The organism is Gemmatimonas sp., assembly GCF_046594945.1.
Taxonomy (GTDB): domain Bacteria; phylum Gemmatimonadota; class Gemmatimonadetes; order Gemmatimonadales; family Gemmatimonadaceae; genus Gemmatimonas.
The window spans coordinates 57672-114080 of the sequence record NZ_JBKJRB010000077.1 but is presented as its reverse complement, the minus strand read 5'-3'; the positions used below and the strand labels follow the sequence as shown (position 1 = coordinate 114080).

Sequence of the window (56409 nt, the reverse complement as noted above, 5' to 3'; positions counted from 1 at the left end):
CACCTTGTCGGTGGGCGCCGTTCGCGTGGACGGACGGGGCATCGGCCCTCGCCTCGCGGCGGTGACCGCGGAGAACCGACGTAACTCAGCCTTCTCCGGGTCGAACATGACACCAGCACCGAGGCGCGGCAGCAGCTCGGTCGCCAACGCGAGCGGCACGTACAGCTGGCCTCCGCGTCGGAAGACTCCCGACCGGAGTGGCATCGTATCGCCGGCCGCGACTACAAGCGCAGTGCCCGCTTCCAGATCCAGGCCGGTGGTGCCCACCTCGAAACGATAGCGCCCGCGGCCGGTGGGCTGTGTCACGACCTGTCCACCGAGCGCCTCGGCCAGCGCATCGGCACGCACGGCGATGCCGCCATCAGGATGACGAAGGGTCGGCACTGCTTGCAACCGGATGCCCGCGCGAACGGTGAGCGGCGGTAGCGGCGGCAACGCTGGCGCGACCGCCGAAAGCTGCAGTGTGAGCGCGAGGGCACCAAGCAGCATCATGGAATCCGCCGCTCAGCGCTTACTGAGCGCGCGGGCGATCTCGCGCTCGGCGTCGCGCTTCTTTAAATCCTCGCGTTTGTCATGCTGCTGCTTGCCGCGTACCAGCGCGAGACGTGCTTTTACGCGCCCACTCTTGAAGTACAGATCGAGTGGCACGAGCGTGAGTCCCTGCCGTTCGACGGCGCCAATGAGACGACGGATCTCGCGACGGTGCATGAGCAGCTTGCGCGTGCGGGTGGGCTCGTGATTGAACACGTTGCCCTGCCCATACGACCCGATATACAGGTTGAGCAGGAAGATCTCGTTGTCCTTGATCACTCCGAACGCATCGGTCAGGTTCGCGCGCCCTTCGCGCAGCGCTTTGACCTCGGTGCCGGTCAGCACGACGCCGCACTCCCAGGTGTCCAGGATTTCGTAGTCGTGCCGCGCACGTTTATTCCGCGCGATCAGTTCAGTGGGGTCTTCGGTGTCCGTGTTTGGCATACTGAATGAAACGTAATACCCCGACAGGCACGAAGAGTGCGCGATGGCGTTGACTTCAGGGGCATCCTGAGTCTATCCTTTACGGCCCTGCTGGAATCGTGTACGGAACGTTGTTCCCGTGCCTGACTTCAGGAGCTGCCGGAGTGGTGGAATTGGTAGACGCGCTGCGTTCAGGTCGCAGTATCCGCAAGGATGTGCCGGTTCGAGTCCGGCCTTCGGCACTCGATTTTTGAACGAAAATAGGGAAAAGTGGCAGCCGCCATCTTTCCCTATTTTCGCGTCTGTGTCGGCCGATCCGGCTGGGTGGAGCCGCTGGGGGTCAGCTGCGCAGTGCCGAGGGTCGAATGTCATCGGGGAGCGTTGCCACACCGAACACACCGCGGAGCGCGAGGTTTGCCGCGCTGCGGGTGTCGAGCACGAACTGCGTGGCGCGGACCAGTTGCTCGCCGGACGGGTCAGCGACGCCAGCGCCGGCCAACAGGACGCGCGCAATCCGCGTGGCCGGCGTCTCAGCGTTCCCCCGCACCGCCAACGCGGCGGTGAAGGCCCGCCAGCGCTCTCCCCACTCGCGCCCAAGTGCGACGCTTCCCTTGGCCTCCCGATTGAGTACCGGGGCCAACTGGTGAGCCACGTCGGAGGCGGTACGGTCATCGAGTGCATCGCGCTCGGCGACGATCAGGCCGATTGCTCGCGTGGCGAAGGTGAGCTCCCGCAGGGCGACCGATTCCGTCACTCCGATGGACACGAGCCAGGTGACGTCGACCGGCTCCGGCGTGCGCCGCATCTGGCTAAGGTACGCGGATGCCCGCCGGCTCCGTTCACGCTGCGCGCGCCAGTCCGCCCAGAGACCCATTGGTGCCGTCAGCCCTGGAGAATTGGCAACGCGCCGGGGATATCCGGAGCGGCGACATATGGCGGCAGGCCAACGCGATGCCGCACCGACGCCTCGTCAGTGAGCAGGTCGCTGAGCTTGACGCTTTCCAGTACCTCGTCGATGCGCTGCTGAAGGAGCATCCAGACGGGGCGAATACTGCAATTCTCGGCCGCCGCACAGCGATCGGCGTCGACCGGGTGGCTGACGCAGTGGAGATCGAACGTGGTGAGTTCCGACGCCTGAATCACATCACGGACGGAAATTTCTGCGGGCGGGCGGGCAAGTGCGTACCCGCCGCGGGCACCACGCGTGCTGTTCACAATGCCGGCTCGCCGCATCCGCAGCAGGATTTGCTCGACATAGTCGCCGGGCAATTTCTCACGCGCCGCTACGTCGCGCCCAGTCACTGGCCCTGCTTCCGCGCGACGCGCGAGATGCAAGGCACAAATGAGTCCGTATTCCGCCCACGTCGTAATGCGCATGGGTCGAGTCTATGGCTCCCGAGTCGCGCAGACAAGTTCTCCGGTGGAAAAGCCCGAGGCGCCGGCGCTCAACCGCCCGCCACGGCGCCGTGGTTCCCGGAGGGGACCCCGATCTCGGTCATCTTGCGGAGGTCGAGGAGCGCATCGAGCTCATCCGGCGGCAGGATCCCATCGCGTGCTACTAGTTCGCGAATGAGCGTGCCTTCTGAAACCGACCGCTTCGAGATCTCAGCCGCGGCGGCATAGCCGATTTGCGGCATCAGCGCCGTCGCGAGAGCGGCCGACCGCTCGACCCAGTATGCGCACATCGCCGCGTTCGCGACGATCCCCGCGACACAGCGCGCGCCGAACACAGTGATCGCGTTGGTGAGGATTTGCATGGAGAGCAGCAGATTGTGCGCGATGACCGGCATCATGACGTTGAGCTCGAGCTGCCCGTGCTCGGCGGCGATCGCGACCGTGGTGTCGCAGCCGATGACCTGGAAGCAGACTTGATTCACCATCTCGGGAATCGACGGGTTGATCTTCCCCGGCATGATGGATGAGCCAGGCTGCACGGCCGGCAGGACGATTTCATCAAGTCCCGTGCGGGGTCCGGATACCATGAGCCGCAAATCGCTCGCGATTTTCGACAGGTCGAGCGCCAGGCCGCGTAGCGAGGCGGAGAAAGCGGCGGCGTCACCCATACTCTGCATGAGCTGAATTCGATCGCTCCCAATGCGCAGCGATGGTATGCCGGTGATCGCGATCAAGTGCACGTTCATGCGCGCCGGATACTCGGGCTCGACGGTGACGCCCGTGCCGACGGCTGATCCGCCGATACCGAGGTCATTGAGGTAGTCGGCCGCCTCGACAATGCGCTTCCGGCACCGTGCGAGCGTGCCCGCATAGGCGGTGAACTCTTGTCCAAGCCTGATGGGCATGGCGTCCTGCAAATGCGTTCGGCCGGCCTTAACGATGCCGTCGAACTCGACCCCCTTCTGCCCAAGCGCTTCGTGCAGTGCATCGATAGAGGCGACCAGCTGCGGGAGCTGTCGCAAGACGGCCAGCCGGATATTGGTGGGGATCGTATCGTTGGTGCTCTGCGCCATGTTGACATGGTCGTTCGGATGCACCGGAGAGTACGTGCCGCGCGCGCCGCCAAGCAGTTCGTTCGCGCGGTTGGCGAGCACCTCATTCACATTCATGTTGTGCGAGGTACCCGCGCCCGCTTGATACGGATCGACGATGAACTGATCGCGATGTTGCCCGCTGAGCACTTCGTCGGCGGCGGCGATGATCGCGTCGGCGCGGCGCGCATCGAGCCGACCGGTGTCCCGATGCGTCATTGCCGCGGCCTTTTTGATCCACACTTGCGCGATCACGAAGGGTTCGAGCGGTCGCAGTCCGCTGATCGGAAAGTTTTGGGCGGCGCGCACGGTCTGCACGCCGTAGAGCGCCTCGGCGGGCACCAACAATTCGCCAAGCGGGTCCTTCTCGATACGAGTGGCCACCGGCTTCACCGCCTCGGAACGGTCAGGGGAATCGAATGATCGTATCGACGGTCGACACGATGTGCACCAAACTGGAGGCGTCGGGTCGCAACTCTTTCGTGCGCCAACGCACCAGCGATACCGAGCGCAGCGCGCTTGGGGATGCGAGAAACGCACCAAGCGCGGAGGCTGGGACCTGATAGGCACCGTCGTCCTTGAGCGCGCAGTAAATCTGCTCGTTCTGCGCAGTGGCGGTGGCCGTGGCCCCGTACCGCACCGACAGAATAATCGCGGCGGTGACGTCGTTGGTGGCGTTCCACGTCACATCGAGCGGCAATCCGGTGGCAGGGAACACCAGCGGACCCGGGATGATCGGCTCCGCGAGCTTCACGCTGATCGACGCGGCCGGGAACGAACCGGACAGGCCCGGTACGCTGACCGTCGCGGTATCGCCCGCCGTATATGTGAGCGCCGTGCCGAGAGCCGGCTCATAGCGCAGTAAGGCGGTCGAGTAGGGCATCACCACGCTCTTGCCAGCGAAGGTAAGCGCGAGACTCTCGCCAGCCTTCAGCGAGCCGGTGGCGCCACCGGTGGTACTGTCGATCAAGGCATAGGCGCACTGGTCACCCTGCTGCAACGCGCTGTTAGGTGCGGTCGCGGAGAGCCCTTGAAAGAACACGGCGTTGATCGTGGCCGCAGCTCGGCTCGCGGCCGCATTCTTCCCCGTGATCGTGATCGCTCCGTAGTTGCTGAGCGTCGTGTTGCTCTCTGTGATGCTCGAGCAGGCACCCAGCGCAGCGGCGCCGAGTAGTGCCACCGCAAGCGGGAGGAATCTGGCAGAGGAAAACGGCGACATGCGAAAACCGGAAGGAGAAGGCAACGCTTAGGCGCCGAGTGGCCGGGCGGCACCGCGCAGAAAGGGATTGGACGTCAACTCGCGCCCGATCGTGGTAGAAACACCGTGCCCGGGAAATACCCGAGTCTCGACGGCAAGTGTCGCCATTCTCATCAGTGACCGGTGCATTGCCGTGGCGTCGCACAGCGGCAGATCGGTGCGGCCGATCGAGCCGGCGAACAGCACATCACCGGAAAAGCAGAGGCCGTGGCCGATGAAGGCGACGTGTCCCGGCGCATGTCCGGGCAGATGCCAGACGTCGAAACTGAACTCGCCGAGGTGCACACGGTCGCCTTCGGCCAACTCGTGATCGGCCGGCGGCGGATTGTCGATGACGACGCCCCAGCGAGCGGCGTTGCTGGCTGCGTTCAGGTAAAAAACTGCATCGGCCGGATGCACCCAGATTGGGACGGCCCGGTGCGACACAATGCCGGCGACTCCGCCCACATGATCAAAATGCGCGTGGGTGAGCCAGATGGCTGCGAGCGTACAGCCCGTGGCGACCACGGCGGCCAACAGCGCGGGCGCCTCGTCGCCTGGGTCGACGAGGACCGCCTTCCCACTCGCGGTATCGGCCAATAACCAGCAGTTCTCCTGGAGCGGACCGACGGTGAGTTGCTGGATCGTCATCGTGCTCACGGGAACGTCGACTCCGGGGCAATTGGGACGGGCGCTTCGGCTGTTTCCAGCACGGGCGATTCACCGATGCCGTAGTGCGCGAGCCAGCGCTCGGCTTCAAGCGCCGCCATGCACCCGGTACCGGCCGACGTGATGGCTTGACGATAGTAATCATCGATCACGTCTCCGGCAGCAAAGACCCCCGGCACGCTCGTTTCCGTGCGCCACGACGCGACCTTGATGTAGCCATGTTCGGTGGTGTCGAGCTGGCCCAGCAGGAACTTCGTGTTCGGCGTGTGTCCGATCGCCACAAAGAGTCCGCCGACTTCGAGGTCGCTGACGGCACCCGTCTCGATGTTGTTCAGCTTCAGTCCCGTGATGAAGTCATCGCCCAGGACATCGGTGACCTGCGAATTCCAAATCACGCGCACTTTAGGATGTTCGAGCACGCGCTTAGCCATGACTTTCGACGCGCGGAAGCTGTCGCGCCGATGAATCACGACGACTTCACTGGCGAACTTGGTGAGATACATGGCCTCTTCCATCGCGGTGTCGCCACCGCCAACGACGGCGAGGCGCTTCTGTCGATAGAAGGGCATGGCGCCATCACAGACGGCGCAGGCAGAGACGCCACCACCGGTTGTGGCGAGTCGCAACTCGTTGTCGAGGCCAATCCACTTCGCGGCAGCGCCGGTCGCGATCAACACCGTGTGCGCCGTGATCGGCGCGGAGTAATTGGGCACGATCCCGAACGGCTTCGAGGCGAGATGCACCTGCTTTACGAGCTCCGATACGACGCGCGCACCGTGATGCACCGCCTGCGCCCGCATGCGGTCCATCAGATCGGGCCCGCTGATCGCTTCAGGGAAGCCGGGGAAGTTCTCGATGTCGGTGGTCAACATGAGCTGACCGCCTGGCAGCTCAGTGCCAACGGGTTCGCCTTCGAAGACGATCGGATTCAGGTTGGCGCGCGCCGCATAGATCGCGGCGGTCCACGCGGCCGGACCGGAGCCGATGATGACGATGTTTTCGGGACGGGAGTCGGACATGTCGTCGCGGAGAAGAAGAGAACTCAATCGATCGCCAGCACGCCCAGCGCTCCGTGACAGTGCGAGACTGTTCCGACGAGCACAGCGCAGGGGCCAGAAGCGCCCCACGCAGCGAGTTGCCGATCAGCATCCGCAATCGCGGCGGCATCGATCATTCCGACGCCGTACGTGCGGTGAACACAATGAAAGATAACGGGACCGAGGAGGGCGGGGTTATCGTCGACGAACTGACGCATCATGGGCGGCATGCTCCAATCCCGGACGCCGCGGGTGTGCGGACAGCGCTCGGGTTCAATGCAGTTCACCGGGCACATCCACGTGGCATAACTCACATAATGACGCCCATCGGGCGACGCGCGCTCCCAGGGCGTGGGAGGCGCTTGGTCGAGTGGCGCGACGCGAATGCGGCGTTCCGGCCAACGGGCCCGAGCACGCGCCATCAGCCAGTCGAGACACACGTGCGGCATGAGCGGCGAGGGTACCATGGCGTCACCGACGAGCGCCAGCGGCCCCTGCCCGAGCCAGTCTGCCAGATACGCATCCCACTCCGCGTGCTCCACCCGGAGTGGGAGCCCGCCGTAATGGCCGGCATCGTTCAGCGCGACGACGCGGCATGCGGGGTCCCGATCGACGACTACCACTTCACTCGCCTGCAGGGCACCACGCTGGGCGGCTCGCGTGAGCTGCTGGGCATACCAGCTGCCGTAGCACCCGCCGCCGATAATTACGATGCGGCCGAAGTGCAGCGGCACCCGTTCCTCAGGGTCACTCATCGGCGCAAATGACGACCACCGTCAACCGGCAACACAATCCCGGTGACATAGGGGGCGTCGACCAGAAAGTGAATCGCCTGCGTAACGTCGACGGGTGCGCCACGCCGGCCCATCGGCACGTCGCGAAGGAAGCGTTCGATGGTCTCGTCGGACAAATCGTCGGGGGCCAGCACCAGTCCCGGCGCCACGGCATTGACGCGTAGGCGCGGCGCAAACGCCGAAGCCGTGGTGCGCACAAGCTGCGTAAGCGCCGACTTCGTGACTTGATGCGGAATCAGATGCGGGAAAATGGCTTCGAACGCGAGATGATCGGACAGCTGTACAATGACTCCACCGTCGCGCATCACCCGCGCCGCCGCCTGCATCAGAAAAAACGGCGCGCGCAGGTTGATCGCCGACGTCTGCTCCCACTCCTCCGGCGTCACGGCGTCGAAGGGGTGCATCATCATCACCGATGCCGAGCTCACGACGACGTCCAACGCACCGAACGCACGGATACACCCACGAACGATTCGCGCCGGCGCCTGCACGTCGGCGAGATCTTCCTGTACGATCTCAATGCGGACGTCGTGTACGCGGCGCAAGTCGGCGGCGAGCGCGGCGGCAGCGGCGGGGGAGTTGCCATGGTGCAGCACCACGTCGTAACCGCGCGCGGCGAAGCTTCGCACGATCTCGGCGCCCACGCGCCGCGCGCCCCCGGTGACGAGCGCGACGCGGTTCGGCATCAGGCAGTCCCGGCCGTGGAGCCTTCAGCGGCACGTTCGGCGACGCGCGCCTCCTGCCAGTCGAGCCAGATCTTCGGCACCAACTGCCCGCCAAGTCGGCGCGGACCATCGTGGGTGCCGTGCCAGTCGGAGCCACCGCTTGGAAGCAGCCCCGCCTTCTCCGTGTGGTCGAAGAGGCGTTGTGAGAGCGAGGGCGGATGACTGGGGTGCAACACCTCGACCGAATCGAGCCCCATATCGGCGAGACGCTGAATACGCGTGGGCGTGGCGGAATCGCCAGGATGCGCCCACACAGCGAGTCCGCCTGCCTGATGCACCAACGCGATGGCGTCGGCGACGTCGAAGCGATCCTTCGCCATGTACGCCGGACGGCCGAAGCCGATCCACCGATCAAACGCGTCGCGAAAATCGCGTACCCAACCGCCAGCAACCATCGCGCGGGCAATGTGTGGACGACCGACCGCACCGCTGTCCGCCTCGGCGAGCACCGACTCCATAGTGACCGGAATGCTGTGTCGATTCAATACGTCGACGATTCGCACCGCGCGCTCGACCCGGCCAGCCTGCAGCCCGAACAGCGCCGAGCGCATGGCGTCCTGATTGGACAGGTGGAGGCCGAGCAAGTGCAATTCGTCATCATCGAAATGCGAACTGAGCTCGACGCCGGCGATGATGCGTATACCCAGTTCGGCACCGGCCACGATTGCTTCGGGCAATCCGTCGACCGTGTCATGATCGGTGAGTGCGAAGGCATACAGTTTGGCATCACGGGCCGCTTCGACGACCTTCGCCGGCGACAGCGCGCCGTCGGACGCCGTCGAGTGCACCTGCAGATCGACGAACTGTGCGGATTCGCCGCGTCCCGAAACCGTCTCCGGGCCCGATGTGCCCGGTGCTCCGGTCACGTGCGGTAGCCTGCCTCTGGAGAGCGCGCGCCCGGCTGCGACGTGCGGAAGAGGTCTACGAGCTGCGCGTTCTCGAGCTCGGCGAGCGATTGCTCGCGCGCCCGCGTTCCCACCGGCGAGTAGCGCGTCACCCGCACATCGCGGTCGCCGCCCGTTCCCGACACAAAGATCAATCCGAACTCATCGCCAACGTACTGCGTGAGGAATCCGGAGGGGTACACCTGCCATTCGCGCCCGTCGACGGTAATGCGTCGCGCCGGCATATCAGCCTCCCTGTACTTCGCGCCAGAGACCGGGTGTCTCGCCGCGTTCATGAACCGCCGCGATAGCATCGTCGCTGGCGGCCTCCGTGAATTCGACAAAACGACCGGATTCGGTGGCGTGTTCAAAGACCCAAAAATGTGCCGGCACGGCAGCCGCGCGCGCCCGACGGTTCTCGAGAGTCGCCAAATAGGCCTCTCGCTCCTCCGAAGCGACCACGCGCTCCTGCATGGCCAGCACGCGTGCCATGTCGGACTCAGAACCCGGCTTCGGGAACCGACTCCAGCGTCTTCTTGAGATCGGCCATGAAACGATCCGCATCAGCGCCGTCGATCACGCGATGATCAAACGACAAGGAGAAATATGCACAGGTACGGATCGCGAGGGTGTCTTCGCCATCGGGACCGGTGATCACCTTGGCCCGCTTCTCGATCGCGCCGAGACCAAGGATAGCGGTGGTACCCACGGGAATGATCGGCGTGCCGAACAACGAGCCGAAGACGCCGGGGTTGGTGATGGTAAACGTCGAATCCTGCACGTCCGTCGGGCTGAGCTTCTTACCGCGCGCGCGCGCGGCGAGGTCATTTGTGCCGCGCGTCAAGCCGGTGAGCGAGAGTTCATCGGCGTGTTTCAGCACAGGAACGATCAGACCGGTGGGATCGAGCGCGACGGCGATCCCGAGGTTGATCTGCTTGCGCAAAATGACGTCAGTACCCGCTACCGCCGCGTTGAGCGTGGGATGACGCTTGAGCTGCGTGCAGACGGCCTGCAAGATAAACGGCAGGTAGGTGAGCTTCTGTCCCGATTGTGCTTCGAACTCCTTCCGCATGGCGGCACGGATGCGCGCCACTCGCGTGAGGTCGATCTCGAAGAACGACGTGACGTGCGTGGCCACCTTGATCGCGAGCGACATGTGATCGGAGGTGAGCTTCCGGATCTTGGACATCGGCTCGACGATGTCGCCAGCCCACGGCGTGGGCAGCGGTCCGCGATGTTCGACACCGGCGGGCGCATGCATCGATGCCCCCGGAACGGCCGTCACCGCAGGCTTCGCGGCGAGGAACGCGTCGAGATCCTTGCGGGTGACACGGCCGGCGATACCGCTGCCACTCATGCCCGCGATCTCTACCCCATGCTCGGCCGCCATCTTGCGCACCAGCGGCGACGACTTGGTGCGTACGCGCTCCTCGAACGAACCAGTGGCCGCCGTGGCGGGCGCGGTAGCGGGCGCTTGGGCAACGGGAGCGGCCGTGGACGCCACCGGCGCTGAGGGCACGACGACCGCGGCAGCGGTCGGCGCCGTCGATGCCGCCGCCGGCAGCAACGCGGCTGCCCCGGCATCGGTCTCGAGCCGCCCCACGACCGTTTGAATGGCAACGGTCTGCCCTTCACCGATCAGGATCTCGACCAGGATACCGGCCGACGGAGACGGAATTTCCGCATCGACTTTGTCCGTGGAAATCTCGAAGAGTGGTTCGTCGCGCTTGACGTTGTCGCCGACCTGCTTCAACCACCGCGACACAGTTCCTTCCGCGATGGACTCACCCATCTGCGGCATGATGACATCTATACGAGCCACTCGATCATCCTCGATCTGAAGAAGCAGCGTCGGCCGCGCGGTCCGCGCGACGCAAACGCCACAAGGCGAGAATCGGCAGCGTTATCGCGCCGACGGCACCACCATACCCTGCGTACACCCACCATTCGCACGCCGGCAACCCCGCCATGGGCGTGCAACGCGCGAAGAAGCCCAGCAACTTCCCGATGCCGACGCCAACCATCGCGCCGCTTACGCCACCGATGAAGAATGTAAAACAGCCTACCCCAATGTTCCGACCAACGCGGTCTTCTGGGAGCGGTGTCTGTGGATCGCCAGCCGAGTTCGTCGTCATCAATACGCAGTCAGGCGCCGGACCGCTCGAACAATATCGGCCGTTTGCGGCAACACGTAATCTTCAAGGGCTGGAGCGTACGGCAGCGGGATATCCGCGGCCGTTACGCGCAACACGGGCGCGTCGAGCCACTCGAAGCAGGTTTCGTTGACGCGCGCGGTGATCTCACCCGCCAGGCCACCGGTGCGCGTATCCTCATGCACAATGAGCAACCGATTCGTCTTCTTCACCGTGCGAAAGATCGCCTCGTCGTCCATCGGCGCGAGCGAGCGCAGGTCGATCACTTCAACCGAGACGCCCTCAGCCGCGAGCAAATCGGCGGCCTCGAGGGCCTTCCATACGGTCGACGCATACGTCACGATCGACACGTCGTTGCCCTCGCGCGCCACGCGCGCCATGCCGATCGGCACGACGTGATCGGCATCCGGCATCACGTCCTTCACGCGCCGATACAGATACTTGTGCTCGAAAAAGAGCACACAATCGTCATCGCGAATGGCCGCCTTCATCAGTCCCTTGGCATCCGTCGCGGTGGACGGATAGACGATCTTCAGTCCTGGCGTGTGCAAAAAGCCAGCTTCCGGGTTCTGCGAGTGAAACGGACCACCCCGTACATAGCCACCGCTCGGGCCGCGCACCACCATCGGACACGGTAACGACGCGCGATAGCGCGCAGTCGCGACGTAGTTGGTGAGCATGTCGTAGGCGTTCGCGATGAAGTCGATGAACTGCATCTCGACGACCGGGCGCAGCCCCATATGCGCCGCACCGGCGGCGGCACCGACAAGCGCAATCTCACTGATCGGTGAATCGATGACGCGTTGTTCGCCGAACCTGGCGAGAAGCCCTTCGGTGACTTTGAACGCACCGCCGAAGGCACCGATGTCTTCGCCCATGCAGAAGACATTCCGGTCGCGCTCCATCTCTTCGAACAGTGCCTCGCGGATCGCTTCCAGATACGTTATCTCGGCCATCAGCGCTTCGCTCCGTCTGCATTCCAGGTGCCCCAGCTCTCGGGGCGCTCTTGGCCATACGCATTCGTCTCCACATCGCGACGGAACCAGAGCGGCTGCTCGGCGGATGGGTCGGCGTAGACGCCCATGAGCGCTTCTCGCGCGTCGGGCGTACCCGAGAGTTCGGCCAGGTCCGTGGCGTCATCAATCTCACGCGCTATGCGTGCATCGATGGACTGGATCTCACCCTCGGTCGCGCCGTGCTCCGAACGCAGCACGTGAACGTAGCGGTCGATCGGATCGTTCTCCGCTGCCCACTGCTCGATCTCGCCGGCTGGTACGTACGACTGGTTGTCGTGCTCCGCGTGTCCTTTGCGGCGATAGGTGATCAGCTCGACCAGCGCCACACCGTGGCCGGCCCGCGCGTGATCGACGGCCATCTTGGTCACGTCGTACGAGGCGAGCACGTCGTTGCCGTCGGCCTGCAGGCCCAGCACGCCATATCCGACGGCTTTGTCCACGAAGAACTTGGCAGCGCACTGTTTGTGCGTCGGCGTGGAGTAGGCGTAGCCGTTATTCTCGACGATGACCACGAGCGGGCACTTCTGCACGGCGGCGAAGTTGATGCCTTCGTGGAACGCTCCAGTGCTCGTTGCGCCATCACCGACATACACGAGCCCCACGCGATCTTCTCCACGCATCTTGAACGACATGGTCACGCCAGTCATGACCGGGACCATGTCGCCGAGCGGAGAAATCTGTCCGAGGAAGCCGCGGGTCACACCGGCTTCGCCGATGTCGCCGAAGTGGATATTGAGCTCGCGGCCGCGCGTGGGAGAGTCGGCCTTGGCCATGTACTGCTTGAGGACTTCAACCGGCGTCGCGCCTTTGACGAGCATCGCGCCCAAGTTGCGAATGAGCGGCGACATGACGTCCCGCTGCTCGAGCGCGAAGCAGCTGCCGACGGCATCGGCTTCTTGCCCGAGCGAACGAAAGAGCCCGCCAACGACCTTGGTTTGCCGATACAAATTCACCAAGCGCTCTTCGAGTTGCCGCGTGAGCCTCATCCAGTAGTACAGCTCGAGCTTGCGCTCACGCGAAAGGGCGTCGCTGGGACGCGCTCCCACGACCGGAGTGTCACGGCCGGTGCTCGCCTTCGCCATTAGTATCCCGCCTCGATCGTGTGTCGCGGATCTGCAATGCGGTGCACGGTATTGAAAAAGCGCTTCACGTTCTTGTCCAGCCGGCTTTCGCCAACTTGATCGGTGTGTGCTTCGACGACGGTGTAGTGTCCGCCCTCCATTTTCACCGACAGGGCGAGTGTGCCGAGCGCACCGCTAAAGCTGCGTGAGCGGGCGTCGACTGACCCACGGGAGAGTCCGAGCGCAACGAAGAAGCGATCGGCCGACGCCAACACCGTGTCCGGTGTCAGCGAGGTCCGATGAAAGTGCCGCATACTCAAGGATCCTTGCGCGTGCTGTCCTTTGCACGCGGTGGTGGTTCGGGCGGACGCGATGACGCGGGCGGCGAGAAGTCGCCCGGCTCGTCGGCGGCCATGATATCCTGCGTCCAGTCCGGCGTCTTCTGCAGGACCCTGGTCGAATCGAGACGAAACTGGATGGCCATCGCCCACATACCGGCGGTGACGAACATCAAGTTGCTGCGATAGGTGCCCAACTCCTCCGTCGCAGCGAGGCCATTGGAAACCGTCTTCCGATCTCGGTTGGTGCCGAAGATTCGTCCTTCGCCGCCTTGGATGGGGAGTCCGCTTTTCACATCATGGACCATGACACGCCAGTAGATCGGTTCGAGCGCCCGCGTCGGCTTGCTCTCCGGTGAGACCCGAATGACAAAATCATCCGTCTTAAAACGGAGTTCATTCTTGGGTGGTGGGCTGCCCCCGCCACCGCAGGCGGCCATGACGAGGCCGCCTGCGGCGAGTGCCACCACGCGGCGAAGACGACGCGTGCGCTCGGCGATCATTGATAGTATTCCAGCCCGAGGTGAGTGATCTGCTCTTCACCCATGAGGTGACGGAGCGTGTTTTTCAACTTCGTCTGCTGGATAAAAAGATCGTGTTCAGCCTGAAGGCCCGGAGCGGTTTGCGGTGACTTGTAATAGAAGCTTAACCATTCCTGAATACCCTTCATGCCGGCACGCATGGCGAAGTCCGAGAAGAGCGCGAGGTCGAGCACCATCGGCGCGGCGAGGATGGAATCGCGGCACAGGAAGTTGATCTTGATCTGCATCGGGTAGCCGAGCCACCCCTTGATGTCGATGTTGTCCCAGCCTTCCTTGTTGTCGCCGCGCGGAGGGTAGTAGTTGATACGCACGACGTGCGAGAAACCCTTGTACAGCTCTGGGTACACGTCGGGCTGCAGAATCGTGTCCAACACGGAAAGTTTCGACTCTTCCTTGGTTTTGAACGACGCGGGATCGTCGAGCACTTCACCGTCGCGATTGCCAAGGATATTGGTGGAGTACCAGCCTTCGAGACCGAGCATGCGCGCCTTCAGGCCCGGCGCGATGATGGTTTTCATCCACGTCTGACCGGTCTTGAAGTCTTTACCGGAGACGGGCACGCCCTTCTCGATGGCGAGGTTGAGCAGCGCCGGGAAGTCGGCGGAAAGATTCGGGGCGCCGTTGCAGTACGGGATGCCTTCCATGATGGCGGCATAGGCGTACAGCATGCTGGGCGCGATAGAATCGTCGTTCTCTTCCATCGCCTGTTCGAAGGCTTCGATAGTCTGGTGCTGCGGGCCGGCCTTGATGTAGGTCTCGGTCGATCCGGTCCACACCATGACGCCACGCGTGGCACCCTGGCTCTGCATAACGTGGCGGATGTCGGCACGGATCTGCTCGGCGAGGTCGCGTTTGTTCTTTCCCGTCTTCACGTTGGTTGCGCGCGTGATGCGCGTGACATAGCGGCTTTCGAAGACGGCCGGCATCGGCGTGATGCTCTTGAGGAAGTCCGCGATCGGCTCGATGTCGGACTTTTCGAGCACGCCAGCATTGACGGCTGATTCGAACGCGTTGTCAGGAATGGGATCCCAGGCGGCGAACACGATGTCGTCGAGCTTCGCCAGCGACACGAAATCTTTGATCAGCGGGCTACGCCCGTCGGTGCGCTTGCCGAGGCGAATCGTCGCCATCTGCGACAGCGAACCGATAGGCACCGAGAGGCCGCGGCGCACGCGCTCGACACCGGCGATGAATGTGGTGGCCACGGCGCCGAGACCCGGCGTGAAAATGGCGAGCTTCCCCGTCGCCGGGGCTGGGGACGCGGCCTTACCGCGAGTCGAGTCGGACACTGCGTTTATTCTCCAGGGGAAGTGGTCGTGCGATACACGAAGGTGATGCGCTGGAACACGGTGATCCACGCGGTGACCGCCAGGAGACTGACGATACCCGCGAGAATCCAGCCGTTGAGCGCCAGGCCGAAAAAGGCCTGCGGAGCAGAGAGCAGCGTGATACGCTCGGCGCGTTGCAGCATACCCACCTTCGCATCGAGGCCGAGCCCTTCGGCCCTGGCCCGAGTGTAAGACGTGAGGAAGGTGGCGATGAGTGCGGCCAGCGTCACCAGGACCATTGTCTGGCTGGCGTGCACCGGGTGGGTGGCGTAGAAGACCAACAAACCACCCAAGAGGAAGCCGTCGGCCACGCGATCTAGCGTGGAGTCGTAGAAGGCACCGAACACCGTGCTCTGCCCAGTGCGGCGGGCGACATTCCCGTCGAGCACGTCAAAGAGTGCGGTGAGGCCCAAGAACCAGCCACCGGCGCTTATGTGGCCGGACGCGAAGATGACCCCCGCCGTGCACGTACAGATCGTGCCGATGGTGGTGATCGTGTTGGGGCGCACGCGCCGCGCGACCAGCCAGTCGGCCACCGGGGCGATGACTCGCAGGTATCCGCGCTGGACGTCGCTCCACAGTGATTGCATCTCGATCGCGCTGAAGGTCCGGAAAAGTATCTAGCCGTGGAAAGCTAGAACTCCCCCTGCATCAACGGTAGAGATAAAAGCGTCTGGCATCCTTTTCGAACGCAATAACTGCCGGCAACTGGCGATCCATCACCGCATCTGGGTCCGCTCCGCCCAGCAAGGCCTCCCGAACGCGCGTCGAGCCCAGCCGCTGGTCGAATCCGGAGGGGGAGATCTTCAGGGAGTCCTTGTGCACGCGAGACAGCGCCCAGAGGATGGCCGCACCGACGCGGGCGGGCTGAACGCGCTCGCGATCGGTGACTTCAATTCTCACGCCGGGAATCGACTGACCGGCGAACTTGCCATCACCTGGCTTGTTTGGAGTGAACCGTTCGGCCTTGAACTTGACGCCAGTAAGCGACAGGTCTTCGAGCATCCGGGTGACGGAATCGGCGCGGAGCCAGGCCGCTCCGAATCGCTGAAACGGTTCATCAGTGCCCCGTCCGACGGACACATTGCTGGACTCGAACGGCACGAGTGCCGGGTACAGGAGGGCGCTGGTGATATTCGGCATGTTCGGCGACGGCCGAACCCACGGCAGCGAGGTCTCATCGAACCACATGCCGCGACGCCAGTTCCTCATGGGCACCACGGTGAGCCGGGTGCCGAGTTTAAACTGGGCCTGAAACAACCGGGCCATCTCTCCCATCGTAAGACCGTGGCGAAGCGGCATGGGATAGAGCGCGAAGCCATTTGTGCTGTTTCCAGACGTGGGCACGTCGGCGTTGGCCAAGGCGGAATCGAGGAGCGCCCCTTCGGCCCGGGCGCCGGTGATCGGATTGGGGCGATCAAGTACGAGAACGGGGATGCCGCGTTTTGCGCCGGCCTGCATGGCGTACAGCATGACGCCGACGTACGTCCAGGTTCGGGTGCCTATGTCCTGAAGATCGACCACCAGCACGTCGACATCGGTTAATAGACTGTCGGGGGGCGCAATCGTACGGCTCTGATAGAGCGAGTGGATTGTCAGACCCGTCTTCGGGTCCTTCTCATCACTGAGATTCGGACGATCGGCGGTTCCGGTGGCGCCGTGCTCGGGGGCGAAGAGGCGCACCAGCTTCACGCCGGCACGCACCGCGCGCGGGTCGGTGGCCAGCAGATCGATGGAGCGACGCCCCTTCTCATCGACGCCCGTCTGATTGGTCACGAACGCGACACGCTTGCCGGCGATGAGCTTGATGCTATCGTCCAGCAAGACCGAAATGCCAGGACGGACCTTGCGGTTCCGGTTCCCGATCGGCATTCCATCTTCACCATCATCCGGCATCGGTGCGTTGTCTGGACGACCGCCGCTCGCGCAGCCCGCGACTAGGGTTCCGACACACACCAGCGAGAGCAGCACCAGCGTTTTGATGGCCTTCACGCGTTACCTCCAGAAGATCCCGCTGCGCGCAGGTCGCACAGCATCCTGCCTTACCGCGAACACATGACCCGACCGGATCCCTACCGACCTGCCCTGCTCTCCGGCCAGTCCGGTTGCGGCGCTCCCTGCACGAACGCACCGAATCACGTCTTTCTCAAGCGGCGTGCGTGGCGGATGTTCGCGCTGGTTGCCACGTCGAGCGTGCTGATGGGGTGCAGCAAACACCGCCCGAGTTCGTCGGAGCTGCCTCCCGTCACGGGCATCTCGCGCGAACAGGCGCACCGTCTCGGGGACAGTGTCCGGGCGGTCCTCTCCCGTGCGCTCGCCGACAGTGCCTTTCCCGGCGCCTACGCCGCCGTGGGCACCGCCGACGGCGTGATCGTCGAGTATGGAGTGGGGCGACTCGACGTGGCCGATGACTCCCGTCCGTCGGCGACCACGATCTGGGACCTCGCGTCGCTCACGAAGGTGATCGGCACCACGAGTGCCATGATTCAGCTGGTGGGATCGGGGAAAGTGGCGCTCGATTCGTCCGTCGTTCACTACCTCCCGGCTTGGACGGCGCCCGGCGCCGAACGGATCACCGTGCGTCACCTGCTGTCGCACTCGTCGGGCATGCCATCGTGGCGCGCGCTGTACAAAGAAGCGGCTACTCCCGAAGAAGCGGAGCAGCAGCTGTTCGCCACATCCCCGGATACCCTGCCGGGCGTGCGATACGTGTACAGCGATCTCGGCTTCATTCTGCTCGGAAAGCTGATCGAACGCGTGAGCGGTGAACGGCTCGCGTCGTACGACTCGGCGCATATCTTTTCGCCGCTCGGGATGACTGAGACGCGTTATCTTCCGCCGGCGGACTGGCTCCCGCGCATTGCGCCGACCGAGCAGGACCCATGGCGCCAAAAAAAGGTGCGGGGTGAGGTGCACGACGAGAATGCCGTTCGTCTCGGGGGCGTCTCTGGACACGCCGGGTTGTTTTCCACAGGCCGTGACCTCGCGCGCTTTGCGCGTATGTACCTGCGTCACGGAACGCTGGACGGCATGCGGGTATTCGATTCATCAGCGGTCGCGACGTTTACGGGGATCCAAGACTCGACGATCTCGCGCCGAGCGCTCGGTTGGGAGACGCCGACCGGTGGAAACTCGGCCGGCAGTCGACTCTCGGCCGTGGCGTTCGGACATACCGGCTTCACCGGTACGTCGCTTTGGATGGATCCCGCGCAGGGCGTCTTCGTGCTGCTGCTGACCAACCGGGTGAATCCGACGCGGGAGAATCGGAAAATTGGCGGCGTCCGCACGGCGTTGGCAGATGCCGCGGTGGGTGCGCTCGGCGGTGATTCCGGTCGATGACGATGGATTTGAGTGGGGCTTTCTTGAATGGGAGCGATTCACTCGCTATTTTTTCTACAGCTAGACGCGACGCTGTTCCGGTTGCCGATCGCGGGTGCGGTCGGGTCTGGGCGGCGCGCTCCATCAGGCCGGATTCTCATCCGGCCGCTTCGGGGGACAGCAATGAGCACGATGCAGCAGCCGGATGTCATGGTGGTTCTCACGCCCATGGCCGCGACGGAAGTCCGCAAGTTCATGGAAGCCGAGGGTGTCACGCCCGAGCAGGGTGGCCTTCGCGTGTCAGTGATGCCGGGCGGATGCAGCGGCTTCAAGTACGGCCTGGTGATCGAAGACAAGAACGCGGAAGACGACACGGTCTTCGAACTCGAGGGCATCAAGCTGTTCGTCGATCCGTTTTCGGCGCAGTATCTCAGCGGCACGACGATCGACTATGTCACCTCGATGCAGGGATCGGGCTTTACGTTCAAAAATCCGCAATCAACCGGCGGTTGCGGTTGCGGCAGTTCTTTCTCGGCCTGATCCGACAACTCGACACCTATTCCCATGACCATGGCCTCCGGTTCTCCGGTGGCCACTGATGGTTCGCAGGCCCGCACGCTCGATTTGAGCGGCGGGCCTGTGCGCGTCAGTGGCACCATTTTCGTGCATCCCGACATTGACGGCATGGTGCGCGAGCGCATCCCCACGATCATCATCGATGAGCACGAAGCGATGGCTCGGCTCGTGGCTGGGCGTATCGCGACGTTGATGCGCGAGCGTGCAGCAGCGGGTCGAACGATCGTGCTTGGACTGGCCACTGGCTCGACGCCCATCGGCGTCTATCGCGAGCTGATTCGGCTGCACCGTGAAGAAGGGCTCAGCTTCCAACACGTGATCTCGTTCAATCTGGACGAGTACTACCCGATGGCGCCGGACAGCATTCACTCGTATCACCGTTTCATGTGGGAGAACCTTTTTTCTCACGTGGACATCGACGCGACAAACGTGCACCTCCCGGATGGTGCGTTGGATCGGTCCGCGATCGACGACGCCTGCACACGGTATGAGGCCGCGATCCTGGCCGCCGGCGGGGTGGATTTTCAGCTGCTCGGTATCGGTAAGACGGGGCACATCGGCTTCAACGAGCCCGGATCTGGTGAGCATAGCCGGACGCGCGTAGTGCATCTCGACTCCGTCACACGACGTGATGCCGCGGCGGATTTTTTCGGCGAAGACAATGTGCCGCGTGAAGCGATCACGATGGGCATCGCGACAATTCTGCAGGCGCGTGAAATCGCGATTCTTGCGACCGGGGAGCACAAGTCGGGGGTCGTGCGCCGTTCAGTCGAAGGCGAGATCGACCGCGCCGTCGCGGCGACGTTCCTGCAGCGTCACGCGAACACCACGTTCTACGTCGATGACGCCGCGGCGGCCGAGTTGACGCGTGTGGCGACGCCGTGGCTGATCGACGAAGTGCGCTGGGATGACGCGCTCGCGGTCCGCGCGGTGACGTGGCTGGCGGGCCGGTGTCAGAAAGCGATACTCAAGCTGACGCAGCACGACTACGCCGAGAACTCGTTGTTGTCATTGGTGGCGCGTCATGGCTCACCGGGCGCGGTGAACGGGCTCGTGTTCAACGTGCTCGGCGCCAAGATCCGCGGAAAGAGCAAGCTGCCGCGAGGCATGAAAACCCTGTGCTTCTCCCCGCACCCTGACGACGATGTAATCTCAATGGGTGGCATGCTCCGCAAGTTTGTGGAGAATGAGAACGACGTGACCGTGGCATACATGACCAGCGGCAACATCGCGGTGTTCGATCACGATGTGCGTCGCTACATGGATTTTCTGGTGCGACTCGATCAGGAGCGGATCGGCGAGGGGACTGCCGTCCGCACACTGGCCGAGACGGTGCACGCGTTTCTCGAGGCGAAGCGTCCGGGCCAAGTGGACATTGCCGAAGTTCAGGATATCAAGCGTATCATCCGTGAGTCGGAAGCGGTGAGCGGCATCGAGGTCATGGGGCTCACGCGGGGACATGCGCGCTTCCTGAATCTGCCGTTTTATCAAACCGGTAAAGTCCGCAAGGATCCAATCGGCCCGGCTGACGTAGCGATCGTGGCCGATCTCCTGCGGGAGTTCCGACCAGAGATCATCTTCGTAGCGGGTGACCTGTCGGATCCACACGGCACGCACCGCATGTGCAAGGAGGCGATCGACAGTGCCGTGCTTGAGGTATACGGCGGGGCGGACGCCCCTGCCCGCCCGCAGGTGTGGCTCTATCGCGGTGCGTGGCAGGAATGGCCGATCACGGAAGCGACCGTGCTCGTGCCGCTGTCGCAGGAGGAGTTGACGATCAAGATCCAGGCGATCTTCAAGCATCAGTCACAGAAGGATTCGGCGCCGTTTCCGGGTCAGGATGCGCGTGAATTTTGGCAGCGTGTCGAGCAGCGCAACAAAGCGACCTCGGCCCAACTCGATCAACTCGGCCTCGCCGAGTACTTCGCTATGGAGGCGTATGTCATCGCGTGATGTCGGTGTGCGCTCGTTCGGTGTGCGCTCGTGACGAACAGCTTCACGGTGCTCGACTGGAGCGTTCTGCTCCTGTACCTCGTGGGCACGACGCTCCTCGGGGTATGGCTTGGACGGGATCAGAAAGACGCGCGTGACTATTTCGTGGCCGGCAAGGCCATTCCGTGGTGGGCCATTCTTTTCTCGGTGGTGGCAACGGAGACCAGCGCGCTCACGTTCATCTCGATTCCGGGACTGGCATACGTCGGCAATTTGTCGTTCCTACAGATCGCTGTGGGCTACATCGTAGGTCGGGTCGTGATCGCGTACACCCTGCTTCCGCGATACTACGACGGGGAGCTGGTCACGGCTTATGCATTGCTCGAGAAGCGATTTGGCCTCGCGACGAGACGCTTTGCGTCGATCGTGTTCATGGTCACGCGCGCGTTCGGCGATTCCGTGCGTGTTTTCGCGACGGCGATCCCCGTGGGACTGATCATTGGTCCGATTGTCCCGCCCGAGTATGTGGGACCGCTATCGATTTTGATTCTCGGTGCGTTCACCGTGCTATACACGTATCACGGCGGCATGCGTGCGGTGGTATGGACCGACGTGTTGCAGACCGGGGTGTATCTGGTGGGAGGGCTGGCCGCCATGTGGATCATCGGGGCCGGGGTTCCCGGCGGCTGGAGCGCCATTCTCGACGGCGCGAGCGCTCGCGGGCAACTGCAGGTGCTCGATTTGTACACAGGAATCGACCGCCCGCACACACTCTGGGCCGGCTTGATCGGCGGCGCGTTCCTTAGCATGGCCTCGCATGGCGCCGACCAACTGATTGTGCAGCGACTGCTCGCCTCTGGCAATTTGCGTGAGGCGCGGCTGTCGCTGATCGGCAGCGGCTTCGTGGTGTTGGCGCAGTTCACGATGTTCCTGTTGATTGGCGTGGGCCTGTTTGCATTTTACAATGGCACGGCGTTCCCGCGCCCCGATGCGATCTTCCCGCGATTCATCGTGGAAGTGATGCCGTCGGGGCTTACCGGATTGGTGATTGCCGCGATCCTCGCAGCGGCCATGAGTACGGTGAGCGGTTCGGTCAACTCGCTAGCCGCGTCGACGCTGCACGACCTCTATCTGCCATTCAGTAAACGCCGCGCCGATGACCCTGGGCTACTTCGCGTCAGCAAGCTGTTTACGCTGTTCTGGTCGGCGATTCTGATCGGCGGCGCCCTGCTGTACAAGAACGAAGGGACCCCCGTCGTCACGATCGCGCTCTCGGTGGCCTCCTTCACTTATGGTGGCCTACTTGGCGCATTCTTCTTGGCGATGCTGGTGCCGCGGGCCATACAGCGCGACGCCCTGCTGGGGATGGTGGTCGGCATTGGCACGATGTCGTTCATCGTTTTCGCCAAGGCGCTGAGCGGTTGGTTCCCGACGCTCGCGCCGACGCTCGCGCCGTTCACGGTGATCGCGTGGCCATGGTTCGTCTTGATCGGCACCACGCTTACCTTGGTGACCGGTATTCTGTCGTCGTTCACGCATGCGCCGCCCACGGCGCCGCGTTCTTCTCAGGGGAATCGTTCATGAGTGCCGGACTGCTCGACCCGACACCGCTCGTTGTTGGCGTAGATGGCGGCGGGAGTCGTACACGCGTCGTGCTCGCCGACGCCGCCGGCAACACTCTGGCACGCGTGGAGGGCGCCGGGACGGCGCTCATGCCAGGGCATGAAGGGGTGGCCGCGGACATCATCAAGTCGCTGATCGCGGACGTGCTGGCGTCGGCAGATCGCAGCGACACGCGTCCGGCGGTGTGCGTCGTAGGTGTCGCCGGCGCCGGACAGGAGCGCGCTGCGCAAGCGCTGTGGTCGGCGCTCGCATCGCGCCGTGTGGCGGACGACGTGTCCGTTCAGGCCGATGCCACGATCGCCATGGATGACGCGTTCGGCGACTCTGCCGGGGTGCTACTGATTTCAGGCACGGGGTCCGTGGCCTACTCTCGATCGCCAGACGGGCGATTGGAGCGTTGTGGTGGGTGGGGCCCGAACATCGGCGACGAAGGGAGCGGCGCCTGGCTCGGCCGCCGTGCGCTGAGCGTCATCACGGCAGCGCACGATGGGCGCGAGCCCGACACGGCGCTCACGGGTGCAATTCTCACGGCGCTCGAGCTGGAGTCGCTCGACGACCTGATTCCGTGGGCCGCCGACGCGACGCCCGGGCTTTTCGCGACGCTCGCCCCGGTGGTCGCGAAAGTGGCGGCAACGGGTGACTTGCGCGCGAACGCGCTCGTCAGCTTCTGCGTGGAAGAGCTGGCCCTGCATATTCGCACGCTGGCTCGTCGTTGCTTCATGGACGAACGCGCAGCGATACCCGTGGCGTTCGCGGGCGGACTGCTGTCGAAGGGATCCCTCGTACGGAAGCGTCTCGAGCAGCGCTTGAAAAGCGCCGTACCGGGTGCGACCGTGCGCTCGGAGGACGTGGACGCGGCACGCGGTGCCGTGCGTCGTGCACGCCGCTTGCTGGGCGTCGAGGTCTAACGCCCTGCCAGTTCCCGGTGTAGGTGATCCATGCGCTCGTCGCTGGCGAGGGTAAAGGCCGTGCGATTCGTCCACAGCGCGTACGCACTGATCACGCAGCAACACAACGAGGCGCCGCCGATCCAGAGCGGCGCCTCGTTGCGCACGAGCAGCGCCATTGACGCCGCACCGAGCGCCCCGAGGCGGGCCTGCTCCGCCGCGAACGCCCAGCGTCGCCCTTCGAGCACGCCGCCCACGTTGGTCAGTGAGAGCGCCACGTAGAAGGCGGCGGCTCCGATCTGCAGCGCCGGCAGACGATCCGCCGCGGTGAGCAACCACAGCGCCGGTGGAATCGTGAGCGTGAAGTGCGCCAGCGCGTAGCGCGACAACGCCGCTGGCACGTCAGGATCAAACTTGATCGCCGCGTGCAGCGACACAGGCGCAACGACCACTGGGCCGCCGTCGGATTCCGCGCGCCAACCGGGAGGCCCGAACACACAGCGCCAGCGATCATGCCATGTTGTCGCCCGTTTTACGTTACGCGCGATCACTACGTATTGGTGCACCTGCGCCCAGAGCGGATTCCAACTGCGCAGCGGCGTGGTCAGTCCGTACACCGGTTCTTCGCGCTCCGGCGTGAACGTGCCGAACCAGCGATCCCACACCACGAACACGCCCGCATAGTTGCGGTCCTGATACTCTGGGTTCACGCCATGATGCACGCGGTGATGTGACGGTGTGTTCAGGACCGCTTCGGCCCACGCGGGGAGCCTCGAAATCGTACGCGTATGAATCCAGAACTGGTATACGAGGTTGAGCGCGTAGCAGACGGCGAACTGCACCCACGACATGCCAAGCAACGCGAGCGGCGCGTAGAAGACCCAGCCAATCGTTCCTCCCACCGCACTCTGCCGAAGCGCGACGGCGAGGTTGTATTCCTCGCTCGAGTGGTGCACGACGTGGCCCGCCCAGAACAGGTTCACCTCGTGTGACACGCGGTGAAACCAGTAGTACGCCACATCGACAATCACGAACGCGGCAGCCCACCCGACAATGGCCGGCCAATCGAGGGATCCCCCGTCCGCCCCGCGACGCAGCATTGCCCCATCAGGCCACGACGGGATGTGCGTCCAGCGTTGAATCCGCGCATGGTCATAGAGCCACGCAAAGATCCCGATCAGCAGCAGCTTCGTGAAGATGCCGGCAATCTGGCTCAGGGTGCCGGCAGAGAGGTCGCTGATGGAATCATTCAGGCGATAGAACGAGCGACGGCCGAGTCGCGTGAACAGCAACTCGGCCGCGATGAGGACGAAGAACAGGGGAATGCTGGCTTGTATGATCCCCATGTGATGGACGCCTAGGCGGGAACGGCGTCCTCGGCCGGGATATTGAGCTCACCTTCCCACCGCGCCATGACGGCGGTGGCGAGACAGTTACCAAGCAGATTCACCGACGTGCGGGCCATATCCATGATGGCGTCGACGCCGAGGATCAGCGCGATACCTTCGAGTGGGAGATTAAACTGCGCCAGTGCTCCCGACAGGATCACCAGCGACGCCCGCGGCACGGCCGCGACGCCCTTCGAGGTGAGCATCAGCGTCAGCATCATCAGCAGCTGGGTGCCGAGCGGCATATCGATACCGGCCGCCTGCGCGACGAAGACCGAAGCGATCGCGAGGTAGAGCGTGCTGCCGTCGAGGTTGAACGAGTATCCGGTGGGCAGCACGAACGAGACGATACGACGCGGCACGCCGAACTTCTCCATCGCCTGCATCGCTTGCGGGAAGGCCGCTTCGCTGGAGGCGGTGGAGAAAGCGATCAGCCACGGTTCCTTCACCGTACGCCAGAAGCGCATGATGGGGATGCGCGCGATCAACGCGACCGGCACAAGCACGAGCAGGACGAACACGATGAGAGACACGTACAGCGTGGCGACGAGCTTTCCAAGACTGAGCAGCACTCCGAGTCCGCTCTTGCCGACCGTGACACCGATGGCAGCACCGATACCGATCGGCGCGTAGGCCATCACGATGCCGACGAACTTGAACATCACCTCGCTGAGCGATTGCAGGCCGTCAAGCATGATCTTCTTGGATGGGCCTTGGACGCGCGCGAGCGCGACGGCGAAGAGGATGGCGAAGAACACGATTTGCAGCACTTCATTCTGCGCCGCCGCTTCAAAAAAGCTCTGCGGCACCGTGTGCTCGAGCACGGAGGCAAACGTCGGTGTCTTCGAAGCAAGTGCTTTGAACTCTTCCGTGCTGCCGGCAGCCGGGGCGATCGATAATCCGATGCCCGGCTTCACGAAGTTGACCGCGAAGAGTCCGATGGCGAGCGCCGCCGTGGTGACCACTTCGAAGTAGATGATGGAGCGAAGGGCCAGCTTGCCGACCTTCTTCATGTCATCGCCATGTCCGGCGATTCCCACGACCAGTGTGCTGAACAGCAGCGGCACGATCAGCGACTTGATCATGCGCAGGAAGATGTTCGCGAAGGGCTTGAGGTTCGGCGCAAAATCGGGCGCGAGCCAGCCGATCAGGATGCCGACGATCATCGAGATGACGATCCACTGCGAGAATCCGATCCCGAGGAAACCTTTGCTCGGTGCTGCCGTCGTCGCGCTGGAAGACTGATGATCCATGATGCTGGTTTGAGGAGTCGTGGGACGGCTGATGACTTATTCGGGAGAGACCGGTGCGTTCCCGCGACGCAGCACCGAGTTCTTATACCCGTAGGCGAAGTAGAGCGTGAGACCGATGACCATCCAGATGCCGAACGCCTTCCAGGCGCTCGAGGGCAACCCGCGCATCACGAATACGCAGGCGGCGGCCCCGCCGATCGTGACGAGCCACACGAAGGGCACTCGAAACGGACGGTGCCGATCGGGCTCGCGAATACGCAGCACCAGCACGCCGATACAGACCACGGAGAATGCGGCGAGCGTACCGATGTTGGTGAGATCGTACGTCGCGGCGTCGTCGGCCAGCAACGAGCCAAAAGCCACGGCGACACCGGTGATGATCGTGGTCACGTGTGGTGTTCGCGTTTTGGGATGCAGTTTGGCGGCAAACTTGGGCAGCAGGCCGTCACGCGCCATCGCGTAGAATATCCGCGGCTGACCGTACTGGAAGACGAGCAAGACGGCAGACATCGAGACAACGGCGCCGGCGGCGACGATCCAGCTGGCCGTGGAGAGGCCCGCAATGGAGAGTGCCTTGGCCAAGGGGTCGCTGCTGCGCAGTTGCTCGTAGGGGACGAGTCCCGTGGCCACGAAGCCGACGATCACGTAGATCAGCGTGCAAATGGCCAATCCACCGAGAATACCGATGGGTAAATTGCGCTGCGGATTTTTGGTCTCTTCGGCCGCCGTGGAGATTGCGTCGAACCCGATATACGCGAAGAAGACGATCGCGGCGCCTTGATGAATCCCGCGGAAACCGTTCGGCGCGAACGGCTTGTAGTTGGCCGGGTCAATGTGCATGCCACCCACAATCACGAACAGCGCGAGCACGAGCAGTTTGATGACGACCATGATGTTGTTGGCGCGCGCGCTTTCCTTCACACCTTTCAGCAACAACAGGGTAATCGCGACTACGATGCCGAATGCCGGCAGATTCACGAGCACCGGAATGCCGGCGATGTGCGGCGCCGAATCCATCAGCGCACGGATTGCCGGGTCCCCGCTGGCCTTGACGTTCCAGTAACCGTGCGTGAGCCATCCGGGCAAGTTGACGCCGAACCCCGAGAGGAGCGACGTGAAGTAGCCGGACCATCCGATCGCGACGGCGACATTGCCCACCGCGTATTCGAGGATAAGTGCCCAGCCCACGATCCAGGCGACGATTTCACCGAGCGTGGCATACGAATAAGCGTACGCACTGCCGGCCTGCGGAATCATGGCCGCGAGCTCGGCGTAGCACAGCGCGGCAAGACCACACACCGCGCCAAGCAGAACGAACGAGAGCACAAGCGCGGGTCCGGCGCCGTATCGAATGACCGTACCGTCCGCCAGTGTTTCGCCGGCCGCGGCGGTTCCGAGCGACGAGAAGATTCCGGCGCCGATCACGGCGCCGATGGCGAGCATGACGAGGTCGCCAGCACCGAGCGTGCGGCGCATGCCGCTGCCGCTTTCGTCTTCGGAGGCGATCGGCTTTCGATCGAACAGCCCCATGGGCCCTCGGATCGGGGGGAGGAGCACGCCGTGTGGGGAGAGCGGAGGCCGGCGCGCTGTTACATCGTGCGCGCAAGCTACTGTCGGGTCGCGCGTACTGCGAGCCTACAGCGAGTACGTGATTTCGGCTTTGCCGCGGACCGGGACGCCCTGCGCATTGACGGCAGGGCGAAAGCGGATGGCGACAAGCGCCTCACGCAACTTTCGATTGTACGCGCCGTCCTTGGTCGGCGTGAACTGTAGATCGAGCACTTTCCCAGTCGAGTCGACTTCAAACACGACGACAACCGTGCCCTTGGCCTTGTTCGGAACCGGCAACGGCGGAAGGAACAATTCGGTCGGCGCTGGCGGGTAGACCGTACCGGGACCACCACCGGTGCCAGGCCCCACGCTGGTGCCCTTCCCGGTGCCCACACCGGATCCGACCCCACCACCGCTACCGGGACCAGCCCCGGCGCTTCCATCGGTTCCTGAGCCTCCTCCGGAACCGGTAACCGCCGACTTCACGTCGGCGGCAGCAACGGCGGACGGCGTCGTAGGTGCCGCCGGCTCCAGTGGCTTCACGACCGGCGGTATAGGCGGCGGTGGCGGCACAATCGGCGTGATCGTTGGAGGTTTCACTACGGGCGGTGGCGGCGTCGGCGCGGGTGCCACCCGCACAAACTGCAGTCGTTCGTCCTTGGCGATTCCGCCGGTGCCGCGGTTCCCACCGCCGCCCCCCCCGGCCGGGCCAAGGCCACCCGCTCCCAGCACTTCACGGAGCAGCTCCGGCGACGTGAACGGAACGATAAGCAGGAGGATAATCAGCAGGTGGATCCCTATGCTGATCAGCAGACTGCGGACGCGACGCTGGTTGCCCACCGGCACGCCGATAGGCGGTCGGTACCGCGGGCGTTCCGGCGGCGGGAGGTCGGCGGTATCGAGTTGCGATGGAGAGGTTGGCGTCATTGAGAATCGAGGGATGAGACCTATACAACGTACTACGGCGGACGATCCCTATGGGTTCGCCCGCCGCAATCACGACGTGGATCTCGTGGGTGGGCGCGTTCCCGTGTCCGGGCCGCGCCTCACGTCACTTCGGCGGAACGCCGATCACCTTTACCCCGGCGCCGCGAGCCTGGTCCATTGCCCAGATCACAGCGGAGTACTTCACCGTGGTATCTCCCTTCACGAAGATGATCTTTTCGGGACGGGGGTCGTAGATCGATTTCAACTTCTCGAGAAGCTTGTCCTTCTCGACCGGCTCCTTGTTCACCGCGTACTTGTCGTCAGGGAGGACCTCGAGCACGATCTGGTCCGGGTTTACCTGTGCCGAGGCCGGTTGCGGCGTCGGGTCAGGGAGCTGCGTATCGATGGCCTTGCGGCTCATCGGGATGATCATCATAAAAATGATGAGCAGCACGAGCAGAACGTCGATCATGGGCGTGACGTTCATGTCGTTGTTCAGACTCGAGCCACCGCTCGGTGCAGACATGCTCATGGTTATTGACTCCCCGGCATGATGCGGTCGCTCGCGACGAGCGACTCCGTGTTCGGTGTCTGGTCTGTGATGAGCGCGGCGACGCGCACACCAGATCGCGAAATGCGATCAAGGGCATCGACGACCTTCACATACGCGAGGTCCTTGTGGGCCTTGACGTACATGATGTAGTCCTCACGCTCCTTCAGATAGATCTCGCCAACGAGGGCTTCGAGGTCCTCGTTGCGGATCCGACTCTTGTTGAGATAGTACCGACCCTGATCGTCGATGCCGAGTACCTGATCACCTTCTTCTTCCGGGTGGGGCTTGAGATTCTGCCCTTCCGGCGGGACCGCGGTGAAGCCCGCGTTGATCTGCGGGATCGTGATCATGAAGATGATGAGCAGTACAAGCATCACGTCGATCATGGGTGTCACGTTGGGTTCGGCCTTGACGGCCCCCCCGCTGCTGACGCTCATTCCCATCGCGCGACTCCTGGCGTTGAGCCTCCCGGTCGGCGCCCCGTACGGAGCGCCGACCGGAGGACCGTACGTGATTACTGCGAGATCGACTGCTGACCAGCGGTGTTGAATTCACGCGTGAAGCGCGACCGACCGAACTCACCCGAGACACCCTTGATGAGGTAGTCGATCATTTCCTTCGAGGTGTATGTCATTTCGGCGGTGAGGTTGTCGATCTTCGTCTGGAAGAAGTTGAACGCCCACACGGCGGGAATGGCGACGCCGATACCGATGGCGGTCGTGATGAGGGCTTCGGCAACACCGGCGGCGATGGCCGAGATACCGCCCGCGCCCGACGTGGCCATACCGGTGAAGGAGTTCACGATACCCATGGTGGTGCCGAGCAGACCGACGAACGGCGCGGTGGCGCCGACGGTCGCGAGCACACCGAGACCACGCTTGAGGTCGACGATCGTCATCAGCATTTCACGCTCGACGGCGCGCTCCGACGTGTTGATGTCCGCCACCGTCACCGAGCCATCCTGAATGAGCGGGCGGATTTCCGCGAGGGCACCACCGAGTACGCGAGCGACATGCGACTTCTTGTAGCCTTCGGCCAGCTTGATCGCCTCGATGAGGTTGTCTTCTTCGAGGAACTGCGAGAACTCGGGGGCGAACTTCCGCGTTTCGGCCTGCGCTTTCCGCATGCTCCACCACTTCTGGATGAGCACGGTGAACGAGAAGGCTGACATACCAAGGAGCGTGAACACGACACCCTTGGCGAACCAACCCATCGAGTTGAACAGCTCCATCAACGACATGTTCATAACGAAAATCTCCGCAGAGCGAGGGGGAAAATCTTAGCGGTTCAGCGAGAACTGGAACGGCTGCTGCACGAGCTGCTTCACCTTGCGTCCACCCACTTCGGCGGGGAGAAAGCGCATGCGCTGGAGCGCATTCTTCACGGCGTTGGAGAACAGGTCGTTGTCGGACTTGAGCACCTTGTAGGTGTTCATTTCGGCACGTCCCGTGGTGTCCACCACGAACTGCGCCAGCACGGTGCCTTCGATGCCCGCGGTACGGAGCATGTCTGGGTACGCCGGGCCCTGAGCGCCCGGCGCCATGACGACGGGCTTTTCGACCTGGAAGTCGAAGTAGGGCTGATCACCTTGAGGGACCGGGCCCTTTCCGCCTTCGACGCCCTTGGCGATACCACCCTTGACGCCCTTACCCGAGAAATCGGCCTCGTCCGTGACCTTCTTGGACAAGTCGATATCGGGGATGATGTTGGGAATCTCGATGGGGGCCGAAAGCACCTGAAACCCCTTGGGCGGTGGCGGCGCGATCACGGCGTCAGGTGGAGGCGGGGCCTTTTCCGGCTCGGGCGGCTTCGGCTCGTCCTTCTTCACCTCGACGAAGTCGACCTTCTCTTCCTTCGGCTTCTCGTTGATGATGCCCGAGTTCTTCGTGACAATCACGAGGGCAACCACAACCGCCGTATGGACGATGATCGAGGTGATGGACCCACCAAAGCGTTTCTGCTTCTGAGCCTTCGATTCAAGCAGGTTGTTGAACATCTCGCTTGTCCGGGGTGCGGGCTACGGATCGCAGCGCCCGGACAAGAGGCCCGGGAACTGACTATGGCGATTCTACGTCGCCGAGATGATCGAGCAATGGAAAGAAGATTAGGATCGGATTAATCCGCCGTTAGTATTGTGCTATCCACGGCGCCAACCTCGAGGCCGGTGAGCATCGACTCGTACTCACCGGTCATCCCCGAGCCCGGCGATCCGGCCAACGGCAGCACGACCGTGAACGTACTGCCCCGCCCCAGGCGCGACTGCACGGTCAGGCTGCCGCCGTGTGCCTGAGCGATCCATTGACAGATCGCGAGGCCGAGCCCGAAGCCACCGCGCTCAGAGGCACGTGAGCGAACGCGATCGGCGCGCCAGAATCGTTCGAAGATGTACGGCAGGTCGGCGGCCGCGATCCCGAGGCCCGTATCCTTCACCGCAAAAGTGACGTCCGCCTCGCCACGTACGAGCGTCATCTCGACGCGGCCACCACGCGGCGTGTACTTGATGGCGTTGGTCACAAGATTGAGATACAGCTGACGCAGGCGCGTGAGATCGGCCAACACTTCGGCGTTCTCCATGAGCGGCGCATCGATGGTGAGCCCCGCGTCCTCTCCAAGCAATCGCGCCGTTTCTACCACTTCGCGCATCAGCGGCCCGAGCTCAACGGGCTCGCGGTAGAGATCAAAGCGACCCTCATCGGCCCGGGCGAGCGTCAGCAGCGATTCCACCAGGTCGGCCATGCGGGTGACCTGCTGCAGGGCCTCTTCGATGGCGATCGCCTGTTCCGATGGCGTCGAGGTCGGCGACAGCGAGCGCTCGATGTCGACGCGCATGACCGCCAGTGGCGTCTTGAGCTCATGGCTTGCATCGGCGGTAAAGCGACGCAGCGCCCCGAACGAGGTTTCCAGTCGCTCGATCATCGCGTTGAGGGTGGAGGACAAGCGGGCGAGTTCATCGCCGGCGGCCCCGATCGCCAATCGGCGATGCAGCGAACGACCATCGGTGATCGCCTCCACCTGATCGATGATGCGATCGATGGGCTGGAACGCACGTCCCGCGATGATGTAGGCAAACGTCATTGAGATGACGAGCAGAAATGGCGCGATCACGAGCATGGTGCCCACCAGCTCACGCGGCGTGTAACTGATGTCGGACGTGCTGAGCGCGGCGTAGATGCGATAGCGCGCGTTGGCGCTGAGCGGCACCACGCGCGTGGCGAGTAGGACGTCGTCGGAGCGCATGGCGATCCGGCGCACGGACGACGACGGCGACGATTCGCGGGCGGCGGTGCTGAACAGGTCGCGGTCGGAAGACGACAACGTTTGCACCGCGGGCGACGCGTAGATGTCGTACTGACTGCTGTCCTGCACGAGCACGTAGCCTTCGAGCAGCGACAGGAACGCCGCCATGCGCAACGACACACTCGGGCCGGCAAGCGGATCCTTCTGCGCCACCACGGGCTCGGTGCCGGTGTTTCGCGCCAGATTAATCGCGCGCACGACCTGATCCGCTTCGGACTGGACGCGCGACTCGAGCTCGCGGAACAGGATTTCGCGGCGCACGGCGAGCAACGCAATCGAAAAGATCACGAGCGTTCCAATGAACGCGGCCGTGTAAGCGGCCGTCAGTCGTGCCCGGATGGATCCCACGTGCCCTCCGCTACCCGCGGATCATGTAGCCGACGCCACGCACCGTGGTGATCAACTTCTTCTCGAACTTGGCATCGATTTTCTTGCGGAGATGATTGATCACGACGTCGACGATATTGGTGCCAGGATCGAAGTGATAACCCCACGCATACTCTGTGATGAGCGTGCGGCTCATGACCCGTCCGGCGTGACGCATGAGATACTCGAGGACGGCGAACTCCTTCGGCGTCAGTTCGATCGACTCCTCGCCACGCCGGACGTCGCGCGTGCCCTGATCGAGTTCAAGGTCCGCCACGCGCAGGAGCGGTGACGCCATCGCGCGCGGGCGGCGGAGCAAGGCCTCGACGCGCGCCAGCAGTTCTTCGAAGGCGAACGGCTTGGTGACATAGTCGTCGGCTCCCGCACGCAGGGTTTCGACCTTGGCATCGACCGCGTCCTGCGCGGTGAGGACAAGCACCGGGCGCTCGAATCCCCGCGAGCGCAAGGTACGCAGCACATCGAGTCCGTTCCGCCCCGGCAGTCGCATGTCGAGAATGACCAGATCGTACGGCTGCGTCAGCGCCATCCGCTCGCCTTCGAGCCCGTTGCTGACGAGGTCAGCCTGCCACCGCTGCTCCTCGAGTCCTCGTCGCACGAATTCGCCGACGGTGGGATCATCTTCGATGACAAGGATCTTCATATGCGTACTCCGCCCGACGGGCGCTTGAAGCCATACTCGCGAATTTTTCGATAGAGCGTCTTCGGCGAGATTCCCAGCAGGTCGGCTGCCCGCCCCTGATGCCAGTTCGACTGATCAAGGACGCCGGCGATATGCCGCCGTTCGAGCTCCTCGAGGGTGAGTCCCGACATCGACATCGCCATCGACTGGTTCAGTGGCATGCCCGGCTCGTGGACCAGCACCATCGGCACGACCGGCGTGGGCCGTGCCGCGCCACCGACATCGACCCCCAATGGCAGATCGAGGGCACTCACGATGCCATCGGTGGCCAGCAGAGCAGCGCGCTCCATCACGTTTCGCAGTTCACGCACATTGCCGGGCCAGCGATACCGCTCGAGCACCATCGTGGCGTCCGCGCTGAGCTGCAAGGTGCGCCGCCCGAACTGCTCACCAAAATATGACAAGAAATGCGCGGCGAGCAGCGGCACGTCGACCGCGCGCTCACGAAGGCTCGGCAGCGCGATGCGGATCGTGTTGATGCGGTGGAGGAAGTCGTCGCGGAAGGTCCCGGCCTGCACCATCCGGGAGAGATCGCGGGTGGTCGACGCGATCACCCGCACGTTGACTTGCACCTTTTGCGTGCCGCCCACCCGATAGAAGCCGCCGGTCTCCAAGGCGCGCAGCAGCTTCGCCTGCAACTTGAGGTCAAGCTCTCCAACGTTGTCGAGATACAACGTGCCGCCCTCGGCGAGTTCGATGAGCCCGACCTTCCGCTGGTCGGCGCCCGGGAATGCGCCCTTCTCGACACCGAAGAGTTCCGTCTCCAACAACGACTCGGCCAACGCGGCGCAATTCAGATCCACGAACGGCCCGTCGGGATGCTCGCCGTGCGCGTGCAGCACACGTGCTACCAGATCTTTTCCCGTGCCAGACTCGCCGGTGATCAGCACCGTCGACGTACTTGGTGCAACGCGGTCGATCAGCGACAGGACCGCACGCAGCGGCGCGTACTGCGTAAGAAACTGTGGATCGGTCGTGACTCGACGCAGGCGCGACTGAAGATGGAGATTGTCGCGCGCGAGCATGCGCTTCTCCCACGCGCGTTTCACCAAGACCTCGATTTCGGCCATGCGATACGGCTTCGACAGGAAATCGTACGCGCCCAGCTTCAGCGCGGCGATCGCCGTTTCGATGGTGCCGTTGCCGGTGATCACGATGATCTCCGGCGGCATCGGTTCTTCGCGTATTTGTCGCAACACTTCCAATCCGTCGACTTCGGGCATGACGACGTCCAGCAGCGCCACGTCAAAGCTCTCGGCGCGCAGCATCTCGAGCGCCGCGCGCCCATCGCGCACGATCGTCACGGCGAAGCCACGCGCGCTCATGAACTGTTCGAGAATCATCCCGAGATTCGGCTCATCTTCCGCGATCAGCACGCGGATCGGCGATGCCGGATCGATGGTCCGGAACGGGGCCGCGCTCACGTGGGGACACCAGCCGGCAGCGACACGCGGAACACCGCGCCCGTGCCTTCGGGGGAAACGAGTTCCAGTTGCCCGCCGTGATCGTTCACGATGCCATAGCAGATCGCCAGTCCCAGCCCGGTGCCCTGTCCAGGCGGCTTGGTGGTAAAAAAGGGTTCGAAGACTTTCGCCTGCAGTGCGCGTGGGATGCCCGGCCCTTCGTCTTCGACTTCGAGCAACGCGACCGACCGACCGTCGTCGCCTCGCGTTGACGTAGTGCGAATGATGACGCGTCCGTCTTCGGGGGTTGCATCCAAGGCATTCATGGCGAGTGCGATCAGCACTTGCACCAACTGATCGGCGTCACCGTGCACCATGGCGTGCGTGTTCCCCTCCAGCTCCATGACCAACTTTACCCGCTTGAAGCGCGGATGATGCTGCAATAGGAACAACGACTGCTGCACGACCGCATCGAGATCGAACAGTTCACGGTGCGCCGGTTTCGGACGCGCAAAGTCGAGGAGCCCGTTTACGATCTTCTTGCAGCGCTGCACCTCGAGATCGATGATGCGCAACAACTCCGCCGGAGGCGTTGCCGGCGCACCGAACTCCAACGGCAGTCCCATCGACTCGGCGCAGGCCGCAATCGTGGCCAGCGGGTTGTTGATCTCGTGCATCACACCGGCCGCCAGTTGCCCGAGCGCCGCCAGCTTCTCCGACTGTGCCGTCCGGTCGAGCGCCGCCTTCCAGTCCGTGATGTCCTCCCCGATGGTGATGACATGGGTGACGGGACCGCCGCCCAGTCGCATCGGGATCTTGGAAATGCGGAATGTGCGTGGCTCACCGAAGGCATGGCTCTCCATCTGAAACTGCTGGAGTCGACCGGAGGCGAAGACTTCGTCGAATTCCCGTTTTAGCAGCGCGGCCGGCTGGCGGTGCAGGACTTCGAAGATTGTGCGGCCGATCGCATCCGTGCGGGCCACACCCTGCAGTCCGGTCTCGCGCTTGTGGTTCCACGCGTGAATACGGTAGTCGCGATCCACCACGTGAAGGCCGTCGGGAAGCGAGTCGACCACGCATTCTATGAACGCGCGCTGATGCGCGACCTCCTGTACCTTGGCCGTGAGCTCCCGCTGGAGATCCTCGAGTTGGGCATCACGGGCGAGGGCGATCGCGAAGACGTCGGCGATGGCGGCCAGTTGTTGACGGTCGGTCGGACTCAAGGGCCGTTCGCGGTGCACGACCAGCGTCGCCAGCACTCCGGTAGCGGCCTCGACCGGGAGCTGACCGGTCGATGTTGGCAGCGAGGCGCCAATGCCGGCCGGATCGCACCACACGATCGGTAGCTTCGAACCATCGGCGTACTCGATCGCCAGGCGGGTGGCTTCGAACCACGGGCCGATATGATCGAACACGGACGCGACGCCGCACGTGACGTCCGTCGCGCGCGCCAGCAGTCCGAGCACGTCGGGGAGGGACGGCATTGCCACGGCGTCCATTACGGCAAAGTGGGAGGCGGGGTCACCGTCGCAAGTTAGGACTCCGCCAGCCATCGGACAAGCTGACCGAACGAATGCGTCGGTTGGTCCGCCCCCGCTCTCGTGTGGATGCCTGCGCAGCGCCGGTGCCGTACTACCTATAGCGGAGTCAGCCGAAGGTACACAGCTTGATTCAGACGGCGATCGCGCGGATCGCGTCGAGAGTATCGGCGTTCTCGCGCGTGGTGCCCGGGGTCGCTTCGACGTCGGACCACGCGATCGCCCCTGTCTTGTCAATCAGGACGTAGGCGCGGTTGGAGAAAATGGTGTCGGCTCGCAAAACGCCAAAAGCAGCCGACGCTTCACGCTTGAAGTCGGACAGCAGCAGCACCTCCACAACGGACCGGCTGCGAAACTCCTTGAGAGAAGGGACCGCATCTACTGAAATTGGAAGGACTTGCAGCTCTGCAGCGGTAAAGTCATCGAAATCGTGGCTGAAGGCACACAATTCGCTTGTGCAGGAACTTGTGAACGCCAACGGGAAGCACGCGAGCAGCACGTTCTTTGGCCCGCAGAAGCCGGAAAGCGGTATCGACTCTCCGGATGTGGAGCTCAGGGTGAGCTCGGGGGAAGCAGTGCCGGCCTGCAGCGGGGCGACGATCGTGGAGCTGATGACAAGTATGAGCGATGACAAGAAGCGGCACGGTACGGCAATCGCACCAGACAGGTCACAAATACTTCGACTACTGGCGGATGTTGAGAACATGGACAACGTTAGGATGAACGTGCGCCTCACCTCCGAGTTCCCTGACCCGTACACAGTGAAGGCTCAGTGATGGCTCATCAGACAAGGGTAGTCGCCGACGGTGTCCTTCGAGTCTTGCTGATCGACGGCGACGAGCAGGACGCCTGCCATTCCGAGACTGGCCTTCGGCAGCGCCTTGGCGAGCGTGTGCATGTGGTCCGAGCGAGCTCGCTGGCGCAATCGATCCGCGAGCTGATGGAGACCGTTTTCGACGCGGTCGTGGTCGAGCTTGCGGTTGCTGATTCGAGTGGCATTGCGACGCTGGCTGGCGTGCGCGCAGCGGCACCGAGCGTCCCCGTCGTGGTGTACACGCGCGAGCTGGACGATGCGACCGCCATTCGGGCGCTCCGCGCTGGCGCTCATGAGTGCCTGGTGAAGGGCGACCTACCCGCCGGCGCGCTGGCGCGCATGCTGGGATTCGCGATCGAACGGCAGCGGCGACTCGCTACGCTCGAGGCCGCTCGCGTGGACGCCGCCCATCGGGCAACCCACGATCCGCTGACCGGACTCGCCAATCGCGAGCTCTTTCTCGATCAGCTCGATCGTGCGCTCGCGTTTGGTTCTCGCTACAACCGCAAAACGGGACTGCTGTTCGTCGATCTGGACGGATTCAAGGCGATCAACGACACGATGGGGCATGCCAAAGGCGATGCCTTGCTCAGGGCGGTGTCAGCGCGCCTGCTGGCCTGCATGCGTCGATCCGATGCCGTCGCACGTTTAGGCGGGGACGAATTCGTGATCTTGCTCCCGGATGTCACGAGCCGCCGCGACGTGTCGCACGTGAAAGACACGATTCTCGAGTCGTTGCGTGAGGCGGTGACGCTCACCGGTGATGAGGCGCTGGTCGTCGAGGCAAGCATCGGGTGCGCGATGTCACCGCTCGATGGGGCCTCCGCGCAGGACCTGCTGGACGCGGCCGATGCAGATATGTACCGCGAGAAGTACGAGCGGCGGCGCGGTCGCATGCTCACGCCCATGGCGGGAATGGCGGTGGTCGGGAGCGATGACGAAGAAGCGATGGAGATCGCCGACTCCGTGTCGCACCGACGGGAGTCACGGCTTCGTGCGGCGGTGGCGCAGGGCGAGTTCGAGGTGTTCTATCAGCCGATTCTCGACGTCGTAGCCGATCGGATCGTGGCGGCGGAAGCCCTGCTTCGGTGGCGCGACCCGGATCGCGGCCTACTGTCACCGTCCGGCTTCATGGCGCTGGCCGAGGATACGGGATTGATCGTCCCGATCGGGGACCAAGTAATGCGGCACGCCTGCGAATCAATCGTCGCCTGGCGTCGCGATCAGAGTGCAAGCGCCCTGCGCGTGTCCGTCAACCTGTCGGCGGTCCAGCTGCGCGAGCACGGCTTCGCGCAGCATGTCGCGGCGATTCTCGACGAGACCGGATGTCCACCCGACGCGCTCACGCTCGAGGTCACCGAGAACAGCACTATGGTCGATGGCGAGATGATCATGGAGACGCTGCGTGCGCTGAAAGGACTTGGGCTTCGACTCGTGGTTGACGACTTCGGCGTCGGGCATGCGTCGCTCACGTTCCTGCGGGAAGCCCCGGTAGACGGCATCAAGATCGACCGCCGTTTTGTTTCACAACTGCTGCTCGATCAACGCGACCAGGCGATCGTGTCATCCATGGTGCGACTGGCGCGCGGCCTGGGCCTCGATGTGGTGGCGGAGGGCGTGGAGAATGGAGAGCAATCGCAGCGACTTGCACGCCTCCAGTGCTTCGAGCAGCAGGGGCGTCACTTCGGCGAGGCATTGCCGGCGTGCGAATTCGCTGCGCTCCTTGCATCGCGCGCACGCATGCCGATCACGGATGTGCGTTCGTGGCGCGCCCGTCGGCCGGAGGCGTTGGGCGCGTAGCCACAAGGCCTCCGACGCGACTCGCTATTTCGAGCTGCTGCTCGGCTTTCTTCCGACTTTGCCGCGATCGTGCCGCTGGCCACTGCCTGCTCGTCGATCGGGATGCCCCTCGAGCGGTCGCGCTGCGCAGGACGCTCGTGAGTGGAATGGTATGGGGAGGCATCGACGGCGCGCGCTCGAACACGGGATGAGCAACATCCGACCGCCGCGTACGACGCGATAGCCATCCGACGTGCCGTCGGCCAACGAGCGCTTCCGTTCGGTCTTATCGGCGATCATGCTCGGCGGCACACGACTGAGCACATGGTTGGGGTCAGCTCCCGTACTGATCGATGCGGTGACGTCGTGGACGCCGATTGCGGCGTCAGCGGCACCAGCACGCCGATTCCAGCGAAGGCAATACTGCCATGCACGGGGATGCGCCAGCGGCACCCGGCGATGGGTCGCAGAGATCCATCGTCGTACGAGCGGCGTAGGGTCAATACCACGTCACCCGTCATCGCGCTCGTGCGAGGACGGTTCGTTTTGCCCACCCGAGTCGCCTTCGGCGAGGATCACCCGCGATGCCGCGTATCCCTGTGCACCCGTCCCTCGTTCGACCGCTCCTCGTATTGACGGTCGCTGCGCTCTCCGCCTGTCAGGGCGATGTGGGTCCGACCGGGCCGGCCGGCACTGGTGGCTTCCAGGGTCCTGCCGGCCCGACTGGCCCCACTGGGCCCACCGGGCCGACTGGGCCCACCGGCACGGCCAACGGTCGAAGCATCTATGGCGTCGACGGAAATAATTCGCTGATCACGTTTGGAGCGATCAGGCCCGACGTCGTGATGCGTCGTGTCACGGTAGCCGGCTTGCAGGCGGGCGAAACGCTGCAGGGCATTGATTTTGGACCGGTAGATGGTCGGTTGTATGCGCTCGGTTCGACGAGCCGTGTATACACACTCGACACGTTGAGCGGCGCGGCCACGCTCGTGGGCACCACGGCGTTCACACCGCTGCTGACTGGCGCAAACTTCGGGTTCGATTTCAATCCGGTACCCAATCGGATTCGCGTCCACGGCAACACGAATCAGAATCTGCGGCTCGTGCCGCGGCTGAACGGTGCCACCGACGGAACGGTTGCGGCGGTGGACGGCGCGCTTACGTACGCGCTCGGTGATGGCGGCATGCTGCAGACGCCCTCGATTGGCGGAACCGCGTACACGAATAGTGTGAGCGGCGCATCGACCACGGTACTGTACGCGATCGACTTTGCACGCGATGTGCTGGTGATGCTCGCGAATCCTAACGACGGGATCATGACCACGGTTGGTTCACTCGGCATGAATACCACGGGCGACGTTGGCTTCGATATCGCGGGAAACAACGGCTCGGCCTTTGTCACACTCACTGTCGGTGGTGGGTTCACGGGTTCGACGCTGTACTCGATCAACCTGGCGACCGGCGCGCTATTCCCAGTGGGCGGCGTGGCGAACGCCGCGCCGCTCCGTGGTATCGCGCTCGCGCCCTAATACCGGTGCGTAGCAGACCGGGCCTTCCCGCGCCGCGCGAAGATCGTGCGACGCGGGGATTCTCGTATATTGACGGCGTACTCGAGTTGGTCCGATTGCCTTCCTCAGCCGCGACCGTCATGACGATCCGTACCTGCTCCGCCCTCCTGCTTGCTCTGGCTTTCGCCGCGTGCAGCGGCCCATCGACCTCTCCCACCGCTCCGACGATCGATGGCGAGACCGACGGTCTTTCGGTCTTGTCAGGCAAGGTGAAGGTGGATCCCGGCTATACCACATATGTGTCTGGCAGCACGACCGATGTGCAGACAACGCCACTGGGTGGCGCGCTCCTTGCCGGAGGCGGCACAGATAGTGATGCCGGCATGCAGTGGCTGCTGGCCCGTGGGGGCGCGCGCGGCGCGGGCACGTACGGTGACGTTGTCGTGCTCCGCACGAGCGGCACGAACGGCTACAACAGTTATCTCATGAGCTTCGGCGCGAATTCCGTTACCAGCATCGTCATTTCGACCGTTGCCGGCGCGAACAGCGACTACGTGCGGAACGCGATCGCGAAGGCCGAAGTGGTATTCATGGCCGGCGGTGATCAGTCCACGTACGTGAATCTGTGGACGGGAACGGCACTGCAGGCGGCCGTGAATGCACGAGTGAGCGGGGGCTATCCGATCGGCGGTACGAGCGCGGGCCTCGCCGTGCTGAGTCCGTTCGTGTATGCAGCGTTCAACGCGTCCTCCACGTCGGCGACGGTCCTCGCGAATCCGTACGACGCGTCGGTCACGATTACCGATGCGCTGTTCAACGTGCCGGTGCTGCAGAACCTGATCACAGATTCGCACTTCGTGGTGCGTGATCGCATGGGTCGACTAATGACGTTTTTGGCTCGCCTCCAGCAGGATGGACGAGCATCGGCGCCGCGGGGAATCGGCGTGGACGAACGGTCGGCGGTCGGTGTCCTGCCGAATGGTGTGGCCACTGTATTCGGCGCGGGAAACGGCGCATACTTTCTGAGCGTCACCAGCAGCGTGACCCGTGTGTGCACGGCCAATACACCACTGAGCTACTCACCGGTTACGACGGTCCGCGTTCCCGTGAGCGCGCAGTTTGATCTGTCGACGTGGACGTCGACTTCGTCGACCGCGTATGTACTCAGTGCGACGAACGGCGTGCTGTCGTCGAATAGCGGTGCGATCTACTAGGCTGCGTCGACGGTTCGCAACCACGGAACACAAAGCGGGGGCGGCCACTGTTGGCTGCCCCCGCCTTGTAAACCCGTGCAAAACATTTCGGAGTGGAGCGTATCGGGATCGAACCGATGACCTCACGCTTGCAAAGCGCGCGCTCTCCCAGCTGAGCTAACGCCCCGAGTATCACCAACACCGTAGCATAATCAGTTCTCCGCCCGACGCCAATCTCTCCGCCGCGAAAAGCGACAGCGGGCGAGTACCGGAAGGCGCTCGCCCGCTTCGTTCGCACTGTTGTGCCGAACCGTGCCGCGCCTACTCGTGCGCGGGGAGCGGCTCCATCGTGCGGGCATCGACCGGGACCTGTACTTCGTCCTTGGCCGGCGTCGTCATCATGAACACGCGCATGACGGGGAAGGCATCCATGAACGAGAAGTAGCAGTACACCCACAGACCGAGGAAGCCGATGGTGGTACCGATCTCCTGTAGTCCGAACGGAAGGCTGGTCGCCTCGCCGTAGATGGACGGATAGATCTCGATGTAGCGATGCAGGTAGATACCGAGCATGCTGCACACGGCGAAGAGCACGAAGGTAGGCAGGTACACCTTGGCGGCCTTCGAGATGAGACCGAAGAACGGCAACACGAACACGAGCACCGGCACCATCAACGTGACCGACTTCCAAACACCGGACAAGCGCAGTCGATAGAAGTGCGTTTCTTCCGGCAAGTTGCCGTACCAGATCACCAGATACTGGCTGAAGCTGATGTAGCCGAAGAAGGCCGTGAAGGCGAAACCAAGCTTACCAAGATCCCAGAAGTGATCCATGGTGACAATGTCATCAGCCTGCAGGTGTTTCCGCCACCACATGGCGAGGAGCGAGAGCGACATGATCATGTTGAGCCACGCGCCCATGAACACGATCCAAGCGTACATCGTCTGCTGGAAGTGCAGCGAGATGCTCATCGAGTAATCCCACGCCATGAAACACCAGCCCACCACGAACGAGATGCAGACGGCTACGCCGAGCTTGCCCTGCAACGAATGCTGGGTGTGCAACTCGCGACGTTCGTCTCCGAATCCGGCGCGCATTCTGGCGCGAAGACCGGCGGCCCACTTGGCGCCGTACTCGGGAAGCACGGCGACGTCCATACGGATGGAGTGGTACACGAACAGCATCTGCAGCACCATCATGGCGCCGAAGAAGAAGATGCCACGTAGCACGAACCAACCGGGCTGCAGGTAGCGCGCCTTCTCAGCCACCGAGATGGTCTCGCGACCAGCCCACGTGAAGATGTGCTCGCGTCCCGGAAAGAGGATGAGCAGCAGGATCACGAATGCGATTGGCAGGAACGCGACGTAGCCTTCCGCGAAGCGGACGACCGGCCGCGACCAGCGCGCCGTCACGATACGCTGCACGGCGGCGAAGGCCGCACCGGCTGAGGAGATCGTGGCGAAGAAGAGCCAATTGAAGTGCAGTGCCTGCCAGGCGCGATCGGCGTTACTGAACAGACCGAAAACGAACACCGCGATGCCGACCATGGCCGCGCCGAGCGCGGCCATCTTGATTCCGCCCGGAACCGGCTTGGCGGCCAGACGCTTTGCGAACTCTGCGCGCGCTGGATAGTGGTAGTGCTGGCTCACTAGTGCTTCTCCTGGCTCGCGGCCGGCGTACCGGCCTTGGACGTCTCACCAGCAGGAGCCTTTTCCGAGTGCGGAGCGCCATGCAGCTTGCGCATGGTGTCGTTGTCGTTGTTGCCCTTGAAGGTGGCCGAATTGATGCCCGAGGAACCGGGCGTCGGCTGCTGCGTGGGATGCAGGTAACGCGAGGGCACGTTCGGCGCGGTGAGCGTCGGTCCCGGCACCGTGGTGCCGTTTTGACCGGGATAGCCCGCCAGCAACGTGTCGGCCTTGAGCGTGGTCTTTCCCTGCAGCGCCCGAACATAGTTAATCACGTCCCAGCGATCCGCTTCTTCGATGCGATTGTAGCTACCCATGATGCCGCGCCCGTTCCGCATCATGCCGTAGATGTAGCCATCGGTTCTCCCCAACGCCGACTCCGCGAGTAGACTCGGCGCGAAGCCGTACGCGGGGTTTACCTTCTTCAATCCGCCGTTGGCGTCACCGGCCATGCCGTGACAGACAGCGCAATTGATTTGGTAATTCAACTTGCCGTTGGCCAGCGACGCTTCCGTGACCGGATGCGGGTTCGGAATGGCGGAGAACGAATCGATCACGGGCGGCAGCGGTGCATAGGAGATCTGGTAGCCGGCGACTGCGGTTCCCTGGATCGGCACACTGAACTGCGGGTTGCCGCGCGGCGGCAGGAGCGAGTCGGCGTCGTTCTGCGACATCGGCTCCCACGGCTCGATACGGGGCTGATTCTTGAAATCGGTGAACCACGTGCAGGCCCCAAACGCGAAGGGGAGCACGACGGCGGCCGCGAGGCGCGACGAGCGCGCGACGACAGAAGTCATGAAGTACGTAGGCTCAGGCTTCACGCCGCACCTCCACTGCACCGTGATGGCGCAGCAATTCTTCGGCCTGGCCCGCCTTGTTGGCGTCGCAAGCGATAAAGACACCGAAGTACCCACCCGAGAACCGGATGTCGTACCCCGATGTGGTGCTGAGGCGCGGGATACGCGAATTGATGAACATGCCGGCGACTGTGGAGAGCGCGCCGACGAGCACCATCACTTCGAATCCGATGATGGTATACGGGATCCACGAGGCGATCGCTTTGCCACCCGTGACAAGGGGCCAGTAGGTGGACGACCAGATGGCCACCCAGTAGCCGAAGCTGACGCCAACGAGGCCGCCGATCAGGGTGAACCGGCGAACGATGCTTTGCGGCGCGTCGATCGCGTGCTCGAGTTCGTGACGAATCGTCGGCGAGTAAACAGTCACATCGCCGAGTTTCTTCTTCTTGAGATCTTCGATGGCCGCCACGGTCGTATCGATCTCATGGAATGCTCCGACAACACCCTGCATCAGTGATGCCCTCCGCCATTCCCGTGTTTAACGCGCGGCGCGACGATTTCCTTGAGCTCGGCGATGGCCATCACGGGGAGTTGCTTCACGAACAGCAGAAACCACATGAAGAACCAGCCGAACGATCCGATGAGGAATGACATGTCGATCCAGCTGACGGTATAGCTGCCCCACTGCCAGGGCTCGAACTCATGCGACAGCGACGGCACCACGATGACGAAGCGCTCGAACCACATGCCGAGGTTGATGAACAGCGAGAGAACAAACAGCCACGTGGGATTGCGGCGCAGCTTCTGCGACCAGAGCGACATGGGGAGCGACATGTTGCAGAGCAACATGATCCACGCGGCCCACCACCACTGACCGAACACGCGATTCCAGAAGAACTCCTGCTCCGCACGGACGCCGCTATACCAGGCGATGAAGAACTCGATCATGTACGCGCATCCGACGACCAACGACGTGAAGAGCACGACCTTGGCGGTGGCGTCGAGGTGGTTGAGCGTGATGTAGTGCTCGAGCTTGAACCACTTCCGCATCGGGATCACGATCGTCCACACCATCGCGAAGCCGGAAAAGATGGCGCCGGCCACGAAGTACGGCGGAAAGATCGAGGCGTGCCAACCCGGGGTGAGCGCCATGGCAAAGTCGAAGGAAACGACTGAGTGCACGGAGAGCACGAGCGGGGTGCTGAAGGCGGCGAGGAAGAGATACGCCTTCGCGAAGTGACGCCATTCACGGTCGCTGTTCCGCCAGCCGAGCGAGAGGATGGCGAGGATCCGCTTGCGCGTCGGGTTGGTTTCCCTGTCGCGGAGGACCGCGATGTCGGGGATCAGGCCGATGTAGAGGAACGTGGTCGAGATGGTGAGGTACGTCGAGATGGCGAAGACGTCCCAGACGAGCGGCGACTTGAAGTTTGGGAACAGGAGACGCCAGTTCGGATACGGCAGCAACCAGAAGAACTTCCACGGGCGCCCGATGTGAATGATCGGGAACAGACCGGCGGTCATGACTGCGAACACCGTCATCGCTTCAGCGGCGCGGTAGATCGAGGTTCGGAAGCCGGCGCGGAAGAGGTACAGGATGGCCGAGATGAGCGTACCGGCGTGACCGATACCGACCCAGAACACGAAGGTGATGATGTAGTTACCCCACATCACCGGCGGTTCGTATCCAGCCTGACCGAGTCCCCAGTAGATCTGATAGATCCACGCGGAGGCGCCGATCAGCATCCCCAAGACGGCCACGCTGAGGCCCATGAACCATTTCTTCGTGAAGCCGAGCGTCGCAATGATTTCGCGATCGACCTGCTCGTAATCACGGACTGCGGGGAGCTGCACGTCGGCCGACGCAATGTTCGGCCCACGGATGCCCTCACGCACCGGATGCGCTACGGATGCCATGCGCGACGCCCTCAGGCCTGCGCCGGGGATGCCGGCGCCGGATAGTTGACCTTCTTGAGATAGACCACGGCCGTATACGTGTTCAGTTCTTCGAACACATGGTACGCACGACGGTCATAAGCGAGCTTCGCTACGGTCCAGTTTTCGTCGGCCGCGTCACCAAAGATGATCGCGCGCGACGGGCATGCCTGTGAGCACGCTGTCGTGAATTCGTCCGGCTTGACCTCACGGCCTTCGGCCTTGGCGCGGTGTTCGGCTTCACGGATACGCTGCACGCAGAACGTGCACTTTTCCATGACACCCTTGCCGCGAACCGTGACGTCGGGATTGAGACCCCAGTGCATCGGCTCAGGCCACGCGTACTGCTTGCGATCCGGCTCGCCGTAGCCGAACCAGTTGAAGTAGCGGACCTTGTACGGGCAGTTGTTACTGCAGTAGCGGGTACCGACGCAACGATTGTACACCTGCACGTTGAGGCCGTCGGGCGAGTGGTACGTGGCGTACACGGGGCAGACCGGCTCGCACGGCGCGTTGCCGCAATGCTGACACATCATTGGCACGAAACGCGTATCGAAGTCGGGCGAGAACTCGTTTTCCGTGTTCTCATTGCCTTCGTAGTAGCGCTCGAGTCGAATCCAGGCCATTTCTCGGCCCTTGATGATGTTGGCGCCGGGACGCTCATCCCACACCGTCGGGCTCAGCGCGCGACCCTGATAGGGCGCGCCGACCGTCGGAATGTTGTTCTCGCTGTAGCAGGCGGTGACGCACGCCGAGCAACCCGTGCACCGCGCGAGATCGATGGTCATCGCCCAACGGCGCTTCTCCATCTTCTGCACGTGATCGGGGGCGTACATCCCGAGGTCGTTCGCCTTCGGGTTGGCCAGCTCACCCTGCGCGTCGGCGGCAATCGGGGCCTTGAGGCCGGCCTTGAAATCTTGCGACGGCAGTCCCGGGATGCTGTGCTCTTCGTGTCCGCCTTCCTCTGCTTCCTGACCGAGGAGCGCGGCCAGCGTCATCGCCTGACCGATACCGCGTCCGTGCTGACGCGCCGACCCTTCGGTGGTGACCAGCTGTGACGTGTCGGCCGAGACCGTGATCTTGGCCTTGGCGCCGGAAAGTGCGAGCGCGCCGGAAGCGTCCCAGCCGCTTTTCACGAGATCATACGCATTCACGCCGACGTTTTGCGCGAAGCGACCGTACGCCGTATGACCGAGGCCGAGCGAAATGGCGACGGTATCGGGACGCACACCCATGTAGCGGTACGTCGGCGCGGTGATTTTTCCCGCCGACGTTTCGACGGTGAGGTGCTGCCCTTCCACGAGTCCGAGCTTCTTGAACGTGATGGGATGGACTTCCACCCACGACTGCCAGGCGATCTTGGTGACAGGATCGGGGAGTTCCTGCAGCCACGGCTTGTTCGCACCACGGCCATCACCCAGCGTGGGCGACGGGAACACGTGCACGAAATAGTCACCGACCCCGGCATCGGCCGGCGTGGCAGTGGCAGTCAGCGTGCGGGTGGCGGTCGCGATCAGCGGCGAGCCGCTGATGGTGGCCTTTGTGAGCGCCGTGGTGAACGCCGAGGCTCCGCCGGGGAACTGGCTGATGAACCAGCTGCGGTAATCAGCGGCTGGGTACTTGGCGGCGAGCGCCTGATCCCTTTTGGCGAGGGTGATGAGCACGTCGGCGGTGGCCTTCGTATCGAACACCGGTTCGAGCGTGGGTTGCTGCAGTCCAACCTGGCCCTGCGTGGTGACGGCATCGCCCCAGCTCTCGAGCCAATGATTGTCGGGCAGAATGAGATCGCACAGCTGCGACGTTTCGTCGGGGACCGACGTGAACGAGACCTTGAACGGCACCTTGGCGAAGGCGGCGGCGAAGCCGGCCGACTTGGGCATGGTGTGCGCCGGGTTGGCGCCGCGCACGAAGACAAGGGGCACGGTGCCCGCGCTCATCGTGGCGACGGCACCAGCAAGATCGGCGTACGACGCAAGACCGTTGTAGCCCGCATGTCCGGCGGCGGGCTTGATGGTGGTGCCGACGGCGCCGGCCTTCTTGTTGATCTCGGCCGCCATGACGCCACAGTCGACGGCATTGGCAGTGGTGACCCCGCAGATCGCCATGACGCCGCTTCCGGCGGCGGCGATGGCCTTGGCCAACGCTTCAAGCGTCGCGACCGGCACACCCGAGGCGTCGGAGGCCGCCGCCATGGTGCCAGCGCCCGTGAGGGCGGCACAGATTTCCATCTCGGTGCCCGGCTTGGCGGCGATCCACTGATCGGCGTTGAGTCCCGTGAGCGAGCGACGGGCGCCGACATACACCAGCCGCGGCGCGGCTTCGAGCTTGGCACGCGCATCGGCCCAGTCGAGTTGCTGCGGCACGCTGTGGCCCCAGCCATCGAGAAAGTCGGCGCCGAAGCTGATAACCAGCGTGGCGGCATTGAAGTCGAGCGCGGGCCAAGAGGCGCCGTAGGCTTTCTGGTTGGCGGCGATCGTGGCCAAAGGTGCCAGCGCGTCGACGCTCAGATGCGCCGGCATGCCCTGCGCCGACAGCCATTGATCGAGGAAGCCCGGGAAGGTGCCCGACTCGTGCTGGTTGACGAACACGACGTTCGACGCCTGCGTTCGGCTTTTGACCTCGCCGATCTTCTGGGCGAGCAGCTCGTACGCCTTGTCCCATGTGGTGGGCTTGAGGGCATTCCCCTCACGCACCATGGGCGTGCGATACCGATCGGGATTGTACAGGCCCTGCACCGACGACAGGCCGACAGAGCAGATCGCCCCGCGGCTCATGGGGTGATCGGGATTGCCATCCAGCTTGATCGGGCGGCCGTCGCGCACTTCGGCCATGACGCCGCAGGCCGTGGCGCACTCCCGGCAGGTGGTCGCGTAGTACTGCGACACACCCGGCACGGTGTTGTCAGGGGACGCCACGTACGGAATGAGCTTCCCCACCTTTTCGGAGGAGCAGCCCACTACCGCGGTCGTGGCGCCAGTGGCGCCTAGGATCTTGAGGAATTCTCGGCGCTTAACGCCGGTCCCCGCTTCAGTGCTCATGCAGTCACTCCGCTCCGGGCGGCTGCACAGGGCATGCGGCGCGCACACTACGCGCCGTGGCCCCGTGGTCGAGGGTCAGATGACGATCAGTAGTGGCAGGTCGCGCAGTCGTAGCGCGCCTTCTTGGGCGGCGCTGCTTCCAACTCGGGCGTCACCGGCATTCCAGCCAGGCGAGCACCCTCAGCGGGCTTGTAGCCCTGCACGTGGCAGTTGATGCACCAGCCCATATTGAGCGAGTTCACCTGCTGTACGGGCACGTAATTGGTGTCGGGTCCCTGCGCACCCTGCTTTTGAATCTGGCCATGGCAGGTCTGACAGGTGACACCGGCGTTGACATGACGCATGTGCGGAAATTGCACATAGTCAGGCACCTTGTGTACGCGATTCCACGGGATCGCCTGACCCTTCGCGTAAAACGCCGCGATCTTTTTGATTTCCGGTGCCTGCGGTTTCACCAAGAGGTGACAGCCCATGCAGGTGGAAACCGACGCATTGCCCGGATCGGGCGACTTGTTCGCAGCGCTGTGACAGTAGAGACAGTTCATGCCTGCCTTCTGCACATGTGGTGCGTGAACGAATTTGACGGGTTGTTCCACGCGCAAGCCTTGCGACGACGAGGCGCCGCTGTAGGCTGACAGCAGCGTGGCCGCTGCCGCAAGCGCGAGAAACGCAGGAATCACCGTCCACTTCTTCTTGACCGTCATCGACTTTGGGGCCGGGAAGGCGTTGGTTGCGGAAGACACATATCACGCACGAGAACGACGCCGATTCCGCCACCCTATCCGGTGACGAGCCGTAGCCGTAGTCATGCGTGTAAGTCTGTGTCAACACGATTTTTGCAAGCGGGAAGTATGCCCGTCACCGTATTTGTACGCAAGTGTCAGCGCCGTATACGAGACGGTTTGCGGGAACTTTCTGCTTGCACGCTCAACGATTGATCCGCGGGGCAGTTCCCTCGCTGTTTTTGGAGCCAAGTCCAGAATGGGCTAGGCGCTGAGCTGCCTCGAAAATCTGTCGCCCATCGGCAAACCCGTCGACAAATGACGCGTCAGAAAGTGGGGACGGCACGGGCGGCGGCAAGAGGTCGACCAAGGCACGGGATTGCTGCGTAAGTCGCAGCGGCCACCAGCTGCTCCAGGCCAATCGTTCGGCGCCCATCGTCCCGACCAAGTGTGCGAAATGGTCGTCTGGCGGTCCCCAAACCCAGCCGAAGTCGTAGAAGACGCGCTCCTGCTCAAATGGCGTCAGCCCCCAGTGCGTCTCCTCGATGATCTCGCGACCGGCGCCGGCAACGACCACGTGGCACCGTGATCCGGCCAATCTCGCCATGGCCCGCAGTGTGGCCGCCGGGACGTCGCCCACGGAATCCATGGGGTGACGCTGGCGGAGGTCCTCAAAACGCAGTGTGACATGGAGGGCCACGCCCGCCTCACCGCAAGCGAAGGCGAGCTCACCCAACGCTGGATGCCCGGGCCCAAGGCCCCACTGGGCCGGGTAGGCACGAACGGCGGGCGCGCCGGCGTTGACCGCGTCTCGCAACATCGCGGTCCAGCCGGGCCAATCGGGACGCACTATCGGCGTGGGCAACAATACCCCGGCGAACGGCGCCACCGCGGCATAGAGCGCGCGGTTGGAGGGAACGGGGTCCCGATGAAAGGCCCCGGGCAGATGGCCGACCCACGCGCCAGCGAAGCCCTCGCGGTCGAGCACGCGCACGAGAATCTCAGGCTCCGGATGCGGTACGTCGCGGAACGGATAGCCGCCGATCCAGGCGGTGACGTCGATCGGACGCGGATCGGACACGGCGCACGTATTCATGCCGACGCTCCCGACTCGACGGGGCGATCCGATGCCGAGAGGGCTGCGGTGAAGGCACCGGCGGGGAAAATGCGCACGGCATTTCGCCAACAGATATCAGACCGCTCGCTGGCTGACGCGCCGGTGTACGGTAAAGCCCGCAACTTCGTGAGTCCGGTGCAGAGCGTCAGATCGGCAGCCCACAGCAGACGACGCGCGCCGACCCAGCGCAGTGCCTCATCGATCATGCCGCGATCGATGCCGCTGCCAGACAGGTCCATCACGATGTTCTCATAATCGCGCACCGCAGGGTACGTGTGTGCCCAGTCGCCCCCGCCGCCAATGTGCGCGAGCAAAAACGTGGTGGTCGGATGACGCACCGCCAGACGAGCCAACTCGATGCCGTCGGACGCGTCCTGATTCGGCCAGTCGCGCCGACGATGCTGCCAGATGTGCTGCAGCACCGGGACGCCGTACTGGGCGGCGGCGGCGGCGATCTCGTCGAGCAGCGTATCGTCCGCGCGCCGGCCGGCCGCCAGTTTGATCCCGATCGCGCCCCGCGCGATACCACGCTCGATTTCGCCGAGAGCATGCGCCGTGAAATTGGGATTCACCGCGACCCATGCTTTCACGCGAGGAGACTCTTGCTCGGCAAAGCCCAGCATCCACTCATTGGCGCGCGTCTGATCGTGCGGCGACGCGAAGTAGGTGGGTGACGTGGCGCCCCAGGAGCCCAGAACCGACGCGACGTGGCACACGACACCGATGCGATCGCCGGCATCGAGGCGGGAGGCGTTGTAGCGCTGCCAATCGCCGCGATTGGTGTATGGGGTATGAAAGTGCGCGTGTACGTCGATCACGGTGGTCATCGTCTCAATCCTCGACGCGTCGTGGTCCCGGCAGCAGCGATTGCATGATGTGCGGCATTACCTCCGCAACGTGTTTGAGCGCCGCCTCGTCATGCGCGACCGCACCGAACTGGTAGGCACCGCGCTTGAGTAGCAGTCCAAAGCGGGCCGCGACGGCCACGAGCGCGTCCAGCTGATCGGGCGCCTCAGCAACTAGCCGCCACATCATCGGCGGCCCCTCGGCTCGCACGCCCACCCACGGGGACTCGGACAGTGCCGTTCCGATAGTCTCGAGCAGCATTCCTCCGGCGGCAGCCATCCGCTCAGGCACGTTGGTGTGCAAGTGCCATTCAAGCACGGCGTTCGCGGCGGCCAGTCCCGTACTTTCCGTGGCCGCGGTTGACGAGATCCAGGTGCGCCGTGCCGCGTCCATGACCGCCGCGCGCCCTACGACCGCCGCCAGCGGATATCCGTTGGCCATCGCTTTGCCGAGCGTGGTGAGGTCGGGCGTCACGCCCGTGAGTTCCTGTACCCCTCCTGTGCGCACACGGAATGCGGTCTTCACTTCGTCGAAGATCAGCACGGCACCGGTACGATCAGCGAGTCGACGCGCTGTCGCCAGCCACTCCACGCTCGCTAACTCATGCACCAGCGGTTCGATGATGATGGCCGCCGGCGGGACGGCCAGCGGTAACACCGCCGCGTTGAGCGCTTCAGTGTCGTTGAATGGCACCCACGTGATGGCGTTCTGCACCGACGAGGGCACTCCGACGGCATCGCTACACCAGTCGAGCCATCCGAAGTATCCGCAGGCAACGATGTGCTCTCGGCCCGTGAGTGCGCGGGCAAGACGGATCGCCGCCGCGTTGGCCTCGGCACCGGTGCGCAGAAAGCGCACCTGCTCGGCCGAGGGGATTACCCGCACGAGTCGTTCGGCGACTTCCACTTCAAGCCGGTGTGGAAGTGCTGACACGTTGCCGCTCGACGCGGCGGCGACGACGGCACGTGTCACGGAGGCGTCCGCGTAGCCGATGCCGACGGCGCCGAGCGCCATGCCGATATCGACGAATCGACGTCCGTCGGTCGACCAGAGGTAGCAGCCTTCGGACCTTTCGTAATGCGTCGGCACCGCGGCATCAAACGCTCGCGACCCGTAGAGCGCCTCGGGGCGTCGACTGCCAGTCGAACTTCCACCGGGCAGCACGGCGGCGCCTCGCGAGCGCCAGTCGTCGTCAGGACGACCGGCGAAGGGAATCCCTCGGGTCACGGATCGTCGCATTCAGCGGCTTCGCGCGCGACGTCGCGATTGGCCAGCGCGCGCTGAACGGCGAGTCTCGACTCACGCTCGATGGTGCGCAGGACTTCGATGCTTGCCGTGCGCACGAGTAACAATTCACGGGCATCCGGCTCGGCCCGGAACATGAGCGCGCGCATGGATCGCATGATGAGCTCGGGACTGCGCGTCTTGAAATACGCGAGTGCCTCGAGCGCCTTTTCGGCGTCGCGGAACGTGAGCTCGAATTCCTCCATGGAAGGCGCGCCCTTGGCGTGTTTCGGACCGGCAAGTTTTTTCGTGGCGTCTCCGGCCAATAGATGACACTCATAAAGCGCCAGCAAGCAAGCCTGCGCCACATTCAGCGAAAAGTGTTCGGTCGTGGGGATCGTTGCGACCGCGTTCGCTCGATCCAGCGCGTCGTTCGGCAGCCCATGATCTTCCCGGCCGAACATGATCGCCACACGACCGTGCTGCGCGTGCGCGAGCAGGTCGACCGCGGCGGTGCGCGGGGTATGCCGAGCCCACTTGGCCGCCCGTCGACGTCCCGAGTACGCCACCACGTATCGGCAGTCGGCGAGGGCGTCGTCGATCGTATCGAAATGACGGATCCGCGCGACGACATCGCGCGTGTCGTGCGCAATCTGTTCGATGCGATTGAGGTCGTACTCACACGGACGAATCAGGCGCAGGTCAACGGCGCCCATGTTCTTCATCGCGCGCACGACGGCGCCGATGTTGATAGGATCTTGCGATTCGTACAGGACCACCGTGACGGCGGTCATTACAGATTCGGACATCCGGCGGGAATTCGGGGACCGTTGCCCCCGGTGCGGGGCTGACGGAGACGCGCGAGACGACCTCTCTCGCCCTGACAAAGATAGCTGTTTCACAGGGGGCTGAACAACTGGAGGCGTGGCTTCAGGCGACGCCATAGAGCCGAGGTGAAATCAGGGGCCATCGGACGGCCAGCTGGTTCACGCGAAGGGCGCGAAGGGCGCGAAGCACCGCGAAGAACAGCACCGAACACTCGCGCACCTCTCAAAATCCACTGCATCTGCGCGAGCGACGTGGCAACGCCGCTCACCATGTTCATGGTCCTGCGTGTTCACGGCGCTATTTGCGACGTGGCGCCTGGCCATTATCGGTGTGATCGCGTGTTGAGAGGGGCCCAAATGTTGAAGCTGAGAAAAATTCAATCGTATTTTAGAGATGGGATGTCGTGGCGACTGGCCTCCGCGCGGACGTGGTGGCAACGTTGCCCCACAGGGATTTCACGCGCGGCCCGTGCAAGTGGGAAGCACTCCCCCGGGAGACCAGTGCCATGGACAGCAGAGGACTCGACCTCCCCCTGCGCGAGTGCCACGGGTGCGTGATCGACGCGACTGGGACCGCGCGTCAACAGCGGATTCCGACGCCTGTGACCGGGCGACCGCGTCGTTGCGGGGCGGCCCCCCGCGCAGGTGGTGCTCGACGCGTCGGACGGACGCCCGTGATGCGTACACACTGGCGGAGGCCGCACCGCGGAGTGACGGGCGAGTGGCACATCGCCCGAGTGCTGCCCGCCGGGTGCTGCGGCGGGAGCTCGCAGGGCGGGAACTGTTGGTGCGCACGCGGTCCCGCCTGACGAGCCAGGTGCGCGCCTTCGTGCGTGGGGAGGGGCTGCGCGTGCCCGCCGCCACCGCGGACACGTTCGAACGGCATGCGCGCGCCCTGCCCGTCTCCTCGGCGCTTGAGCCCCGGCTGACGGATCTGCTGACGGATCTGCTGACGGATCTGCTGACGGTTCGCGCGGCGGTGCACACGCCGATCGCGCGCGGTGATGCCCGGGTGGCGTCGCGTGCGCTCGAGGATGCCGACGTCGTGCGCGCGATGACCGTCCCCGGCGTGGGCGTGATCACCGCGAGCGCCTTCGTGGCCGCCCTTGATGACGGGCACCGCCTTCGCTCGGGGGAGCACGTGGCGAGCTCTCTCGGGCTCGTGCCGCGGGAGCGCCGTGCATCGGAGCGACGGCGCGGGGGCGGGATCACCACGGCCGGCGACACGCGGACGCGCTGGCTGCTGGTCGAGGCGGCATGGACCATGCGGCGCTCACGCCGCGCCGACACGGCGGCACCCGAGCCTGATGTCACGGCGTCGAACAGCGGCGTGGGCGCTCCATGGCCGTCGTGGCGTTGGCGCGCCGCCTCGCCGTCATCCTCTTTCCCCTGTGGCGAGACGCCGTGCCCTCCGATGCGACGCGTCGTCGGCTTCCGGGAGGTGCCAACGCGCACGCCGCGTAAACCGTCCGGCTGGATCGTGTATGCTGAATCGGGCCGGTGAGCGCGATGGACACCGTGCGGCATCGACCGCGTTTTTGAGATCGCGTCACCGTGCCTTCGTATCCCCCTCGGCGTCCGGACCTCGGTCCGCTGGTCGAACGCGAAGAGAAGATCGAGACGAGACGAAACGCCCAAGTTCACCAAGCCAAGCAACCACTTCCACCGCTCCGACGTGACAACGTTGGGACACTACTGTGTTGATGTGAGGGTACATACCGGCCTGACGGTTTGTGCGTGATCACCCGGCAAGCGTGTTACCGCACCCTGTTAGTGGCCGAGGAGTTGAGTCCCGATGCGAAGTCGCAAGGAGTGCGCGGGCGAGTGCCGGTCGCCGCGCAGATAGGCGTAGGCGCCCGCAGAGGGGTGCGCGGCCAGTCGACCACTGAGCAGCAGTTGGCCGCGTCGGCGGATCCGATTGGCAGGGCGCTCGTTCACGACTAGGTCAAAGGTGATGGTGCCGTCAGAGGCGATCGGAAGATCGGCCAGCTTCCACTCGAAGCGCACGCGCCAGCCGCGGTCGTCCGCGAGCGCGGTGCACGCCGCTTCGGGGAGCGGCCAGTCGCCAGGCACCAACCTCGTCATCAGGACGGTACTACCGGACGGCGTGCAGAGCGCGGCCTGCCCCCACCGACCGTCGGTGGTGCCCCAGTACCATTGCACGCCGTCGGCATTCACCTGTGCCCGTTCGTTGTCGAGCGGGTTGTCCACGCCATCGGGCGGCACGACCACGCCGGTATGGGCCACGACCTCCACGTGTACGCGTCCCTCGACGAGGGCGACGTGCACGGTGGCGGTGGGGCTACCGGCTTCGTTCCACGACTGCTCGGTGCGCAGATAGTGCGCCTCGCCGAGTATCATGTGCAGCGGGAGCGACAGCGGCGTTG

At 63.8% G+C, this 56409-nt stretch carries 56 protein-coding genes and 2 tRNA genes (1 of these 58 cut by a window edge); 10 read left to right on the top strand and 48 right to left on the bottom strand.

The window, feature by feature from the left end; all coding sequences use genetic code 11:
- Together ACLL97_RS09250 and smpB are read right to left on the bottom strand one after the other, a co-directional pair.
- On the bottom strand, positions 1-492 hold a 492-nt coding region (locus ACLL97_RS09250; RefSeq protein ID WP_411280186.1), incomplete at its 3' end, for a hypothetical protein.
- 12 nt (positions 493-504) lie between these two features.
- Entirely contained in the window at positions 505-975 is a 471-nt protein-coding gene (gene smpB / locus ACLL97_RS09245; protein ID WP_411280185.1) for an SsrA-binding protein SmpB, read from the bottom strand.
- Between the two features lie 137 nt (positions 976-1112).
- On the opposite strand from smpB, the gene ACLL97_RS09240 reads away from it, so the two are divergent.
- Positions 1113-1196: transfer RNA gene (locus ACLL97_RS09240), tRNA-Leu, on the top strand.
- Between the two features lie 98 nt (positions 1197-1294).
- Here the strand turns inward: ACLL97_RS09240 and ACLL97_RS09235 are convergent.
- The 20 genes from ACLL97_RS09235 to ACLL97_RS09140 form a co-directional block, all read right to left on the bottom strand.
- Entirely contained in the window at positions 1295-1759 is a 465-nt protein-coding gene (locus tag ACLL97_RS09235; RefSeq protein WP_411280184.1) for a hypothetical protein, read from the bottom strand.
- Positions 1760-1836: 77 nt separating this feature from the next.
- Positions 1837-2331, bottom strand: a complete 495-nt coding sequence (locus tag ACLL97_RS09230; protein WP_411280183.1) for an RrF2 family transcriptional regulator — start codon at positions 2329-2331, stop codon at positions 1837-1839.
- A 68-nt stretch (positions 2332-2399) separates the two neighbouring features.
- A complete protein-coding gene (locus ACLL97_RS09225) occupies positions 2400-3824 on the bottom strand; it encodes an aspartate ammonia-lyase (protein ID WP_411280182.1) in 1425 nt (474 codons plus the stop codon).
- A gap of 22 nt (positions 3825-3846) precedes the next feature.
- A complete protein-coding gene (locus ACLL97_RS09220; RefSeq protein ID WP_411280181.1) occupies positions 3847-4659 on the bottom strand; it encodes a hypothetical protein in 813 nt (270 codons plus the stop codon).
- A gap of 27 nt (positions 4660-4686) precedes the next feature.
- Positions 4687-5328, bottom strand: coding sequence for an MBL fold metallo-hydrolase (locus ACLL97_RS09215; RefSeq protein ID WP_411280188.1), 642 nt, complete (start codon positions 5326-5328; stop codon positions 4687-4689).
- Between the two features lie 5 nt (positions 5329-5333).
- Positions 5334-6365 (bottom strand): thioredoxin-disulfide reductase, encoded by a 1032-nt coding sequence (gene trxB, locus ACLL97_RS09210; protein WP_411280180.1) that lies wholly within the window; start codon positions 6363-6365, stop codon positions 5334-5336.
- Between the two features lie 23 nt (positions 6366-6388).
- Complete coding sequence (locus tag ACLL97_RS09205) at positions 6389-7138, bottom strand: hypothetical protein (protein ID WP_411280179.1); 750 nt, start codon at positions 7136-7138, stop codon at positions 6389-6391.
- Positions 7135-7863 (bottom strand): SDR family oxidoreductase, encoded by a 729-nt coding sequence (locus ACLL97_RS09200; RefSeq protein ID WP_411280178.1) that lies wholly within the window; start codon positions 7861-7863, stop codon positions 7135-7137. The genes ACLL97_RS09205 and ACLL97_RS09200 overlap by 4 nt, the downstream gene beginning before the upstream one ends.
- Positions 7863-8768 carry a PHP domain-containing protein gene (locus tag ACLL97_RS09195; protein WP_411280177.1) on the bottom strand — a complete coding sequence of 302 codons (906 nt, stop codon included), beginning with the start codon at positions 8766-8768 and terminating at the stop codon, positions 7863-7865. Before ACLL97_RS09195 ends, ACLL97_RS09200 begins: the two co-directional genes overlap by 1 nt.
- Positions 8765-9031: a hypothetical protein gene (locus ACLL97_RS09190; protein ID WP_411280176.1), complete on the bottom strand. Its 267-nt coding sequence runs from the start codon at positions 9029-9031 to the stop codon at positions 8765-8767. The genes ACLL97_RS09195 and ACLL97_RS09190 overlap by 4 nt, the downstream gene beginning before the upstream one ends.
- Before the next feature lies 1 nt (position 9032).
- Complete coding sequence (locus ACLL97_RS09185) at positions 9033-9278, bottom strand: hypothetical protein (RefSeq protein ID WP_411280175.1); 246 nt, start codon at positions 9276-9278, stop codon at positions 9033-9035.
- A 7-nt stretch (positions 9279-9285) separates the two neighbouring features.
- Positions 9286-10608, bottom strand: coding sequence for a dihydrolipoamide acetyltransferase family protein (locus ACLL97_RS09180; RefSeq protein ID WP_411280174.1), 1323 nt, complete (start codon positions 10606-10608; stop codon positions 9286-9288).
- A 4-nt stretch (positions 10609-10612) separates the two neighbouring features.
- Complete coding sequence (locus tag ACLL97_RS09175; RefSeq protein WP_411280173.1) at positions 10613-10921, bottom strand: hypothetical protein; 309 nt, start codon at positions 10919-10921, stop codon at positions 10613-10615.
- Entirely contained in the window at positions 10921-11895 is a 975-nt protein-coding gene (locus ACLL97_RS09170; RefSeq protein ID WP_411280172.1) for an alpha-ketoacid dehydrogenase subunit beta, read from the bottom strand. The genes ACLL97_RS09175 and ACLL97_RS09170 overlap by 1 nt, the downstream gene beginning before the upstream one ends.
- Positions 11895-13037, bottom strand: a complete 1143-nt coding sequence (locus ACLL97_RS09165; RefSeq protein ID WP_411280171.1) for a thiamine pyrophosphate-dependent dehydrogenase E1 component subunit alpha — start codon at positions 13035-13037, stop codon at positions 11895-11897. The genes ACLL97_RS09170 and ACLL97_RS09165 overlap by 1 nt, the downstream gene beginning before the upstream one ends.
- Complete coding sequence (locus ACLL97_RS09160) at positions 13037-13330, bottom strand: hypothetical protein (protein ID WP_411280170.1); 294 nt, start codon at positions 13328-13330, stop codon at positions 13037-13039. Before ACLL97_RS09160 ends, ACLL97_RS09165 begins: the two co-directional genes overlap by 1 nt.
- A gap of 2 nt (positions 13331-13332) precedes the next feature.
- Positions 13333-13857, bottom strand: a complete 525-nt coding sequence (locus ACLL97_RS09155) for a hypothetical protein (RefSeq protein ID WP_411280169.1) — start codon at positions 13855-13857, stop codon at positions 13333-13335.
- A complete protein-coding gene (locus tag ACLL97_RS09150; RefSeq protein ID WP_411280168.1) occupies positions 13854-15185 on the bottom strand; it encodes an inositol-3-phosphate synthase in 1332 nt (443 codons plus the stop codon). The genes ACLL97_RS09155 and ACLL97_RS09150 overlap by 4 nt, the downstream gene beginning before the upstream one ends.
- 5 nt (positions 15186-15190) lie before the next feature.
- Positions 15191-15814: a CDP-alcohol phosphatidyltransferase family protein gene (locus tag ACLL97_RS09145; protein ID WP_411280167.1), complete on the bottom strand. Its 624-nt coding sequence runs from the start codon at positions 15812-15814 to the stop codon at positions 15191-15193.
- A gap of 61 nt (positions 15815-15875) precedes the next feature.
- Positions 15876-17216 (bottom strand): exo-beta-N-acetylmuramidase NamZ domain-containing protein, encoded by a 1341-nt coding sequence (locus ACLL97_RS09140; RefSeq protein WP_411280166.1) that lies wholly within the window; start codon positions 17214-17216, stop codon positions 15876-15878.
- Between the two features lie 63 nt (positions 17217-17279).
- Here ACLL97_RS09140 and ACLL97_RS09135 point away from each other — a divergent pair, with 63 nt between their 5' ends.
- The 5 genes from ACLL97_RS09135 to ACLL97_RS09115 all read left to right on the top strand — a co-directional run bounded on the left by ACLL97_RS09135 (position 17280) and on the right by ACLL97_RS09115 (position 23581).
- Positions 17280-18563, top strand: coding sequence for a serine hydrolase domain-containing protein (locus ACLL97_RS09135; protein WP_411280165.1), 1284 nt, complete (start codon positions 17280-17282; stop codon positions 18561-18563).
- A gap of 162 nt (positions 18564-18725) precedes the next feature.
- Positions 18726-19082: a HesB/IscA family protein gene (locus tag ACLL97_RS09130; RefSeq protein ID WP_411280164.1), complete on the top strand. Its 357-nt coding sequence runs from the start codon at positions 18726-18728 to the stop codon at positions 19080-19082.
- A 30-nt stretch (positions 19083-19112) separates the two neighbouring features.
- Positions 19113-21071 (top strand): glucosamine-6-phosphate deaminase, encoded by a 1959-nt coding sequence (nagB, locus tag ACLL97_RS09125; RefSeq protein WP_411280163.1) that lies wholly within the window; start codon positions 19113-19115, stop codon positions 21069-21071.
- Positions 21072-21101: 30 nt separating this feature from the next.
- Positions 21102-22634, top strand: coding sequence for a sodium:solute symporter (locus tag ACLL97_RS09120; RefSeq protein ID WP_411280162.1), 1533 nt, complete (start codon positions 21102-21104; stop codon positions 22632-22634).
- Positions 22631-23581 carry a BadF/BadG/BcrA/BcrD ATPase family protein gene (locus tag ACLL97_RS09115; protein ID WP_411280161.1) on the top strand — a complete coding sequence of 317 codons (951 nt, stop codon included), beginning with the start codon at positions 22631-22633 and terminating at the stop codon, positions 23579-23581. Before ACLL97_RS09120 ends, ACLL97_RS09115 begins: the two co-directional genes overlap by 4 nt.
- Here ACLL97_RS09115 and ACLL97_RS09110 read toward each other — a convergent pair.
- From ACLL97_RS09110 to ACLL97_RS09045, 14 genes are all read right to left on the bottom strand, one after another.
- A complete protein-coding gene (locus tag ACLL97_RS09110) occupies positions 23578-24906 on the bottom strand; it encodes a sterol desaturase family protein (RefSeq protein ID WP_411280160.1) in 1329 nt (442 codons plus the stop codon). The two genes, ACLL97_RS09115 and ACLL97_RS09110, sit on opposite strands and share 4 nt — an antisense overlap.
- Positions 24907-24917: 11 nt before the next feature.
- Positions 24918-26201, bottom strand: coding sequence for a dicarboxylate/amino acid:cation symporter (locus ACLL97_RS09105; protein WP_411280159.1), 1284 nt, complete (start codon positions 26199-26201; stop codon positions 24918-24920).
- A 36-nt stretch (positions 26202-26237) separates the two neighbouring features.
- Positions 26238-27731 carry an amino acid permease gene (locus ACLL97_RS09100; RefSeq protein ID WP_411280158.1) on the bottom strand — a complete coding sequence of 498 codons (1494 nt, stop codon included), beginning with the start codon at positions 27729-27731 and terminating at the stop codon, positions 26238-26240.
- Between the two features lie 105 nt (positions 27732-27836).
- Positions 27837-28679 (bottom strand): hypothetical protein, encoded by an 843-nt coding sequence (locus ACLL97_RS09095; protein ID WP_411280157.1) that lies wholly within the window; start codon positions 28677-28679, stop codon positions 27837-27839.
- A 124-nt stretch (positions 28680-28803) separates the two neighbouring features.
- A complete protein-coding gene (locus ACLL97_RS09090) occupies positions 28804-29211 on the bottom strand; it encodes an ExbD/TolR family protein (protein ID WP_411280156.1) in 408 nt (135 codons plus the stop codon).
- Between the two features lie 2 nt (positions 29212-29213).
- Positions 29214-29675: an ExbD/TolR family protein gene (locus ACLL97_RS09085; protein ID WP_411280155.1), complete on the bottom strand. Its 462-nt coding sequence runs from the start codon at positions 29673-29675 to the stop codon at positions 29214-29216.
- Between the two features lie 71 nt (positions 29676-29746).
- The gene (locus ACLL97_RS09080; RefSeq protein WP_411280154.1) at positions 29747-30478 is read right to left on the bottom strand and encodes a MotA/TolQ/ExbB proton channel family protein; all 732 of its coding nucleotides are present in this window, start codon (positions 30476-30478) and stop codon (positions 29747-29749) included.
- Between the two features lie 33 nt (positions 30479-30511).
- Positions 30512-31228 (bottom strand): energy transducer TonB, encoded by a 717-nt coding sequence (locus ACLL97_RS09075; protein WP_411280153.1) that lies wholly within the window; start codon positions 31226-31228, stop codon positions 30512-30514.
- 119 nt (positions 31229-31347) lie between these two features.
- Complete coding sequence (locus ACLL97_RS09070) at positions 31348-32877, bottom strand: sensor histidine kinase (RefSeq protein ID WP_411280152.1); 1530 nt, start codon at positions 32875-32877, stop codon at positions 31348-31350.
- Positions 32878-32887: 10 nt separating this feature from the next.
- Positions 32888-33556, bottom strand: coding sequence for a winged helix-turn-helix domain-containing protein (locus ACLL97_RS09065; RefSeq protein WP_411280151.1), 669 nt, complete (start codon positions 33554-33556; stop codon positions 32888-32890).
- Complete coding sequence (locus tag ACLL97_RS09060; protein ID WP_411280150.1) at positions 33553-35019, bottom strand: sigma-54-dependent transcriptional regulator; 1467 nt, start codon at positions 35017-35019, stop codon at positions 33553-33555. Before ACLL97_RS09060 ends, ACLL97_RS09065 begins: the two co-directional genes overlap by 4 nt.
- The gene (locus ACLL97_RS09055) at positions 35016-36482 is read right to left on the bottom strand and encodes a sensor histidine kinase (RefSeq protein WP_411280187.1); all 1467 of its coding nucleotides are present in this window, start codon (positions 36480-36482) and stop codon (positions 35016-35018) included. Before ACLL97_RS09055 ends, ACLL97_RS09060 begins: the two co-directional genes overlap by 4 nt.
- A gap of 187 nt (positions 36483-36669) precedes the next feature.
- The gene (locus ACLL97_RS09050; protein ID WP_411280149.1) at positions 36670-37242 is read right to left on the bottom strand and encodes a redoxin domain-containing protein; all 573 of its coding nucleotides are present in this window, start codon (positions 37240-37242) and stop codon (positions 36670-36672) included.
- 63 nt (positions 37243-37305) lie between these two features.
- On the bottom strand, positions 37306-37434 hold the full coding sequence (locus ACLL97_RS09045) for a hypothetical protein (protein WP_411280148.1): 129 nt from the start codon (positions 37432-37434) through the stop codon (positions 37306-37308).
- Here ACLL97_RS09045 and ACLL97_RS09040 point away from each other — a divergent pair, their 5' ends adjacent.
- From ACLL97_RS09040 to ACLL97_RS09030, 3 genes are all read left to right on the top strand, one after another.
- Positions 37435-39150 carry a putative bifunctional diguanylate cyclase/phosphodiesterase gene (locus ACLL97_RS09040; RefSeq protein ID WP_411280147.1) on the top strand — a complete coding sequence of 572 codons (1716 nt, stop codon included), beginning with the start codon at positions 37435-37437 and terminating at the stop codon, positions 39148-39150.
- A 563-nt stretch (positions 39151-39713) separates the two neighbouring features.
- On the top strand, positions 39714-40658 hold the full coding sequence (locus ACLL97_RS09035; RefSeq protein ID WP_411280146.1) for a DUF4394 domain-containing protein: 945 nt from the start codon (positions 39714-39716) through the stop codon (positions 40656-40658).
- A gap of 119 nt (positions 40659-40777) precedes the next feature.
- Positions 40778-41851 carry a cyanophycinase gene (locus ACLL97_RS09030; protein WP_411280145.1) on the top strand — a complete coding sequence of 358 codons (1074 nt, stop codon included), beginning with the start codon at positions 40778-40780 and terminating at the stop codon, positions 41849-41851.
- A 93-nt stretch (positions 41852-41944) separates the two neighbouring features.
- On the opposite strand, the gene ACLL97_RS09025 is transcribed toward ACLL97_RS09030, so the two are convergent.
- The 11 genes from ACLL97_RS09025 to ACLL97_RS08975 all read right to left on the bottom strand — a co-directional run bounded on the left by ACLL97_RS09025 (position 41945) and on the right by ACLL97_RS08975 (position 54004).
- Positions 41945-42017 (bottom strand) — tRNA-Ala (locus ACLL97_RS09025).
- Between the two features lie 134 nt (positions 42018-42151).
- Positions 42152-43480 (bottom strand): hypothetical protein, encoded by a 1329-nt coding sequence (locus ACLL97_RS09020; RefSeq protein ID WP_411280144.1) that lies wholly within the window; start codon positions 43478-43480, stop codon positions 42152-42154.
- Positions 43480-44313: a c-type cytochrome gene (locus ACLL97_RS09015; RefSeq protein ID WP_411280143.1), complete on the bottom strand. Its 834-nt coding sequence runs from the start codon at positions 44311-44313 to the stop codon at positions 43480-43482. The genes ACLL97_RS09020 and ACLL97_RS09015 overlap by 1 nt, the downstream gene beginning before the upstream one ends.
- Positions 44314-44326: 13 nt before the next feature.
- A complete protein-coding gene (locus ACLL97_RS09010) occupies positions 44327-44827 on the bottom strand; it encodes a DUF3341 domain-containing protein (protein ID WP_411280142.1) in 501 nt (166 codons plus the stop codon).
- Positions 44827-46230 carry an NrfD/PsrC family molybdoenzyme membrane anchor subunit gene (nrfD, locus tag ACLL97_RS09005; RefSeq protein WP_411280141.1) on the bottom strand — a complete coding sequence of 468 codons (1404 nt, stop codon included), beginning with the start codon at positions 46228-46230 and terminating at the stop codon, positions 44827-44829. The genes ACLL97_RS09010 and nrfD overlap by 1 nt, the downstream gene beginning before the upstream one ends.
- A gap of 11 nt (positions 46231-46241) precedes the next feature.
- Positions 46242-49286, bottom strand: coding sequence for a molybdopterin-dependent oxidoreductase (locus tag ACLL97_RS09000; protein WP_411280140.1), 3045 nt, complete (start codon positions 49284-49286; stop codon positions 46242-46244).
- A gap of 86 nt (positions 49287-49372) precedes the next feature.
- Entirely contained in the window at positions 49373-49990 is a 618-nt protein-coding gene (locus tag ACLL97_RS08995) for a cytochrome c3 family protein (protein ID WP_411280139.1), read from the bottom strand.
- 223 nt (positions 49991-50213) lie between these two features.
- The gene (locus tag ACLL97_RS08990) at positions 50214-51104 is read right to left on the bottom strand and encodes a hypothetical protein (protein ID WP_411280138.1); all 891 of its coding nucleotides are present in this window, start codon (positions 51102-51104) and stop codon (positions 50214-50216) included.
- The gene (locus ACLL97_RS08985) at positions 51101-51952 is read right to left on the bottom strand and encodes an amidohydrolase family protein (RefSeq protein ID WP_411280137.1); all 852 of its coding nucleotides are present in this window, start codon (positions 51950-51952) and stop codon (positions 51101-51103) included. Before ACLL97_RS08985 ends, ACLL97_RS08990 begins: the two co-directional genes overlap by 4 nt.
- 4 nt (positions 51953-51956) lie before the next feature.
- On the bottom strand, positions 51957-53198 hold the full coding sequence (locus ACLL97_RS08980; protein ID WP_411280136.1) for an aminotransferase class III-fold pyridoxal phosphate-dependent enzyme: 1242 nt from the start codon (positions 53196-53198) through the stop codon (positions 51957-51959).
- Positions 53195-54004, bottom strand: coding sequence for an RNA methyltransferase (locus ACLL97_RS08975; protein WP_411280135.1), 810 nt, complete (start codon positions 54002-54004; stop codon positions 53195-53197). The genes ACLL97_RS08980 and ACLL97_RS08975 overlap by 4 nt, the downstream gene beginning before the upstream one ends.
- Positions 54005-54743: 739 nt before the next feature.
- On the opposite strand from ACLL97_RS08975, the gene ACLL97_RS08970 reads away from it, so the two are divergent.
- Positions 54744-55526 carry a transposase gene (locus ACLL97_RS08970; protein WP_411280134.1) on the top strand — a complete coding sequence of 261 codons (783 nt, stop codon included), beginning with the start codon at positions 54744-54746 and terminating at the stop codon, positions 55524-55526.
- 266 nt (positions 55527-55792) lie between these two features.
- Here ACLL97_RS08970 and ACLL97_RS08965 read toward each other — a convergent pair whose 3' ends face one another.
- Positions 55793-56409, bottom strand: partial view of a heparinase II/III family protein gene (locus ACLL97_RS08965; protein ID WP_411280133.1) — the 3' portion only. Its footprint extends 2269 nt past the window's final position; only the last 617 of its 2886 coding nucleotides appear in the window; the start codon falls outside the window, past its right edge; its stop codon occupies positions 55793-55795.

Coding starts and splice junctions, on each gene's coding strand:
- ACLL97_RS09090 (WP_411280156.1), bottom strand. CDS start 29,211: ATGAGCATGTCTGCACCGAGCGGTGGCTCGAGTCTGAACAACGACATG.
- ACLL97_RS09095 (WP_411280157.1), bottom strand. CDS start 28,679: ATGACGCCAACCTCTCCATCGCAACTCGATACCGCCGACCTCCCGCCG.
- ACLL97_RS09015 (WP_411280143.1), bottom strand. CDS start 44,313: ATGACTTCTGTCGTCGCGCGCTCGTCGCGCCTCGCGGCCGCCGTCGTG.
- ACLL97_RS09230 (WP_411280183.1), bottom strand. CDS start 2,331: ATGCGCATTACGACGTGGGCGGAATACGGACTCATTTGTGCCTTGCAT.
- ACLL97_RS09065 (WP_411280151.1), bottom strand. CDS start 33,556: ATGAAGATCCTTGTCATCGAAGATGATCCCACCGTCGGCGAATTCGTG.
- ACLL97_RS09055 (WP_411280187.1), bottom strand. CDS start 36,482: ATGCCGTCCCTCCCCGACGTGCTCGGACTGCTGGCGCGCGCGACGGAC.
- ACLL97_RS09155 (WP_411280169.1), bottom strand. CDS start 13,857: ATGATCGCCGAGCGCACGCGTCGTCTTCGCCGCGTGGTGGCACTCGCC.
- ACLL97_RS09085 (WP_411280155.1), bottom strand. CDS start 29,675: ATGGGAATGAGCGTCAGCAGCGGGGGGGCCGTCAAGGCCGAACCCAAC.
- ACLL97_RS09100 (WP_411280158.1), bottom strand. CDS start 27,731: ATGGGGCTGTTCGATCGAAAGCCGATCGCCTCCGAAGACGAAAGCGGC.
- ACLL97_RS09035 (WP_411280146.1), top strand. CDS start 39,714: ATGCCGCGTATCCCTGTGCACCCGTCCCTCGTTCGACCGCTCCTCGTA.
- ACLL97_RS09190 (WP_411280176.1), bottom strand. CDS start 9,031: ATGCCGGCGCGACGCATTACCGTCGACGGGCGCGAATGGCAGGTGTAC.
- ACLL97_RS09135 (WP_411280165.1), top strand. CDS start 17,280: ATGACCCGACCGGATCCCTACCGACCTGCCCTGCTCTCCGGCCAGTCC.
- ACLL97_RS09080 (WP_411280154.1), bottom strand. CDS start 30,478: ATGAACATGTCGTTGATGGAGCTGTTCAACTCGATGGGTTGGTTCGCC.
- ACLL97_RS08990 (WP_411280138.1), bottom strand. CDS start 51,104: ATGAATACGTGCGCCGTGTCCGATCCGCGTCCGATCGACGTCACCGCC.
- ACLL97_RS09110 (WP_411280160.1), bottom strand. CDS start 24,906: ATGGGGATCATACAAGCCAGCATTCCCCTGTTCTTCGTCCTCATCGCG.
- nrfD (WP_411280141.1), bottom strand. CDS start 46,230: ATGGCATCCGTAGCGCATCCGGTGCGTGAGGGCATCCGTGGGCCGAAC.
- ACLL97_RS09130 (WP_411280164.1), top strand. CDS start 18,726: ATGAGCACGATGCAGCAGCCGGATGTCATGGTGGTTCTCACGCCCATG.
- ACLL97_RS09045 (WP_411280148.1), bottom strand. CDS start 37,434: ATGCACACGCTCGCCAAGGCGCTGCCGAAGGCCAGTCTCGGAATGGCA.
- ACLL97_RS09175 (WP_411280173.1), bottom strand. CDS start 10,921: ATGACGACGAACTCGGCTGGCGATCCACAGACACCGCTCCCAGAAGAC.
- nagB (WP_411280163.1), top strand. CDS start 19,113: ATGGCCTCCGGTTCTCCGGTGGCCACTGATGGTTCGCAGGCCCGCACG.
- ACLL97_RS09160 (WP_411280170.1), bottom strand. CDS start 13,330: ATGCGGCACTTTCATCGGACCTCGCTGACACCGGACACGGTGTTGGCG.
- ACLL97_RS08975 (WP_411280135.1), bottom strand. CDS start 54,004: ATGTCCGAATCTGTAATGACCGCCGTCACGGTGGTCCTGTACGAATCG.
- ACLL97_RS09235 (WP_411280184.1), bottom strand. CDS start 1,759: ATGCGGCGCACGCCGGAGCCGGTCGACGTCACCTGGCTCGTGTCCATC.
- ACLL97_RS09115 (WP_411280161.1), top strand. CDS start 22,631: ATGAGTGCCGGACTGCTCGACCCGACACCGCTCGTTGTTGGCGTAGAT.
- ACLL97_RS09000 (WP_411280140.1), bottom strand. CDS start 49,286: ATGAGCACTGAAGCGGGGACCGGCGTTAAGCGCCGAGAATTCCTCAAG.
- ACLL97_RS08985 (WP_411280137.1), bottom strand. CDS start 51,952: ATGACCACCGTGATCGACGTACACGCGCACTTTCATACCCCATACACC.
- smpB (WP_411280185.1), bottom strand. CDS start 975: ATGCCAAACACGGACACCGAAGACCCCACTGAACTGATCGCGCGGAAT.
- ACLL97_RS09145 (WP_411280167.1), bottom strand. CDS start 15,814: ATGCAATCACTGTGGAGCGACGTCCAGCGCGGATACCTGCGAGTCATC.
- ACLL97_RS09030 (WP_411280145.1), top strand. CDS start 40,778: ATGACGATCCGTACCTGCTCCGCCCTCCTGCTTGCTCTGGCTTTCGCC.
- ACLL97_RS09220 (WP_411280181.1), bottom strand. CDS start 4,659: ATGTCGCCGTTTTCCTCTGCCAGATTCCTCCCGCTTGCGGTGGCACTA.
- ACLL97_RS08995 (WP_411280139.1), bottom strand. CDS start 49,990: ATGACGGTCAAGAAGAAGTGGACGGTGATTCCTGCGTTTCTCGCGCTT.
- trxB (WP_411280180.1), bottom strand. CDS start 6,365: ATGTCCGACTCCCGTCCCGAAAACATCGTCATCATCGGCTCCGGTCCG.
- ACLL97_RS09105 (WP_411280159.1), bottom strand. CDS start 26,201: ATGGATCATCAGTCTTCCAGCGCGACGACGGCAGCACCGAGCAAAGGT.
- ACLL97_RS09050 (WP_411280149.1), bottom strand. CDS start 37,242: ATGTTCTCAACATCCGCCAGTAGTCGAAGTATTTGTGACCTGTCTGGT.
- ACLL97_RS09205 (WP_411280179.1), bottom strand. CDS start 7,138: ATGAGTGACCCTGAGGAACGGGTGCCGCTGCACTTCGGCCGCATCGTA.
- ACLL97_RS09185 (WP_411280175.1), bottom strand. CDS start 9,278: ATGGCACGCGTGCTGGCCATGCAGGAGCGCGTGGTCGCTTCGGAGGAG.
- ACLL97_RS09075 (WP_411280153.1), bottom strand. CDS start 31,228: ATGTTCAACAACCTGCTTGAATCGAAGGCTCAGAAGCAGAAACGCTTT.
- ACLL97_RS09200 (WP_411280178.1), bottom strand. CDS start 7,863: ATGCCGAACCGCGTCGCGCTCGTCACCGGGGGCGCGCGGCGCGTGGGC.
- ACLL97_RS09215 (WP_411280188.1), bottom strand. CDS start 5,328: ATGACGATCCAGCAACTCACCGTCGGTCCGCTCCAGGAGAACTGCTGG.
- ACLL97_RS09165 (WP_411280171.1), bottom strand. CDS start 13,037: ATGGCGAAGGCGAGCACCGGCCGTGACACTCCGGTCGTGGGAGCGCGT.
- ACLL97_RS09170 (WP_411280172.1), bottom strand. CDS start 11,895: ATGGCCGAGATAACGTATCTGGAAGCGATCCGCGAGGCACTGTTCGAA.
- ACLL97_RS09010 (WP_411280142.1), bottom strand. CDS start 44,827: ATGCAGGGTGTTGTCGGAGCATTCCATGAGATCGATACGACCGTGGCG.